The organism is Streptomyces sp. NBC_01260, from assembly GCF_036226405.1.
In the GTDB taxonomy this organism is placed as follows: domain Bacteria; phylum Actinomycetota; class Actinomycetes; order Streptomycetales; family Streptomycetaceae; genus Streptomyces; species Streptomyces laculatispora.
Map to the genome: position 1 here is coordinate 7,145,195 of NZ_CP108464.1, position 57,671 is coordinate 7,202,865.

Consider the following 57,671-nt stretch of genomic DNA (forward strand, 5'->3'; position numbering starts at 1 on the left):
CCCGCTGGCCGACCCCGCGGGCACGGTCCGGCAGGTGGAGCTGGTCGAGCCGTTCGGCGCGGGGACATCCGGGCCGGGACGCCCCGAGGCCGTGCACCGCCTCGGCCAGGTGCTGCGCAGGGGTGCCCGCACCGTCGTGGTCCTCGCCGACTGCGGCAGGAACTTCCGGAACGACGCGGAACGCTGGCTCGCCCTGGACCATGACCCGACCGGCGCCTTCGGTCCCGTCCCCGGATTCACCCTGGACCACGAGCACGTATACCGGCACGGCATCGCCCGCGACCGGCTCGCCCGGCTCATCGCCCTGGTACGGGAGCAGGGCCCGGCACCCTGGCGTCCGGAGGCCGCCGAGGCGTTCGATACGGCCACCGGAATCGGCCCCCTCCAGTCCACCGCCCTGCTCTCTGCGGCCGTCGAGGAGCCCGGCGCCGACGCGCTCGCGCTGCTCGGGGCGAAGACGCGTGCCTTCGAAGCGGCCCAGGGCAGGCTGGACACCCTGCCCCGCGACGACCGGCACGCCCTGCTCCAGGCACTGCTGCCAGCGGATCCGGCCGAGCTGTGGTCCACGGGCCCCGATGTCCCGGCCGCCGCCGAGGTCTGGCAGAAGCGCCTGGCCTCCCTCGTCCGCGTCCCAGAGGAACTGGACCTCGACCTCTCGGGCACCACCCCGGGCGCCGTCGACCTGATCCTCAACGCGGGCTCCCGGACCTGGCTCGCCCACGGCACCGATGTCGAGGACGGCACCGGCCGCCCGGCCCTGCGCCGGGTGGGCGCACGCGGTGCGGTCTCCGCAGCCCTCACCGCCCTGCGCACCCTCGCCTACACGCTGCCGTACGGGCATCCTCTGCGGGCGTACCTGCCCACGGGGCTCGCGGCCCTGCGTGGCCGCCTCGCCGACCCGGGCCTGGTGCTGGACCTCGGTCTGGACTGGACCGAGTCGGGGGGCTCGATCGGCCCCGTGATCCGCGCCGCCCACGGGCTCCCCGAATCCGGCGGCGCCGGCCCCGACGGGCTGGTCAGGGCCGGCGCGGCGCTGCTCCTCGCCCCCGGCCACGGCGACAGCGAGAAGCTGCTGATCCGCCCGGCCGGCCTGGCAGGCCCCGACGACCCCGCGTTCGGCCTCGTAGAGGGCACCGTCGGCGGCTACGGCACCGGCGATCTGCTCGCCCTGCGCGCACTGCTGGGCGAGGAGACCGACGCGTTGGCCTCGGCGGGCGCCCCAGACGGCTCCCCGCACCACCCGGCCCAGGACCCGACGCGTGCGGTGCCGGACCTGGTGGCCGAGGCCGTAGACGCCCTCGGCCTGAGCGCGGACACCGCCGCCCTCTACCTGATGCTGCTCGCCCTGCCCGACCCGACGGACCGCAACTGCGTCCGCTGGACCGAGTGGAAGCCGGCCCGGGTCAAGAAGGCCAGGGCGGAACTCGCCGCCACCGGCCTCGTCGTGGAGGCGAAGCGCTCCCGCGCCGGCCGCACCCTGTTCCTCCCCTGCGGCTGGCTCGAACGCGGCGCCCCCGGGCTGCCGTTGGAGACCTGGAAGGAACGCCTGTACCCCGTGGCCGGGTCGGCCCGGACCCTGCCGCACCTCCCCGTGCCCGCGCTGTTCGCAGCCGCCTGGGCGCGGGTCCGCGGCGGCGACGCCCCGGCCTTCGAAGAACTGGACACCCGCGCACCCCGGAAGGGCCGCCGCCGATGACGAACGACACCACGATTACCACCGTGGACAGCACCACCACGGGAGGCGTCCCGGACCGGGCGACGGAGCCCGGCGGGGGACACCGCCAGGTCACGCCGCCCGAGGACCGGTACGCCACCGAGCTGGCCTTCCTCGCCGCCCACGACTCCGGGCCCCGCCCACCCGGCTGGCTGCTCACCCCGCGCGCCGTCGTCGCCTTCGTCATGGGCAGCGCGGGCGAGGCACTGAGTCTGCCGAAGGGCGCCCGGCCCGGCGCCGGGGTGCCGCGCCGCCTGGTGATCGAGCAGAAGTTCGTCGGCGAGCGCGCCCTGGTCGAACGGTGCGTGGTCACCCTTGCCGGAGAGCGCGGACTCCTCCTCGTGGGCGAACCCGGTACCGCCAAGTCCATGCTCTCCGAGCTGCTGTCGGCGGCCGTCTGCGGGACCAGCGCGCTCACCGTGCAGGGCACCGCGGGCACCACCGAGGATCAGCTCAAGTACGGCTGGAACTACGCGCTGCTGCTCGCCCAGGGCCCCACCGAGCAGGCTCTGGTGCCCTCCCCGGTACTCGCCGCGATGACCAGGGGGGCCGTCGCCCGCGTCGAGGAGGTCACCCGCTGCCTGCCGGAGGTCCAGGACGCCCTGGTGTCCCTGCTCTCCGAGCGGCGGATCGCGGTCCCCGAACTCGCGGGCGGCGAGGGCGCCCAGGTGCACGCCGCCCCCGGGTTCACCCTCATCGCCACCGCCAACCTGCGGGACAAGGGCGTCTCGGAGATGTCCGCCGCCCTGAAGCGGCGCTTCAACTTCGAGACCGTGGGCCCCATCGGGGACGTGGACGCCGAGACCGCGCTCGTCCGGCGCCAGTCGCGGGCGGCCGTCGAACGCGTGGGCGCCGCCTTCCAGGTGGACGACGCGGTCCTCGAAGCCCTGGTCACCGCCTTCCGGGACCTGCGCGAGGGCCGCTCCGTGGAGGGCTGGGAGGTCGAGCGCCCCTCCACGGTGATGAGCACGGCGGAGGCGGTCTCCGTGGCGGGCGCCCTGGGCCTGGCCGCCGCCTACTTCCCCGGCGACCGGGACGTGCTGTCCCTCCTGCCCGGCCATCTGCTCGGTGTCGTCCGGAAGGACGACCCCGCCGACGCCGCACGGCTGCTTGGGTACTGGGACGGGCCGGTGCGCAGGCGTGCGGAGCAGGGGGCGGCCACCTGGCGTGCCCTGTGGGACCTGCGCGCGGTGCTGGAGAACTGACGGATGAGCGAGTCGAACATCCCCGAGACGCGGTCCGCCGTGGAGGCGTCGTCCACCGCCGGGACACGGCCCACCGCGGCCTCCGAGGTGCCGCCCGCCACCCCGGAGGCCGCGGTGGCGGCGCTCGCGGCGACCGGGCCCGGGTTGCCGTTCCTGATCGGGGTGCGCCACCACGCGCCCTCGCTGGCGGCCGCCCTCCCGGCTCTGCTGGACGCGGCGGCCCCCGACGTCCTCCTCGTCGAACTGCCCGCCGAGTTCCAGCCCTGGCTGGGCTGGCTCGCCCACGAGGAGACCGAGGCTCCGGTGGCGCTGGCCGCCGTGCCCGCCGACGGGCCCGGGGCCGGCTCGGCAGGCGAACGGGGCCCGGCCTTCTACCCGTTCGCGGACTTCTCGCCCGAACTGGCCGCGCTGCGCTGGGCGGCGAGAAACGGGGTCCCGGCGGTGGCCTGCGACCTGCCGCTGGCCGACCGGGCGTGGGCGGTGGGCGGTCCGGACACCTCCGCCCCCGCCCCGGTCCCGGGCGCCGACTCCGCGTCCGTGCCGGGGGACGGGCGCGGGCTGTCCGACGCGCTCCGGTCCCGGCTCACCGGCCGGGAGGGGGACGACCTGTGGGACCGGCTGGTCGAGGCCCTCGCGCCCGGCTCGACACCCGAGGCGCTCCGCCGTGCGGCCCTGCTCACCGGCTGGGCGCTGCGCCACGAGGCCGAGGCGCGGGGCGGGGCGCACGGCACGGACCTGGTGCGCGAGGCGTGTATGCGCGGACATGTCGCGCAGGCCCTGGCGAGCGGGCAACGGCCCGCCGTGGTGGTGGGAGCCTTCCACGCCCCGGCGCTGCTGCCGTCCGCCGCCGGGGCCACCGGGGCGCCCGCGCCGGAAGCGTCCGGCGCGGACGGCCGTGCGAGCGGCGCCGCCGGGACGGCGGCCTGCACGGTCTCCCTGATCCCGTACACGTACCCGCTGCTCGACTCACGGTCCGGCTACCCGGCCGGAATCCGCGACCCGGAGTGGCAGCACACCGTCCTGGACGCCGCCGGGGACCCGGCCGCGCTGCACGAGGCGCTGATCCGCACCGCGGTCCGTATCTGCGCCGCCCTGCGCGAACAGGGCCACCCCTACGGCCCGGCGGACGGCCGGGAGATCGTCCGGGTCGCCGGTGACCTGGCCCGTCTGCGCGACCTGCCCGCCCCCGGCCGCGGTGAACTCCTGGAAGCCGTGCAGACGGTGCTGGGGCGCGGCGAGACCTACGGCACGGGCCGCGCCGTCGCCCTGGCCCTCGAACGCGTACTCGTCGGAGCCCGCACGGGACGCCCCGCGCCCGCCGCTCCGCGCAGCGGACTGGGCCCCGCGGTCGAGGCCGAGACCGCGGCGCTCGCCCTCCCCGGCCCCGAGGACGCGCACGAGAAGACACCGCGCGACCTCCGGCTCGACCCGGCGCGCTCCGCCCTGGACCGGCGCCGCGAACTGCTGCTGCGCAGGCTGACGGTGTGCGGCATCCCGTACGCGCAGGAGCAGCAGGTGACCGGCGCGGCGGGTACCGAAGGACTCACGACGCGCTGGCAGGTGCGGTGGACCCCGGCGACGGCCGCGATGCTCACCGCGGCCGGGGCCCGCGGCGTCACCCCGGTCCAGGCGGCCGAGGGCGTGCTGCGGCAGCGGCACGCGGCGGAGTGCGAGGCGGACGGTCCGACGGCCGCCCAGGTCGTCCGCGGACTCACGGAGGCCGCCGAGTGCGGGCTCCCCGCCCTGGCCGACGAACGGCTGACGGAACTGGCGGCCGTACTCCCCGCGAGCGGCACCCTTCCCGAACTCCTGGGAGGGCTCGACCTGCTGGACCGCATCGACGCGGGCCACCTGTCGGGCCTGACCGCACCCGACGACCACTCGGCCCCGGACACCACCGCCTCCGCCCGTGCGGCCCGCACCGCGCGCGCGGCCGAACTCCTGACCTCGGCCGCGGTCCGCCAGGTCGACGGCCTGACCGGATCCGAGGAGACCGAGGACGCCCGAGCTCTGCTCGAACTGTCCCAGCGGGCCGACCGGTTGGGCGGCATCCGGCTCACCGACGCCCTCGCCCGGCTGGCCGCCGACGGGACGCCGTTGATCGCCGCGGCCGCCGGAGCGGTCAGGGTGCTCACGGGCCACGAAGAGGCCGCGAGCTTCGGGGGGCGCGTCGCCTCCTGGGTGGACGGAGCCGTGGACAGCACCTCCCGGGCCGCGCTCACCGCCCGCCTCACCGGCGTCCTGACGGTGGCGGGCCCCCTCCTGACCGTCGGCGTCGGCGCCCTGGACCCGTTGCTGCACCGGGTCGTCGAGCTGGACGACACCGCGTTCCTGGCCCGGCTGCCGGCCCTGCGCGGTGGCTTCGACACCCTGAGCCCGGCCGCCCGGGACCGGCTGCTGGACACCGTCGAGGAGCGGCTGGGCAAAGGGGTGGGCGACCTCGACGCGGACGATCCGGCCGAACTGGCCCGCCGAACGGCCGCCGACCTCGCGGCCCGCGAGCTCCTGACCGGCCTCGGCCTGCCCGTCCCGCCACCCGCGCACGACGACCGCCTCCCACCGCTGTCCGTCGGCCGCCCCACCACCGGAGCCTCCACCGAGGCCGCTCCCGCGCGGACCCTCGCGCCCGCCGACCGGTGGCGGCTCGTACTCGGCCGGCGCTCCGACCGACTGCCGTCCGGCGCCGCCCGCCTGGCGACCGCTCTGGACGAGCTCTACGGCGCGGGACACGGCGAGGGATCCCGCGGCGGACTGCCCGGCCCCGGTCACGGGGGCGGCTCGCGCGGCGGCCGGGAACCGTCGTTCCCCGGTGTCCGCGAGTGGTCCGAGGAACTGGCCGCGCTGTTCGGCCCCGGCATCCGCGAGGAGGTCCTCGCCACCGCGGCCGGGACAGGCCGGCAGGACGTCCTCGCCGAACTGGACCCGGAGGCCGCCGCCCCCTCCGTGGAACTGCTCCGGACTATCCTGCGGTACGCCGGCGGCCTCCCCGAGGCCCGCCTCGCCGCGCTCCGGCCCCTGGTCCGCCGCCTGGTCGACGAACTGACCCGGCAGCTCGCCACCCGGCTGCGCCCCGCCCTCACCGGCGCGATGACGGCCCGGCCCACCCGCCGCCCCGGTGGCAGGCTGGACCTGCCGCGCACGCTGCGCGCCAACCTGGCCACCGCCCGCCGGGCGGCCGACGGAACGGTCCGGGTGATCCCGGAGAAGCCGGTGTTCCGCAGCCGCGCCCGCCGGTCGGCCGACTGGCGCCTGATCCTGGTCACCGATGTTTCCGGATCCATGGAGGCGTCCACGATCTGGTCCGCGCTGACCGCCTCCGTGCTCGCCGGGGTGCCGACCCTGAGCACTCATTTCCTGGCCTTCTCCACAGAGGTCGTCGACCTCACCGGCCATGTGCACGATCCCCTCTCCCTCCTGCTGGAGGTGAGCGTGGGCGGGGGCACGCACATCGCCGCCGGGCTGCGGCACGCCCGCAGCCTGATCGAGGTGCCCTCCCGCACCCTCGTCGTCGTGATCAGCGACTTCGAGGAGGGCGCCCCGCTCGGCGGACTGCTGGCCGAGGTGCGGGCCCTGGTGACCACCGGCTGCCACGTCCTCGGCTGCGCCAGCCTCGACGACGCCGGCCGGCCCCGCTACTCGACGGGCGTCGCCGGGCAACTCGTGGCCGCCGGCATGCCCGTGGCGGCCCTCAGCCCACTCGAACTGGCCCGCTGGATAGGGGAGAAGACCGTATGACCGCCGTTCAGTTGCCACCTGTCGCGCCGGAGGTCACGGCCACGCTGGTGGAGGACCTCTCACCCCGGCTGCGCAAGCGGCTGGATGCGGCGGTCACTAGACTCGGCGCCCGCCCGACGCGCCGCGACGGGGGCACGGTGACGATCGCGGTCGACGACGAGACCGAGTTGCGCCTGCACGCCCCGGGCGGTGTGGTGGCGACGGCGGACGCCATCACCTGCGGCTGCCTCCTCGCCCCGGCATGCGTCCACCGCGCGGCCGCCGCCTGCGCCGCCCCCATGGCGGACCCGGTGCCGGAGACCGCCGGCCGCCCCACTCGGGCGACCCCCGAACCGGCCTCCGCTACGGCCCCCGCGCCGACCGCCGACTCTGCCCCCGCCACGGACCCCACGCCGACCCCCGAACCCACCCCCACCTCCGACTCCGCCTCCTCGCCCGAGGTGGCGAGCCCGGCCCAGCGTGCTGCGGCCGACGCCCTGTGGTCGGCGGGCGCCGCCGTGCTGGAGGCCGGGGCTGACGGGGCCGGCGCCGTCACCCAGGCGGCCCTCCTCCGCGCCGCGCACACCGCACGGCTCCGGCAACTGCCACGCGCCGCAGGCGCCGCACTGGCCGTCGTCACGCTGCTGCGCGCGGCCCGCGCCGGGGACCCGTCCTACCGCACCGCAGAGCTCGTTACCGCCCTGGCCGAACTCCTGGGCACCGCACACCGGGTGGGGACGGCGTCCGGGGCGGAGCTGGCCGCAGTCAGAGGCCGCGCGCGCCGCCCGTACAGCCCGGGCGGCGCGCTGCGCCTGTACGGCCTGTTCACCGAACCCGTGGTCACGGACTCGGGGCACGGCGGCGTCCGCACCTGGGTCGCCGGATCCGACGGCCGCCTCTGCACGGTCGGCGACGTGGCACCCGGCGGCGTCGGGCGCGCCCTGGGCGTGGCCGACCGGGCGGTGCGCCTGGGAGACAGCGCGCTCACCCACCGGGAGCTGGGCCGGGCCGGTCTGGCGGTCTCGGGGGCTACGGTCTCGCCGGACGGCAGACTGGGCGCCGGGCAGGGTGTCAAGGCCGTTACCGCCCGGGGCGCGGCGTGGACGGAGGCGCCGCTCGCCGCTCTGTGGGAGACGCCGCCGTCCGAACAGGCCGCCCGCGCCCTGCGGTCCACCTCCCGCTACGGGGACCCGGACGGCGGCGGCAGCGACCTGCTCTTCCTGAACGTCGAACTCCTCGGCGCCGTAAGGGAGTCCGGCGGCACCTGCCTGCTCGCGCTGTGCGAGGGAGGCATTCCCGTCCGGCTCACCGTCGCTGACGACGATCCCGCGCTGGCCCACCGCGACAACCTGATGCTGCTGGCCACGGCGCCGGGGACCCGGCTGAGGATCATCGGCCGCCTGGTGCCCGCCCTTCACCCCCGGCTCACCCTCCTCGCCTGCTCGCACCCCACCGGCGAGGGCACGATCGATCTCGGCCTCGACCGCCTGCGCCGCGCCGACCTCCCGGACCCGGCCGCTCCCGTCCACCTCGCCCCGCCCCAGCCCGGAGAGTCCGGCGCGCACTCGCCCCTGTTCCTCCTGGAGCGCCGGGTCGAACAGACGGTTCCGGCGGGCCGGGCCGCCCTCGGCATGCTCGGTGACGTCACCGCCGAGACCCGCCGCATCAGCCGCGCGGGCCTCCACACGGCCGCCGGGCTCCTGACCGCGCTGTGCGCCTCGGCGGCCCAACGCGATCGCGACCTCTTCGGCCGCCTCCTTCCCGCCGACACCGACGGCTTCGCCATGTACTGGCTCACCGCCGCTCGTTACACGGCTATCGTGGCCGAGTCCCTGTGCGCGGCATCCTGGGAAGACCCACGGCCCGCCGGCATATCGCCCCCGATTCCCCGAGCGGTCAGGACGGCACGGCGGGGCAGCTGGTGCCCCGCGCCGGGACCGCCAGGTCGGTGAGGTAGCCGTCCACGGCGTCCTCCATGCACGGGCCGCTGGTGACGCTGCCGTGCCCCTGGCCCGCGTAGGTGAGGAGCACGCCGCTGCGGCCGGGGGCAGTGCCTCCGTGCAGGCCGCCGAGCCCGAGCTGCCGTCCGCGCAATCTGCTGGCAACGGCCTGTTCGGGGCCGCCGAGGTGAACGCCGTCGCCCTGAACGCCGGTGTCCTGCGGTCCCGTTCCGGCCATCGCGACCCGCCGGCGCCTGAGGTCCACACGGGTGCCGGTGGGGACCCGCTGTCGGGCATATGCAGGCGACGTCGCGCATCGGTACCCCCGGAAGGCGTGACGCTCTTTTGGTACTCCAGGCGTTTGACGGCCGTCTGCCAGACCTGAGAACTGCGCTTGACCTGCACTTCTTCGTTTCCCAGCCGCGGTGACATGTTTCCGATGGCTCACCACGTGAAACCACGATCGGTTACCTCGAGGGTTGCCTTGACGGAGGTTGGTGGAGGCGTACCTCGACTACTGCCGCTACTTCAACGCCACCAAGGCCGAACAGGCCGCCCGCTTCGGCTCCGACTTCGGCTCCCTGCTCCTCTTCCAGGGCCACTCCCGCATGGACGCGTACGCCGCCGTGCAGACGGGCGACGAGAAGCTCGCCGCCCGCGCCTGGGAGAAGTTCGGCAACAGCGACGGATACAAAGGAATCCGCCCCCTGGAAGACCGAGAAGGTGAGCGGCCCGGTCACCACGTCCCGGGCAGTGAGGCCACCTGGGTCTACACCAACGACACCGCGCTGTACGGACTCGCCGCCATCGAGAACATCGCCCCGGTCGGCGACCACATGCCGGCCTGAGGCCCCGAGGGCGCCCCGGACCGGCCACGCGGTCACGTCACCGCATCCGGCCCAGGGCGTCCCTCAGCCGCCGGGCGTCGCGCAGCCGCTTCTCGTACGTCGCCCCGACCGCCAGCAGCAGCACCCCGGCCAGCGCCGGAGCCACCCAGCGCGGCAGTGCGCCGACCACCTGGACCACATACGGCGCGAGCTCGTGCAGGGCGTCCAGCGCCAGCACCGCGCCGCCCAGCACCAGAAGGGCCTGGAGCCGCCACCGCGCCCCCAGCAGCGTGATCACCAGCGCCGCCGCACCGAGCAGCAGCGGCCGCAGCCAGTGCGGATCGGCCCAGGCGGCGAGGAGCGACGGCACCAGCGTCGCCGCCAGACCTGCCCCGTACGCCGTCCACGACGACGCAGCGGGATCGCGGCGCCGGCGCAGCACACCGATCACCAGCGCCGCGACGGTCACCGGCAGGGTGTACGCCTCCGGGGACGACACCCCGGACGCCGACAGCCGGACCCAGGACGCCAGCACGAACAGCGCCGTCGCCAGATATCCGGCCACCGGCCGCCGCTCCGGGCGCAACGCCGTACCCGCCGCCAGCACTGCGCACAGGGCCAGCACCAGAGCCAGGAACGGCGGGTCGCCCATCGCCATGCCCAGGGCAGGCAGCGCCGCCGCGCCGCCGGTCACCTCGACCGGCAGCGCCACCGTGTGTGCCTTGAGACGGGCGCCCAGCAGTACGGTCACCGAGGGGACCGCCAGAATCAGCGGAGCCGCCCGGTGCGCGGCCAGCCCCAGCGAGGCACCGCACGCACCGGCCAGCACCACGGCACAGACCACCGCCGCACCCGCCGCCACCGCCTGCACGGCTCCCGGCACCCGGTCCGGCCGCGACGCCGGCGCCACGGCGGAGTCCAACGCGGCCGCAGCCGCCACGAACACCACCAGCAACAACCCGAACACCGCATACGTGGCCGCTTCCGAGCCCAGTGACAGCAGCGCCACGCCCACCGCACCCACCGCCCCGCACACCGACGCCGTCAGCGCCACCCCCGTCATCCCGCGGCGCAGAGCGCCCACCGCCACCGCGAACACGCCCACGACCAGTACCAACTGCACGGAGACGGCCACCGTGTACGAGACGTCCAGAGCGGCCGGCAGCACCGCCAGCCCCGCCCAGCCGAGCACCGGAGCCGTCGCCCCGACAGCGCCCCGCGCCGAGGGCCCGGGGGAGAGCACCGGTCCGGCCCACCGCAGCACGCCCTCCCACGATCGGTACGCCGCCGCGAGCACCGCGGCCACCACGAGCAGGACGACCGGGGCCGCGGCCATCTCCGACCACGGCAGCCCCGCGGCCCCCAGCGCACCCCGGGCGCCGCCCTGCGGCGCACCCGTCCACACCCGGCCCAGCTGCGACACCGGGCCCGCCAACGACACCGCGACCGGCGGCAGCGAGAACAGCACCGACCCCGCCGTCACCGCCCCCGACGCCCACACCAGCCCCTGCCCGGCCGGACGCCCCAGCGGAGCCCGTACCCCGGCCAGCAGCGTCCCGCCGCACAGCAGATACACCGGCACCACCCAGCCGGCGGGCACCCCCGCGACCAGCACTCCGGAGACGGCGGCCACGGCCGCCAGACCGGCCACCAGACCACCGGCCACCGCAACCGCCGCCGGCGCCCGGCGAGCCCCGGACAACGCGATCGCCGAACCCGCCAGCAGCAGCGCCCCCGGCGCCACCGCGCCCGCCGGCGCATCGGCCGCCAGCGACTCCACCAGCGCCACCAGCAGCCCCGCGCCACCGGTCACCCAGAGGCCGGAACAGGCCGTCACCCGTACCGCAACCCCCTTGCCCCACAACGCGATCGCACAGTCCAGCGCCGCCGTCGCCAGCAGCGCACCGGCGAACACCAGGGCGTCCGCCCGCTCCGCCCACGCCCACAGCAGCAGCGGCAACTGCGCGACGAGCACCGCGGCGGGCAGCGGCAGCCGCAGCCCGCCGAGCGCCAGGCCGTACGCCGCCCAGGCCGCGGCCAGCGCCGCCGAAGCGGTCGCCGCGAAGCCCAGTCCGCCCGTCTCCGGCAGCGCCACCTCATGCAGCGCATAGGCGTCCAGCACCATCAGCACCGAGGCGAGGGCCGCGAGCGACTCGGCCGTCGAGGACAGCCCCCGGCGCAGCAGCACCGCAGGCGCGGCCAGCGCCGCCACCGTCACGGTCGCCAGCACCGCCGAGCGGCCGCCGATCCCCATCTGACCCCAGCTGACCAGGGTGAACGCGATCGCCGCGACCGTCAGCAGGAGTCCGCCGAGGGTGAGCAGCACATTCTGCGCACCACCGGTGCGGACCGCGGGCACGGGCGGCCGGCCCGGGGCCGCGAAGGGCCCTGGGGGGCGGCCCGCGGGCAGCGGGAACGCGGGGACGGGAGGTGGTGCGGCCGTCAGCGGGCCGGGCGTCCGCAGGACGCTCAGCAGCCAGGCGCGGCGGTGCAGCAGTTGGGACCGGCGCAGGTCCAGCCCGGCGAGCTCACGGTCGAGGAGCGCCAATTCCTCGGCGGGCGGCGGCAGATGTTCCATGGACGCGAGTGTGGCGGCGGTCACGCATTCGGACATGCGCACGGATACTCAGTTCCCCGGCTGAGTATGCGCATCCTGGACGCATGGACTGGAGTCACTACCGTTTTGTCAGCAACTGGGACCTCGCCGCACCGCCCGGCGCCGTGTACCGGCTCCTGGAACAGGTGGAGCAGTACCCGCAATGGTGGCCGCAGATCCGCGAGGTCACCCCGGTCGATGACACCTCCGGCACCACCCGGATCCGCTCCCTGCTCCCGTACGACCTCGTCGTCACGGCCCGAGAACGCCTCCGTGACCCGCACGCCGGAGTCCTCGAAGTGGCTCTCACCGGCGACCTCGAAGGCTGGGCCCGCTGGACCGTCACCCCGCACGGGACCGGGAGCCGTGCCACGTACGAACAGGACGTCGAGGTGCGCAAGAGGCTGATGCGGGTGCTCGCGGTGCCGGGGCGCCCGGTGTTCCTGGCCAATCACGCCCTGATGATGCGGGCCGGGCACCGAGGGTTCGCGGCGCGGCTGGAAGCGGTTTGAACCACACCCGCCGGTCCCTGTATGGTTCAACCCGTTCCCGGGCGATTAGCTCAGTGGGAGAGCGCTTCGTTCACACCGAAGAGGTCACTGGTTCGAACCCAGTATCGCCCACCCCGGGAGAGGCCGGTCCGTCAGCAACACCGACGGACCGGTTTCTGCGTGTCCGGCTCCGCGAGCGTTCCCGTGGAGCCCTGGGCGCACACCGACTCACGCGGCGGCGCGCAGCTCCGGACGCAGCGGCCACGCCGGGTCCACCGTCTCCGGCGTGCCGCTCTTGGTGAACCAGGCCTGCAGACCGCGCGCCTGGGCGGCGTGCCACACCGCCTGCAGCGTGTGCAGCTCCGCCGGGGTCAGCCGCTCCAGCCGGGTGGCGAACCGCCGCCCGACCGCCCGGACCAGCTCCAGCGAGGCCGCCGCATCGGCCGCCGCGTCATGCGCCCCGTCCAGCACCACCCCGTACAGCTCGCACAGATCCGTGAGCGTGCGCCGGCCCTTGCGGTAGCGGTCCAGATGCTTGTCGAGCACCCGTGGATCCAGCACGCACAACGGCGTGTTCTCCAGATAGCCGGCCAGCGACGACGCCCGGTGCCGCTTGAGCTCCCGGTCCAGCAGCGTCAGGTCGAACGGCGCGTTCATCACCACCAGCGGCCGGCCGGCCGCACTCTGCTCGGCCAGCGCCAGGGCTATCTCCTCCACCACCGGCGCGGGCCACCGCCCGTTGCGCTGGAGGTGGTCGTCTGTCAGTCCGTGGATCTCCGTCGCCCCCGCGGGCACCGGCACCCCCGGATTCACCAGCCAGCGGGTGACGCGCATCCGCCCGCCGGCACTGTCCTGGACGACGAGGGCGGCCGAAACGATCCGGTCCCCCTCCACGTCCACTCCCGTCGTCTCGGTGTCAAAAGCGGCCAGTGGCCCCTCGTACCAATGAGTCATCCCCGAACTCCTCGCGCCCGAGCGGCAGATGGCGTGATTCCCCTGCCCGGTTCGGTGATACCCGCACCCTTTGCCTGATACGCCGTTTGCGGGCCGCCCGCTGCGGTGACAACACAGATGACGGGGACGGAAGTTGGTACACCTCCGCGTCCGCCGACCCATTGGCACGGCCCGGAAGGCACACGGAGCCATGGCACTCGCGCAGCCCGAACCAGGGGGTCCTTCCCGTGCCGGAGGCCACGGGGGAGGGCTGTTGCCCCAGCGGATCGCACCGCTGCGCGGCACTCTCGCCACCACCGCCTGCATGGAGACCCTCCAGGTGGGCTACTTGCACGCGGTCGCCGCCGCGGCGGGGTGCTCCCTGTCACAGCCCTTCCCCGACAACGGCATCGACTGGCACGTCAGCCACGGCGCCCCCGGCCATGTCGTCGACGACGAGGTGACCATCAAGGTCCAGCTGAAATGCACCTACCAGATACCGGCCCGCCCGCCCGGCGCGACGTTCGCCTTCACGCTCGACAACGCACACCTCGTGAAGCTCGCCCGGACCCCCGTGTCGGTGCACAAGATCCTGGTCGTGATGCTCGTGCCCCGGAGCCAGGACGACTGGCTGAGGGCCGGACACGACCGTCTCGACCTGCGCCACTGCTGTTACTGGACCAATCTGGCCGGCCACCCGGTGACCGGCCGGCACCGGACCACCGTGCGGATCCCGACCTCGCGCATCTTCGACGACCGAGCGCTCTGCGAGATCATGACCCGTGTCGGGGCAGGAGGGAGACCCTGATGCACCGGCCGATGGACGAGTCCGCCAACGAAGAGATCCCGTCAGTCGTACGACCCCACCCCATCGAGCCGCCCGGGCTCCGGTCCACCGGACCGCCGGCCGCCGGGAACCTGCCCGACCCTGCCCGGGTGGACCCCGCGGTACTCGCCGCCCTGCTCGCCCGCCACGGCTGGCGGCGGCGCGGCGGGGCCGCCGGACGCTACAGCCGCTGGACCCCGCCCGGACCGCCCGGCGGCTCCACCAGCCTGCTCGTACCCGACACCGGAGCCTTTCCCGACAGCGAGGACCTGCTGGGCGAGGCGCTGACCGCGCTGGCCCGCAGCGCGGCCCCCTCGGCCCGCGACGTCCTCGTCTCCCTCGCCGTCCCCAGCGACGAGATCCGCTGGTGGCGCGAGGCCCCCGAACCGGCCGCCGGAACCGCCGGCGCGGCCAGCTGGACCGGCGCCGAGCAGCTGCACGGCGCGGCCCGGCAGATCCTGCTCGCCGGCGCCCTCGCCGTCCGAGGCCGGGCCGGCTACCACGGTGCCCGCCACCGGCGGCGTGCCCTCGCGGCCCTCGACGGCATCCTCGTCGGACCCGCACCCGGCGGCCGCGACCTCACCGCGTTCGTGCCCGTCGAGGCCGGGCGCCCCGTGGCGGTACGGCTCCACCACGCCCTGCACGCCACTCGGGAGGCCGTGGACTACCAGCGGGCCACCGGCGGCATGGAGGCCTTCGACAGCGCCGTCGCGGCGGGCGTCAGCCGCGAGCTGACCGAGGCCGTCGTCGCACTCGTCCGCGGTTCCGAGGGCGCCGGGATCGCGCTGGAGTGGGCGCCCGCCGCGGGCACCCCCGACGGCTGTCCGGCGCGCCCCGAACCGGTGGAGTTCTCCCCGGGCGACCTGCCCGCACTGCGCCGGGCGGGCGCCCGCTACCTCCGGGACGAACCCGCGGTCACGGTGGCGATCACCGGCGCCGTCGTACGCCTGCGCCGCTCGGGGCCGCGCGGAGCCGGAATCGTACGGCTGCGGGTGCTGGCGGGAGCCGAGGTCCCGCACGTGCGGCTGGAGCTCGACGAGGAGGCGTACCGGATCGCGGGCCACGCCCATCTGGTGGGGCTGCCGGTGCGGGTGGAGGGAAGGCTGGAGAGCCGGGGCGGCTTCCGCCGGCTGACCAGGACCTCTCAGGTGGTTCCCGTGCAGGTCGACGACGCGGAGCGGGACCGGCTGATGAAGTCGCTCCAGGAGAACGTCGACTATTTCGAGGAGGCCTGCACGGGGGAGTAGCCGGGCGGAGGCCGCCGAATCCGGCCCTTTCGCTAAGAGGGGTGTCGGCTCGGTACGATTCCTCTTGCGCGCGCAGGAGGAATGCGCCGCACCCCCTGAGTCAGGAGAGACCGGTGTCAGACGTCCGTGTGATCATCCAGCGCGATTCCGAGCGGGAAGAACGCGTGGTGACGACGGGCACTACGGCAGCCGAGCTCTTCCCCGGCGAGCGCACCGTCGTCGCCGCCCGCATCGCCGGTGAGCTGAAGGACATCGCGTACGTGGTCGCCGACGGCGAGACCGTCGAGCCCGTGCTGATCTCCTCCGAGGACGGCCTCAACATCCTCCGGCACTCCACCGCGCACGTCATGGCGCAGGCCGTGCAGGAGCTTCATCCCGAGGCCAAGCTCGGCATCGGCCCCCCGGTCAAGGACGGCTTCTACTACGACTTCGACGTCGAGACGCCGTTCACGCCCGAGGACCTCAAGGCCATCGAGAAGAAGATGCAGGAGATCCAGAAGCGGGGCCAGAAGTTCTCCCGCCGGGTCGTCACGGACGAGGCGGCCCGCGAGGAGCTGGCCGACGAGCCGTACAAGCTGGAGCTCATCGGCATCAAGGGCTCCGCCTCCACGGACGACGGCGCGGACGTCGAGGTGGGCGGCGGCGAGCTGACCATCTACGACAACCTCGACCCGAAGACCGGGGACCTCTGCTGGAAGGACCTCTGCCGGGGCCCGCACCTGCCGACCACCCGTTTCATCCCGGCGTTCAAGCTGATGCGCAACGCGGCCGCCTACTGGCGCGGCAGCGAGAAGAACCCGATGCTCCAGCGCATCTACGGCACCGCCTGGCCCACCAAGGACGAGCTGAAGGCGCACCTGGAGTTCCTGGAGGAGGCCGCCAAGCGCGACCACCGCAAGCTCGGTAGCGAGCTGGACCTCTTCTCCTTCCCGGACGAGATCGGCCCCGGCCTCGCCGTCTTCCACCCCAAGGGCGGCGTCATCCGCCGGGCCATGGAGGACTACTCGCGGCGCCGCCACGAGGAGGAGGGCTACGAGTTCGTCTACTCGCCGCACGCCACCAAGGGCAAGCTCTTCGAGAAGTCCGGCCACCTGGACTGGTACGCCGACGGCATGTACCCGCCCATGCAGCTCGACGACGGGGTGGACTACTACCTCAAGCCGATGAACTGCCCGATGCACAACCTGATCTTCGACGCCCGTGGCCGTTCCTACCGTGAACTGCCGCTTCGTCTCTTCGAGTTCGGCACGGTGTACCGGTACGAGAAGTCGGGCGTCGTGCACGGCCTGACCCGTTCGCGCGGCTTCACGCAGGACGACGCGCACATCTACTGCACCAAGGAGCAGATGGCCGAGGAGCTGGACCGGACGCTCACCTTCGTCCTGAACCTGCTTCGCGACTACGGGCTGACCGACTTCTACCTGGAGCTCTCCACCAAGGACCCGGAGAAGTTCGTCGGCTCGGACGAGGCGTGGGAGGAGTCCACCGAGACGCTGCGCCTGGTCGCCGAGAAGCAGGGCCTGCCGCTGGTCCCGGACCCGGGCGGCGCCGCGTTCTACGGCCCTAAGATCTCGGTGCAGTGCAAGGACGCCATCGGCCGGACCTGGCAGATGTCGACCGTGCAGCTCGACTTCAACCTGCCGGAGCGCTTCGACCTGGAGTACACCGGCCCCGACGGCACCAAGCAGCGCCCGGTCATGATCCACCGCGCCCTGTTCGGCTCCATCGAGCGCTTCTTCGCGGTGCTGCTCGAGCACTACGCGGGTGCGTTCCCGGTGTGGCTGGCCCCGGTCCAGGCGGTCGGCATCCCGATCGGCGACGCGCACATCCCGTACCTCCAGGAGTTCGCCGCCAAGGCCCGTAAGCAGGGGCTGCGGGTCGACGTGGACGCCTCGTCGGACCGGATGCAGAAGAAGATCCGCAACCAGCAGCGGGCCAAGGTGCCGTTCATGATCATCGCGGGCGACGAGGACATGGCCAACGGTGCCGTCTCCTTCCGCTACCGCGACGGTTCGCAGGAGAACGGCATCCCGGTCGAGGACGCCCTCGCCAAGATCGCCAAGGCCGTCGAGGACCGCGTCCAGGTCTGATCGGTCACGAGAAGGGGCCTCCGGCGAGCTATCCGCTCGCCGGAGGCCCCTTCTCGTCCTCCCGCCGGAATGCCTGGATCAGCCACGACGAGGACGAACCCGTCACCGCTCCCAGCAGCGCCAGCCCGCAGGCCATCAGACCCGCTGCCACGACCCGGCCGAGAGGCGTCACCGGTACGGCATCCCCGTACCCCACCGTCGTGAGCGTCGCGCACGCCCACCAGACCGCGTCGCCGAAGGTCCGGATCGAGGCGCCCGGGGCTCCGTGCTCCAGGTGGTAGACCGCGAGGGCTGCCGAAAAGCCCAGCAGCAGGGACGTCATGCCCGCGTACGACATCACGCGTGCGTACAGGCTCAGCCGGGGCTCGTCGCGGCGTTTCTGGATGGCCGTGTAGACCTTCACCACACGCAGCGGACGCAGCAGCGGCAGGACGAGTACCAGTGTGTCCAGCCAGTGCACCCGGACGAAGCGGTGTCCCAGGCCGCTGAGCCGGATTCTGACGGCGTAGTCGATGACGAAGAGCAGCCACATGGCGCCGACCAGGGCGAGGGCGATGTCGCGCCAGAGTTCGGCGTCGTGCGGGGCGAGGACGCGGGTCGCGTAGCCGAGCAGGAACAGCAGCGAGGCGACGAAGAGCGGTGCCTCGGCGCGCTGCTCCCATCGGGTCAGAGCGGGAGTGGACTGGGCCGTGGTGCGGTCGCTCATTGGTCAAGCATCGCGGTGCGGGAACGGGTCCGGCCCCGGCGACACGCGCCGCACGGGGTAAGCAATATGCTGATCCGCATGACGAGTGAGCCGGAGCAGCAGATCGGAGTGGGGACGCCCGACGCGTTCCAGCGCCTGTGGACGCCCCACCGGATGGCGTACATCCAGGGCGAGAACAAGCCGACCGGTCCGGAGGCCGGCGACGGCTGTCCGTTCTGTGCGATTCCGTCGATGTCGGACGAGGACGGGCTCGTCGTCGCGCGCGGCGAGAAGGTCTACGCCGTGCTGAATCTGTACCCGTACAACGGTGGGCATCTGATGGTGGTGCCCTACCGGCACGTCGCGGACTACACCGAGCTGGACGGTCCGGAGACGGTGGAGCTCGCCGATTTCACCAAGCGTGCGATGACCGCGCTGCGTGCGGCGTCGGGGGCGCACGGATTCAACATCGGTATGAACCAGGGTGCGGTCGCCGGCGCCGGTATCGCCGCGCATCTGCACCAGCATCTGGTGCCCCGCTGGGGCGGTGACACCAACTTCATGCCGGTGGTGGGCCACACCAAGGTGCTGCCGCAGCTGCTGGCGGACACCCGGAAGATGCTGGCCGACGCCTGGCCCGTCTGATCCGACGTCCCTCCCCGGCTTACCGCGCAGGGCGCCCCGGCTCCCCGGGGCGCCCTGCGCGTGCTCGCGCGGGTGGCGTCTACGCGTCGTACAGGTCGGCCTTGCGCGGGGTCGGGTCCTGGACGGCTCCGCTCAGTATCGACGAGCGGTTGCCGAAGCGTTCGGTGTCGACGCCGTTCTCGTCGAGCACCTTGATGACGGCGTTGTGCACCACGCGCAGGACGGGCGTGGCAGCACGCATCGCGTCGTCCGCCATGAAGCGGTGGCGCCACGGCTTCTCGGCCCAGGCGTGCCGCAGCCCGAAGGGTTCCGGCAGCGCGATCTTGCCGCCGAGGTAGTCGAGCAGTGGCGGATACCAGGTGAAGGGGGCGCGCAGGGCGAGGCGGACGACCTCGCTGGACTCGACCAGCGCCAGCGTTATGCTGCGGGTCTCCCAGAACTTGACGGTCTTGTTGACCGTCTTCGTCTTGGCTGCGGGTTTGCTGGTGAAGAGGGAGTGGACCGGGCCGAGCGCGTGTCCGGTGACCTCGATGCGCAAGGTCTCGAAGAGCACGGTGACGGTGATCATCATGGTGATGACCAGCTGGCCGTCCCAGAGGGTGAACTGGACGCCGAGGTAGTGGCGGTCGCCGCCGCCGAACTGCTGGTGGTTGCAGATCCGCTGTATCTCGTGCGGCTTCACCTGGAAGGTGGCGACGTCCTCGCCCTCCGGGCGGGAGACCGATCCGGCGTTCTCGCCGACGGGCGACACGATCCAGTGCGTGACCGAGGGCTTGGGGAAGCCGCCCGTGTTCAGCGGGCCGCGTTCCAGCATCTTGAGCTGGTCGTGGATGACGCGTACCAGGTCCCAGCTGCGGAACTGGTGGAACTCCTTGCCGGGATCCTTGGAGACGAGGTCCTCGGCGAGCTGCCAGCTGCCCCAGCGGGTGCCCATGCCGAGGATGCCCTTGGGGCCCGCGTAGAAGACCGAGTTGGACTGCTGTTCGGCCGAGAGCTTCTCCAGGCCCTGACGGAGTGCCTCGCGGGCGGTCTCGCTCGGGTTCTTCGGTACGGCTTCGGGGATCTTGGCGACGACACCGCCGCCGGAGAGGAGCCCTTCCCAGCGGACGCGCATGTCCTGGGCGGAGGCCTCGGCGATCCGCTTGGCGATCAGCCAGCCGATGACGGGGGCGACGGCCATCGCGCGTACGTAGAGCCCCAGGAAGCCGTTGAGGGGCATTTTGATCAGGAGGAACACCGCGGCGATCCCGATGATCGGCAACAGGGCGTTGCCGAGGGCGGAGAGCCCCTTGTCCTTGGTCCTGGTGAGGCCGTCGCGCAGCCGGAACACGATGATCCACAGCAGCATTCCGGGCAGGAAGAGGAAGCCGAACAGGGCGGTCACGACCGTGAGCTTGGTGTCGCGCGCCTTGCGGAGCCGGGACGCGGACAGGCAGTGCTCGACGACGGTCTGCGGGTCGCTGCCGAAGGACTGGATGAGCGCACCGCGGGCGCCGCCCAGCGTGCGTTCCTGAACCGCGCGGGAGAAGGCCTCGCCGAGGTTGGGTTTGAAGTAGTCGGACTTGAAGAGCTTGGACCGGCCTGCCTTCACCTCGGACTTGTGCCACTCGCTGTTCGCCTTGAGGATCTCGTCCACCGGGCTGTCGCGGTACGCGGCAGAGGCGAGGGCGTTGGTCGCCACCGCCGCTCCCGCTGCTCCCTGGAGTGGAATCTGTGCTCCGGGAGAGAAATCGAATCCGTCGTTGGCCACTGTCGCCCCCACTCGCCCGTCAAGGAACCGCTCCTGCGGGTGTTTCCCAACTGCCGTGCCCGGCACACTTTCTGAGCTGGGACCACAGCGTATCGTCCGGATCGATTCGCTGTCCGGCCCTGTGGACAACCGCTGGGGGCGGAGGCGCTACGTGCCGTTCGTGCCGTTGTGCTGTTGCTCGCGCATACGGTCCGAGAGGTGTGCGGGCATGGCCTCGTGACGGGCGTAGGAGCGGTCGAAGCGGCCGGTGCCGTGGGACAGGGAGCGCAGGTCGACCGCGTACCGGCCGATCTCCAGCTCCGGCACCTCGGCCCGTACGAGGGTGCGTCCGGGCCCGGACTGCTCGGTGCCGACCACCCGGCCGCGGCGGCCCGAGAGATCGCTCATCACCGGACCGACGCAGTCGTCGGGGACGAGGACGCGGATCTCGGCGACGGGTTCGAGGAGCTTGATGCGGGTGTCCGAGGCCGCTTCGCGCAGGGCCAGGGCGCCGGCCGTCTGGAAGGCGGCGTCGGAGGAGTCCACGGAGTGGGACTTCCCGTCCCGCAGGGTGACCCGCAGGTCGACGAGCGGGTGTCCGGTGGCGACGCCGCGGGCGGCCTGCGTGCGGACGCCCTTCTCGACGGACGGGATGAACTGGCGTGGTACCGATCCGCCGACGACCTTGTCGATGAACTCGATGCCGGACCCCGGTGGCAGCGGCTCGACGTCGATCTCGCAGATGGCGTACTGACCGTGGCCGCCGGACTGTTTGACGTGCCGGCCGCGTCCGGTGGACGGCCCCGCGAACGTCTCGCGCAGGGCGACGCGGTGGGGGACGGCGTCGACCTGGACCGCGTACCGGCTGCGCAGCCGGTCGAGCGCCACGTCCAGATGGGCCTCCCCGAGGCACCACAGGACCACCTGGTGGGTGTCCTGGTTCTGCTCCAGGCGCATGGTGGGGTCCTCGGCCACGAGCCGCGCGAGGCCCTCGGAGAGCTTGTCCTCGTCCGCCTTGCCGTGCGCCTCGATGGCGAGCGGCAGCAACGGGTCGGGCATGGTCCACGGCTCCATCAGCAGCGGATGGTCCGGGTCGGACAGGGTGTCGCCGGTCTCGGCGGTGCCCAGCCGGGCGACGCAGGCGAGATCCCCGGCGATGCACTCGGTGACGGGGCGCTGCTGTTTGCCGAACGGTGAGGAGAGCGCGCCGACGCGGATCTCGGCCTCGTGGAAGGGGCGGGCCTCGTGGCCGGGGTCGGTGAGCCCGTGGCCGAATACGTGCACGGTGTCGTCGGAGCGCAGGGTGCCGGAGAAGACGCGGACCAGGGAGAGCCGGCCGACGTAGGGGTCGGAGGCCGTCTTGACCACCTCGGCGACCAGGGGGCCCCGCGCGTCGCGGCCGAGGGCGGGGAGCGGGGCGCCGTGCAGGGAGGTGACGGCGGGGAGCGGGCGCTCCAGCGGGGTCGGGAAGCCGCCGGTGATCAGGTCGAGGAGTTCGACGGTGCCGATGCCCTGACGGGCGCCCTCGGCGGCGGGGGCGGCGGCGAGGACAGGGTGGAAGGTGCCGCGTGCGACGGCGCGTTCCAGATCGTCGACGAGTGTCTCGATGTCGATGTCCGCGCCGTCGAGGTAGCGGTCCATCAGGGTCTCGTCCTCGCTCTCGGCGATGATCCCTTCGATGAGCCGGTTGCGGGCGGCGGCCAGCGGGGCCCGCTGATCCTCGGCGGGCGGGTTCTCCGTCCGCTCGCCGCCGGAGTAGTCGAGGATCCGCTGGGAGAGCAGTCCGGTGAGCCCGGTCAGCGGGGCGTGCCCGTCGGAGCCCTCGGGACCGTGGACGGGCAGGTAGAGCGGGAGCACGGCGTCGGGACCGTCACCGCCGGAGATCTCGCCGCAGATCCGCGTCATCGCGTCGAACGGGGTGCGGGCGGTGTCGAGGTGGGTGACGACGATGGCGCGCGGCATGCCGACGGCGGCGCACTCCTCCCAGACGGCGCGGGTGGCACCGGCCACGGCGGCTGACTCCTGGGCCGCCGAGACAACGAAGAGGGCCGCGTCCGCTGCCCGCAGACCGGCCCTGAGTTCCCCGACGAAATCCGCGTATCCCGGGGTGTCCAGCAGATTGATCTTGACCCCTCCCCATTCGACGGGAACCAGGGAGAGCTGTACGGAGCGTTGCTGGCGGTGTTCGATCCCGTCGTGGTCGGAGACCGTGCTGCCGTCCTCGACCCGGCCGGCCCGGTTGACCGCGCCCGCGGTCTGTGCGAGGGCCTCGACCAGGGTGGTCTTGCCCGAGCCGCTGTGGCCGACCAGCACCACGTTCCGTATGGAGGAGGGGTGGCCGGCCGTCGCCGCTCTTCCGGCGGCCCCGGTGTGTGCGTGTGCCTTGTCGCCCATGGTGCGTGCCTCCCAGATGATGGCGCGGGGCGGGAGAACCGCCGGGCGCGGGGTGGGGAGTGGCTGCACGGGCAGAAGGGAGCCGCCGCGGCGGCTTCGGCGACGCCCGCGGTACTTCCGAGCTTTCCACTCCCTCTGGGATGCGTCCATACGTCGTACGCCGCGGCACGGGCCCGCCGTCCGGACGGGGCCCGTGCCGCGGACCGCTCCGGACGACCGGGCCCGGCGGCCCGGGGGTGCCCGGACGGTGGAGTGCGGCGGTCGTGACTACGATGGGCCAGCCGGTGGCCGATGGGGCCATGCGGCCCACCGAACCCTCGGGAAGGCCATGCTGAACAAGTACGCGCGTGCATTCTTCACGCGTGTCCTCACGCCGTTCGCCGCACTGCTGCTCCGTCTCGGCGTGAGTCCTGACGCGGTCACTCTGATCGGCACGGCCGGGGTGATGGCAGGTGCGCTGGTCTTCTTCCCGATGGGGGAGTTCTTCTGGGGCACGATCGTCATCACGATCTTCGTCTTCTCCGACCTCGTCGACGGCAACATGGCGCGGCAGGCCGGCATCTCCAGCCGGTGGGGCGCGTTCCTCGACTCGACGCTCGACCGGGTGGCCGACGGGGCGATCTTCGCCGGCTTCGTCCTCTGGTACGCGGGCAGCGGCGACGACAACGCCCTGTGCGCGGTCGCGATCTTCTGTCTCGCGAGCGGCCAGGTGGTCTCGTACACCAAGGCACGCGGTGAGTCGATCGGTCTGCCGGTCGCGGTCAACGGGCTCGTGGAGCGTGCCGAGCGGCTGGTGATCTCCCTGGTGGCGGCCGGGCTCGCCGGACTGCACAAGTTCGGTGTGCCGGGGATCGACATCCTGCTCCCGATCGCGCTCTGGATCGTCGCGGCGGGCAGCCTGGTGACGCTCGTGCAGCGCGTCGTGACGGTGCGCCGCGAGTCCGCGGAGGCCGATGCGGCCGCCGCGGCGTCGGCCGCGGCGGACCGGGGGAGCGAGGCCACTCAGTGAGCCGCGCACCCGGGGACGCGAAGCCCGGTCCCAAGGAACGGATCAGCGACGGGCTGTACGGACTCGGCTGGGCCGCGGTCAAGAAGCTTCCCGAACCGGCCGCGCGGGCGCTCTTTCGCACCATCGCGGACCAGGTGTGGAAGCGGCGCGGCAAGAGCGTGCTGCGGCTGGAGTCGAATCTGGCGCGGGTCGTGCCGGACGCGAGCCCCGCCCGCCTCGCCGCGCTGTCCAAGGCCGGGATGCGCTCGTACATGCGGTACTGGATGGAGTCGTTCCGGCTGCCCACCTGGAGTGCGCGGCGGATCAAGGACTCCATCGACGTGTCGGACGCGCACCGGCTGACCGAGGGGCTCGACGCCGGGCGCGGCGTCATCCTCGCCCTGCCGCACCTGGGGAACTGGGACCTGGCGGGCGCGTGGGTCACCACGGATCTGGAGGTCCCCTTCACCACGGTCGCCGAGCGGCTGAAGCCGGAGTCGCTGTACGACCGGTTCGTGGCCTACCGCGAGGGACTGGGCATGGAGGTCCTGGCGCACAACGGCGGGACCGCGTTCGGCACGCTGGCGCAGCGGCTGCGGGCGGGCGGCCTGGTCTGCCTGGTCGCCGACCGCGACCTGTCGGCCTCCGGCGTCGAGGTGACGTTCTTCGGGGACACGGCCCGGATGCCGGCGGGCCCGGCGCTGCTCGCCCAGCAGACCGGGGCGCTGCTGCTGCCGGTCACGCTCCACTACGACGACACGCCGGTGATGAAGGCGCGGATCCATCCACCCGTCGAGGTTCCCGGCTCAGGTGACCGCGCGCAGCGGACGTCTGTCATGACACAGGCGCTGGCCGACGCCTTCGCCCTGGGAATCGCCGAGCACCCGGAGGACTGGCATATGCTGCAACGGCTGTGGCTCGCCGACCTCGAACCCCTCGGAGACCAGCAGTGAAGATCGGCATCGTCTGCCCGTACTCCTGGGACGTACCGGGCGGCGTGCAGTTCCACATCCGCGATCTGGCCGAGCATCTGATCCGGCTCGGCCACCAGGTGTCCGTGCTGGCCCCGGCCGACGACGAGACTCCGCTGCCGCCGTACGTGGTGTCCGCGGGCCGGGCCGTGCCCGTCCCGTACAACGGTTCCGTGGCCCGGCTGAACTTCGGTTTCCTGTCCGCGGCACGGGTGCGGCGCTGGCTGCACGACGGCACGTTCGACGTGATCCACATCCATGAGCCGACCTCGCCGTCGCTGGGGCTGCTGACCTGCTGGGCCGCGCAGGGGCCGATCGTCGCCACGTTCCACACGTCCAATCCGCGCTCCCGGGCGATGATCGCCGCGTATCCGATCCTCCAGCCGGCGCTGGAGAAGATCAGTGCGCGCATCGCGGTCAGCGAGTACGCGCGCCGCACCCTGGTCGAGCATCTGGGCGGCGACGCGGTGGTCATTCCGAACGGTGTCGACGTCGGGTTCTTCGCCGCTGCCGAGCCCAGGCCCGAGTGGCAGGGCGGCACGATCGGTTTCATCGGGCGCATCGACGAGCCCCGCAAGGGTCTGCCCGTCCTGATGCGGGCGCTGCCCGCGATCCTCGCCGCCCGCCCGGACACCAGGCTGCTGGTGGCCGGCCGGGGCGACGAGGAGGAGGCTGTCGCCTCGCTGCCGAAGGAGATGCGCGAGCGGGTCGAGTTCCTCGGCATGGTGAGCGACGAGGACAAGGCGCGGCTGCTGCGCAGTGTCGATGTGTACGTCGCGCCCAACACCGGCGGCGAGAGCTTCGGGATCATCCTGGTCGAGGCCATGTCGGCGGGCGCGCCGGTCCTGGCCAGCGACCTGGACGCCTTCGCGCAGGTCCTGGACCTGGGCGCGGCGGGCGAACTGTTCGCCAACGAGGACGCGGACGCGCTGGCGGCGGCGGCGGTCCGGCTGCTGGGCGACCCGCAGCGGCGCGCGGAGCTGCGGGAGCGCGGCAGCGCGCATGTGCGGCGCTTCGACTGGTCGACGGTGGGGGCGGACATCCTCGCGGTCTACGAGACGGTGGCGGACGGGGCGGCGTCGGTCGCGGCGGACGAACGCACCGGGCTGCGGGCCAGGTTCGGGCTGACGCGGGACTGAGAGGCTGCCGGGCCCCCGGCAGCCGCTGAGCCGTTCCCGGTTTCCCGGCGGCTCTCCGGCCGGCTCTCCGGCCGGCCGAGGGGGCTGTGCGGCGCCCGGTCACCGGTAGCCTTCGGCCCGTGACCGAAACCCTCATCTGGACCGCCGTCGTGCTCGTCGCGATCGGCCTCTACCTCAGCTGGACCGCCGGCCGGCTCGACCGGCTGCACACCCGTATCGACGCGGCCCGGGCCGCACTCGACGCACAACTCCTGCGCCGGGCCTCGGTCACCCAGGAACTCGCCACCTCCGGTGTCCTGGACCCGGCCGCGTCCATCGTCCTGTACGAGGCCGCGCACGCCGCCCGTCAGGCGGAGGAGGAGCACCGCGAGGTCGCCGAGAGCGAACTGAGCACCGCCCTGCGCGCGGTGTTCGGCGAGCCGGCGCAGGTGGAGGCGGTCAAGGAGATCCCGGGCGGCGAGGAGACCGCGTCCGAACTGGCCGCCGCCGTCCGCCGGGTCCCGATGGCACGCCGGTTCCACAACGACGCGGTGCGGGCCGCCCGTGCGCTGCGCCGCCACCGCACGGTGCGCTGGTTCCGGCTGGCCGGTCATGCCCCGTTCCCACTCGCCTTCGAGATGGACGACGAGCCGCCGGTCGCCCTCGCCGCGCGCCCGGTCAGCTGACGTCCGCGGCGCGAGCGGGGCACGGCCCGTTCCCGCTCGCCGCGGGGCCAAAACGATCCACCGGCCTCCTATTGGCCCTTGCTGTGGACCGGTCCCGGAGAGTTTGCTCAGCAGTGCATGACCCCCATGCGCGCTCAGCGTCTTTTCTCCCAGTGAGGTCGATCCGTGTCCACGCTTCCCACCACCCCGCAGTCCGCTGACTCCCCTGCGACCGGCACCGCCCGCGTCAAGCGCGGCATGGCCGAGCAGCTCAAGGGCGGCGTGATCATGGACGTCGTCAACGCCGAGCAGGCGAAGATCGCCGAGGACGCGGGCGCCGTGGCCGTCATGGCCCTGGAGCGGGTGCCGGCCGACATCCGCAAGGACGGCGGCGTGGCCCGGATGTCCGACCCGAACATGATCGAGGAGATCATCGAGGCCGTCTCCATCCCGGTCATGGCGAAGTCCCGCATCGGACACTTCGTCGAGGCCCAGGTCCTGCAGTCCCTCGGCGTCGACTACATCGACGAGTCCGAGGTGCTCACCCCGGCCGACGAGGTCAACCACAGCGACAAGTTCGCCTTCACCACCCCGTTCGTCTGCGGCGCCACCAACCTGGGCGAGGCCCTGCGCCGCATCGCCGAGGGCGCGGCCATGATCCGCTCGAAGGGCGAGGCCGGCACCGGCAACGTCGTCGAGGCCGTCCGGCACCTGCGCCAGATCAAGAACGAGATCGCCCGGCTGCGCGGCTACGACAACAACGAGCTGTACGCCGCCGCCAAGGACCTCCGCGCCCCGTACGAGCTGGTCAAGGAGGTCGCCGAGCTCGGCAAGCTGCCCGTCGTCCTGTTCTCCGCGGGCGGCGTCGCCACCCCCGCCGACGCCGCGCTGATGCGTCAGCTGGGCGCCGAGGGCGTCTTCGTCGGCTCCGGCATCTTCAAGTCCGGCGACCCGGCCAAGCGCGCCGCCGCCATCGTGAAGGCCACCACGTTCTTCGACGACCCGAAGATCATCGCGGACGCCTCCCGCAACCTGGGCGAGGCCATGGTCGGCATCAACTGCGACACCCTGCCCGAGACCGAGCGCTACGCCAACCGCGGCTGGTAGTCACTGATGAGCGACACCCCTGTGATCGGAGTCCTGGCTCTCCAGGGCGACGTACGGGAACACCTGATCGCCCTGGCCTCGGCGGACGCCCTGGCCAGGCCGGTTCGGCGGCCCGAGGAACTCGCCGAGGTCGACGGCCTGGTCGTGCCCGGCGGCGAGTCCACCACGATGTCCAAACTGGCAGCCCTGTTCGGGATGCTGGAACCGTTGCGCGAGCGGGTGGCCGCCGGGATGCCGGTCTACGGCACCTGCGCCGGAATGATCCTGCTCGCCGACAAGATCCTCGACCCGCGCTCGGGCCAGGAGACCATAGGCGGCATCGACATGATCGTGCGCCGTAACGCTTTCGGGCGGCAGAACGAGTCGTTCGAGGCGGCCGTGAATGTCGCCGGGATCGAGGGCGGTCCGGTCGAGGGCGTCTTCATCCGGGCCCCCTGGGTCGAATCCGTGGGTGCGCAGGCCCGGGTCATCGCCGAGCACGGCGGCCATATCGTGGCGGTACGGCAGGGAAACGCCCTTGCCACGTCATTCCATCCCGAACTGACCGGGGACCACCGGCTTCACGCCTACTTCGTCGACATGGTGCGCGCACTGGGCTGACTCGATCCCGGTAGGATCTCTCGGGTTCGTACGGAATTTGGTGACGCGAAGGAGAAGGCAGATGTCCGGCCACTCTAAATGGGCTACGACGAAGCACAAGAAGGCCGTGATTGACGCCAAGCGCGGCAAGCTCTTCGCGAAGCTGATCAAGAACATCGAGGTCGCGGCCCGCACCGGCGGTGTGGATCCCGAGGGCAACCCGACCCTTGTGGACGCGATCCAGAAGGCGAAGAAGAGCTCGGTCCCGAACAAGAACATCGACTCCGCGGTCAAGCGCGGTGGCGGGCTCGAAGCGGGCGGCGTCGACTACCAGACGATCATGTACGAGGGCTACGGCCCCAACGGTGTCGCGGTGCTCATCGAGTGCCTCACCGACAACCGCAACCGCGCCGCGTCCGACGTACGCGTCGCCATGACGCGCAACGGCGGCTCGATGGCCGACCCGGGCTCGGTCTCGTACCTGTTCAACCGCAAGGGCGTCGTCATCGTCCCCAAGGGTGAGCTGTCCGAGGACGATGTGCTGGGCGCGGTCCTCGACGCGGGTGCCGAGGAGGTCAACGACCTCGGCGAGAGCTACGAGGTCGTCAGCGAGGCCACCGACATGGTCGCGGTCCGCACCGCGCTCCAGGAGGCGGGCATCGACTACGACTCGGCCGAGGCCAACTTCCTGCCCACCATGCAGGTCGACCTCGACGAGGAGGGCGCCCGCAAGATCTTCAAACTGATCGACGCGCTGGAGGACAGCGACGACGTGCAGAACGTCTTCGCCAACTTCGACGTATCGGACGAGGTCATGGAGAAGGTCGACGCCTGAGCGGTTGTCGGTCGACCGGCGCAGCTTTCCGTGGAAGGGCCGACGGGGACACACCCCGTCGGCCCGTCGCATTGTCAGTGCGAGCCGATAGCCTGCGGGAACAGTTGACCGATCGGCAGGGAGGGGGCGACCCATGCGGGTACTCGGTGTGGACCCCGGGCTGACCCGGTGCGGCGTCGGAGTCGTCGAAGGCGTCGCGGGCCGTCCCCTGACGATGCTCGGCGTCGGAGTCGTGCGCACACCGGCCGACGCGGAGCTCGGACACCGGCTGGTGGCCATCGAGCGCGGCATCGAGGAGTGGCTCGAAGAGCACCGGCCCGAATGCGTCGCCGTCGAGCGGGTGTTCGCCCAGCACAACGTCCGTACGGTGATGGGCACGGCCCAGGCCAGTGCGGTCGCCATGCTCTGCGCGTCCCGCCGCGGCATCCCGGTGGCCCTGCACACGCCCAGCGAGGTCAAGGCCGCCGTCACCGGCAGCGGCCGCGCGGACAAGGCGCAGATCGGGGCCATGGTCACCCGGCTCCTGCGGCTGGACGCCCCGCCGAAACCGGCCGACGCCGCCGACGCGCTCGCCCTCGCCATCTGTCACATCTGGCGCGCCCCGGCGGTCAACCGCCTCCAGCAGGCGCACGCGGCCGCAGCGGCCGCGGCCCGTACCCCGCGCGTTCCGCGCACCGCAGCAGCTCCCGTCCGGAAGGTCCCCCGATGATCGCCTTCGTCAGCGGCCCCGTGGCCGCTCTCGCCCCGACCACGGCCGTGATCGAGGTCGGCGGCATCGGCATGGCCGTCCAGTGCGCGCCGAACACCCTCGCCGGTCTCCGTATCGGCAAGGAGGCCAGGCTGGCCACCTCCCTCGTCGTACGGGAGGACTCGCTCACGCTCTACGGCTTCGCGGACGACGACGAGCGGCAGACCTTCGAGCTGCTCCAGACCGCGAGCGGGGTCGGACCCCGGCTCGCCCAGGCCATGCTCGCCACGCACAGCCCGGACGCCCTGCGCATCGCCGTGTCCACCGGGGACGAGAAGGCGCTCACCGCGGTCTCCGGCATCGGCAAGAAGGGCGCGCAGAAGCTCCTGCTCGAACTCAAGGACCGGCTCGGCGAGCCGGTCGGCGCCCACATCGGTCAGCAGGGCATCGGCACCGCTGTCTCCTCCACCTGGCGCGACCAGCTGCAGGCCGCCCTGATCGGCCTCGGCTACGCGACGCGCGAGGCGGACGAGGCGGTGTCCGCCGTGGCCCCGCAGGCGGAGGCCGCCATCGCTGAGGGCGCGCAGCCGCCGGTGCCGCAGCTGCTGCGCGCCGCCCTGCAGACCCTCAACCGGGCGCGCTGAGCGAGCCCGGAGGGCACCCTTCTCCACCCCGGACCGGGCACCGCACGGCCCGGCACCGAAACACCCGAGGCGGGACTGACGAGATGAACTGGGACGAGACCGGACCCGACACCGACGAGCTGCTCGACGAGCGGCTCGTCGACGCCGGCGCGGACGGCGAGGACACCGCCGTGGAGGCGGCACTGCGCCCCAAGGACCTCGACGAGTTCGTCGGCCAGGAGACGGTCCGCGAACAGCTCGACCTGGTCCTCAAGGCGGCCCGCGCCCGTGGCGCCACCGCCGATCACGTGCTGCTCTCCGGCGCCCCGGGCCTGGGCAAGACGACCCTCTCCATGATCATCGCGGCTGAGATGAACGCCCCGATCCGGATTACCTCCGGCCCCGCCATCCAGCACGCGGGCGATCTGGCGGCGATCCTGTCCTCGCTCCAGGAGGGCGAGGTCCTCTTCCTCGACGAGATCCACCGCATGTCCCGGCCCGCCGAGGAAATGCTCTACATGGCGATGGAGGACTTCCGGGTCGACGTGATCGTCGGCAAGGGGCCGGGGGCCACCGCCATCCCGCTGGAGCTGCCGCCCTTCACCCTGGTCGGCGCCACGACCAGGGCAGGGCTTCTGCCGCCCCCGCTGCGCGACCGCTTCGGCTTCACCGGGCACATGGAGTTCTACACGCCCGTCGAACTGGAAAGGGTGATCCACCGCTCGGCCCGCCTCCTCGACGTCGCGATAGACGTCGAGGGCGCCGCGGAGATCGCCGGCCGCTCCCGCGGCACGCCCCGTATCGCCAACCGGCTGCTGCGCCGCGTCCGGGACTACGCCCAGGTCAAGGCCGACGGCAGGATCGACCGGGACGTCGCCGCCGCGGCCCTCCAGGTGTACGAGGTCGACGCCCGCGGTCTCGACCGGCTGGACCGGGCGGTGCTCGGCGCACTGATAAAGCTCTTCGGCGGCGGCCCGGTCGGCCTGTCAACCCTCGCGGTCGCCGTGGGGGAGGAGCGCGAGACGGTCGAGGAGGTCGCCGAGCCCTTCCTGGTGCGGGAAGGGCTCCTGGCCAGGACGCCGCGCGGGCGGGTCGCCACACCGGCTGCCTGGGCCCACCTCGGGCTGGTTCCTCCGCAGCAAGGCGGAATGGGACAACAGGGCCTGTTCGGGGCGTGACACATCACAGGTTGGCCCGCAGAGGAACCCGGGTGCCATGCTGGACGTTGTTCCATCGATGCGGACTCGCTTAGACTCCGCCGATGCCGTCCTCAAAGGTCGGTGTACCCACCCCCGTAGACCAGGCCGCCTTCCAGCGCGGTCGTGCGAAGGAAACTCGTCCCGTGAATCCCGTGACTCTCCTCCCCTTCATCGTGCTCATCGGGGCCATGTTCCTGATGACGCGGTCCGCCAAGAAGAAGCAGGCGGCGGCTGCGAACATGCGCAATGAAATGCAGCCCGGTACCGGCGTCCGGACGATCGGGGGCATGTACGCCACCGTCAAGGAGCTTCACGACGACTCGGTCCTCCTTGAGATTGCTCCCGGCGTCCACGCCGTCTACGCCAAGAACTCCATCGGTGCCGTCCTCGACGACGCGGAGTACAACCGCATCGTCCACGGTGACGAGGAGGAGGAGCTCGACGTCGACGGCGCGGTCGTGCCCGACGACGCCTCCTCGCTGACCGAGCTCGACGACGCCACCGACGAGGACACCTCGGACGTCGCGAAGATCGATCTGGGCAAGAAGGCCGAGGCGGACGACACCGAGGCGGACGACACCGAGCCGGCCGACACGCCGACCGACAAGAAGTCCGACGGCAAGTCCGACGGCGAGGCCGAAGCGAAGTAGCACACGACCCGGGGATGCCGTGAGCCCACAGGCATCCGGCTGTCCCCGGACCGTGCGGTCTTCTGCGGGGGCGGGTCCCCACTACACTTCGTGGCCGCTTGGGCGCGTACCCGGCGCGGGGCGGTTGGACAGGGAGAAACGAAAAGGTGGCAGCACCGAAGAAGGGCCGAGGGCCGGCCGGCGGTCAGGGCAGGCCGGGGCGTGCCCTGGCTCTGATCCTGATCGCCATGGTCGCGCTCACCGGCGGGATGTTCCTGGCCGATCAGCCGACGCCGCGACTCGGCATCGACCTGGCGGGTGGCACGTCCATCACGCTGGAGGCGAAGGCCGAGCCCGGCCAGGAGTCGTCGATCAACAAGACCAACATGGACACGGCGGTCCAGATCATGGAACGCCGCGTCAACGGTCTTGGCGTGTCTGAGGCCGAGGTCCAGACACAGGGCAAGAGCAACATCATCGTCAACATCCCCAAGGGCACGAACTCCGCCCAGGCCCGGGAGCAGGTCGGTACGACGGCCAAGCTCTACTTCCGGCCGGTGCTGACCGTCGCCCAGGGCACGCCCACCCCGGCACCCAGCGCCTCGTCCTCCGGCAAGGCCAGCCCGTCGGGATCGCCGAGCTCCTCCGCCTCCGACAAGGCGTCGAGCCCGTCCACGAAGCCGAACCCGAGCGCCACCACCCAGGGCCGCGCGGTCACCGGCGCCCTGAAGGCCGACTCCACGCCCACGCCGAACGCCAGCGGGACGCCCAAGGCGAGCGGCACCCCCACCGCGTCCCCCGAGGAGCAGGCGGCGGCCGCCAAGCTGCAGAAGCAGTTCGAGGCGCTCGACTGCTCCACCAAGGCCGGCCGCTCCAAGGCGGCCCAGGGCTCCAAGGCCACCGACACGGTGGTCGCCTGTGAGCAGGACGGCAGCGCCAAGTACGTGCTCGGCCCGGCCGAGGTCGACGGCACGGACGTGAAGACCGCGAAGGCGGCCATCAACCAGAACAACGGTCAGTGGATCGTTCAGATGGGGTTCACCGGCGGCGGCGCCAAGAAGTTCCAGAAGATCACGGGCACGCTCGCCCAGCAGCAGTCCCCGCAGAACCAGTTCGCCATCGCGCTCGACGGCGAAGTGGTCTCGGCGCCCTCCGTGAGCCAGGCGCTGAGCGCCGACGCCGAGATCTCCGGCAGCTTCACCCAGCAGTCCGCTGAGGACCTGGCCAACGTCCTGTCCTACGGTGCGCTGCCGCTCTCCTTCAAGGAGCAGAGCGTCACCACCGTCACCGCCGCACTCGGCGGGGAGCAGCTCAAGGCGGGCCTGATCGCCGGCGCCATCGGCCTGGCCCTGGTCGTCATCTACCTGGTGGCCTACTACCGCGGGCTGGCGCTCATCGCGCTCCTCAGCCTCCTGGTCTCCGGCATCCTGACGTACACGATCATGGCGCTGCTCGGCCCGGCCATCGGATTCGCGCTGAACCTGCCCGCTGTCTGCGGCGCCATCGTGGCGATCGGAATCACCGCGGACTCGTTCATCGTGTACTTCGAACGCATCCGTGACGAGATCCGCGAGGGCCGTACGCTCCGTCCCGCCGTCGAGCGGGCCTGGCCGCGCGCCCGGCGCACCATCCTGGTCTCCGACTTCGTGTCGTTCCTGGCCGCGGCGGTGCTGTTCGTCGTCACTGTCGGAAAGGTCCAGGGCTTCGCGTTCACGCTGGGTCTCACCACCCTGCTCGACGTGGTCGTGGTGTTCCTCTTCACCAAGCCGGTCATGACGCTGATGGCCCGCAAACCGTTCTTCGCGAGCGGTCACCCGTGGTCCGGACTGGACCCGAAGCGGCTCGGCGCCAAGCCGCCGCTGCGTCGTTCGCGCCGTGTCAACGCCCCCACCGACCCGAAGGAGGCGTGAGATGTCGCGACTCGGCAATCTCGGCGCCCGTCTCTACCGCGGCGAGGTCGGCTACGACTTCATCGGCAACCGCAAGATCTGGTACGGCATCTCGATCCTGATCACCATCACGGCCATCGTCGGCCTGGCGGTCAGCGGCCTGAACATGGGCATCGAGTTCAAGGGCGGTGCCGTCTTCACCACCCCGAAGACGAGCGTCTCCGTCGACAAGGCGGAAGAGCTGGCATCGACGTCCTCGGGCCACCAGGCCATCGTCCAGAAGCTGGGCAACGGCGGCCTGCGCATCCAGATCACCGAGGTCGACACCTCGAAGTCCGACGAGATCAAGGGCGAGCTCTCCAAGGGGCTCAGCGTCCCCGCGGAGAAGATCGCCGCCGACCTGGTCGGCCCCAGCTGGGGTGAGCAGATCGCCAACAAGGCCTGGACCGGCCTCGGCGTCTTCATGGTCCTCGTGGTGATCTACCTGGCCATCGCCTTCGAGTGGCGGATGGCCATCGCGGCCCTGGTCGCACTGATCCACGACATCACCATCACGGTCGGCGTCTACGCCCTGGTCGGCTTCGAGGTCACCCCGGGCACCGTGATCGGTCTGCTGACGATTCTCGGTTACTCCCTCTACGACACGGTCGTCGTCTTCGACAGCCTCAAGGAGGGCACGAAGGGGATCACCAAGCAGACCCGGTGGACGTACAGCGAGATCGCCAACCGCTCCATCAACGGCACGCTGGTCCGCTCGATCAACACCACGGTCGTCGCACTGCTGCCGGTCGCCGGTCTGCTGTTCATCGGTGGCGGTGTCCTCGGCGCGGGCATGCTGAACGACATCTCCCTGGCACTCTTCGTCGGCCTCGCCGCCGGTGCGTACTCCTCGATCTTCATTGCCACTCCGCTCGTCGCCGACCTCAAGGAACGCGACCCGCAGATGAAGGCCCTGAAGAAGCGGATCCTCGCCAAGCGCGCGGCAGCGGCCGCCAAGGGCGAGTCCTCCGAGGCGGAGCAGGCGGACGAGGACTTCCCCGAGGACGTCGCACCCGCCGGAGCGGTCGTCGGACAGCGCCAGGAGCCCCCCAGGGGCCACGGCCGGACCCCGGGGAAGCGTCGATGACCAGCAGCACCACCGCGAGCACGAGGGACCTCCTGCTCAGCCGGATCCGTGACGTGGCGGACTACCCGAAGCCGGGGGTGATGTTCAAGGACATCACCCCGCTGCTCGCGGACCCGGTGGCCTTCACCGCCCTCACCGACTCCCTCGCGGAACTGTGCGTACGGCACGGCGCCACGAAGATCGTCGGCCTGGAGGCCCGCGGGTTCATCCTGGCCGCACCTGTCGCGGTCCGGGCCGGTCTCGGCTTCGTCCCCGTCCGCAAGGCCGGGAAGCTGCCGGGCGCCACGCTCAGTCAGTCCTACGAGCTGGAGTACGGCACCGCGGAGATCGAGATCCACGCCGAGGACCTGTCCGCGGACGACCGGATCATGGTCATCGACGACGTCCTGGCCACCGGCGGCACCGCCGGTGCCTCGCTGGAACTGATCCGGCGGGCCGGGGCCCGGGTCGCCGGCGTCGCCGTCCTCATGGAGCTGGGATTCCTGGCCGGCCGGGCCCGCCTGGCGGAGAGCCTGCGCGGCGCTCCGCTGGAGGCCCTGATCACGGTCTGATCGCCGACGGACCGTACGAGGCACCGCATTACCCGCACCAAAGCGGGCACCCGGGAACAACCGGGTGCCCGCTTCGCGTTGTGCGGGCTCTCACGGTCCCCGGGGGAGGAGCGGCCGCAGGGTCGTTACGATGGCCTTTCCGGGTGTCCGGATCCGCACGAGGAGCGCTCTTGCCAGACGAGGCCCAGCCAGTCGCCGCCCCGCAGCCCGACAAGCCCGCGGCGGCCCCAGCCACGCCCGCGAAGCAGCAGCCCGCGGAGAAGCCGAAGCCGCCTGCGCCGGAGCCCGGCACCGGCCCGGCCCCGGCCGAGGCGAACGGGCCCGCGCCCGCTTCCCCCGCCCAGCCGGCCGCCCCCGCCCCGCCGCCCCCGTCCGCGCCGAAGCCCCCCGCGAAGCCCGCCGCAGCGGCGCCCGCCGGCCCGGTGGCCCGCACCGGCGGCGGCTCCTCCAACCGGGTCCGGGCCAGGCTGGCCCGCCTCGGCGTCCAGCGCTCCAGCCCCTACAACCCTGTGCTGGAACCGCTGCTGCGCACCGTCCGCAGCAACGACGCCAAGATCGAGACCTCCACGCTGCGCCAGATCGAGCGCGCCTACCAGGTCGCCGAACGCTGGCACCGCGGCCAGAAGCGCAAGAGCGGCGACCCCTACATCACCCATCCGCTCGCCGTGACCACGATCCTGGCCGAGCTGGGTATGGATCCGGCCACTCTGATGGCGGGGCTGCTGCACGACACGGTCGAGGACACCGAATACGGCCTGGACACCCTGCGCCGCGACTTCGGCGACCAGGTCGCCCTGCTGGTCGACGGTGTGACCAAGCTGGACAAGGTCAAGTTCGGCGAGGCGGCGCAGGCCGAGACCGTGCGCAAGATGGTCGTCGCGATGGCCAAGGACCCCAGGGTGCTGGTCATCAAGCTCGCCGACCGGCTGCACAACATGCGCACCATGCGCTACCTCAAGCGGGAGAAGCAGGAGAAGAAGGCCCGCGAGACGCTGGAGATCTACGCCCCGCTGGCCCACCGCCTGGGCATGAACACGATCAAGTGGGAGCTGGAGGACCTCGCCTTCGCGATCCTCTACCCGAAGATGTACGACGAGATCGTCCGCCTCGTCGCCGAGCGGGCGCCCAAGCGTGACGAATACCTCGCCATAGTGACCGACGAGGTCCAGTCCGACCTGCGCGCCGCCCGCATCAAGGCCACCGTCACCGGCCGGCCCAAGCACTACTACAGCGTCTACCAGAAGATGATCGTGCGGGGCCGGGACTTCGCCGAGATCTACGACCTGGTGGGCATCCGCGTCCTCGTCGACACGGTCCGCGACTGCTACGCGGCGCTCGGCACCGTTCACGCGCGGTGGAATCCGGTCCCCGGCCGGTTCAAGGACTACATCGCGATGCCCAAGTTCAACATGTACCAGTCGCTGCACACCACGGTGATCGGCCCCAGCGGCAAGCCCGTCGAGCTGCAGATCCGTACGTTCGACATGCACCGCCGCGCCGAGTACGGCATCGCCGCGCACTGGAAGTACAAGCAGGAGGCCGTCGCGGGCGCCTCCAAGGTGCGCACCGACGTCCCCAAGAACACCGGCCGCGGCCAGGACACCGTCAACGACATGGCGTGGCTGCGCCAGCTCCTGGACTGGCAGAAGGAGACCGAGGACCCCAGCGAGTTCCTGGAGTCCCTGCGTTTCGACCTCTCGCGCAACGAGGTCTTCGTCTTCACACCGAAGGGCGACGTCATAGCGCTCCCGGCAGGGGCGACACCGGTCGACTTCGCGTACGCCGTCCATACGGAGGTCGGCCACCGGACCATAGGGGCACGGGTCAACGGGCGGCTCGTACCGCTCGAGTCCACCCTCGACAACGGCGATCTGGTGGAGGTCTTCACCTCCAAGGCGGCCGGCGCGGGTCCCTCCCGTGACTGGCTCGGATTCGTCAAGTCGCCGCGGGCACGCAACAAGATCCGCGCCTGGTTCTCCAAGGAGCGCCGCGACGAGGCGATCGAGCAGGGCAAGGACGCCATCGCGCGCGCCATGCGCAAGCAGAACCTGCCGATCCAGCGGATTCTGACCGGCGACTCACTGGTCACCCTCGCCCACGAGATGCGCTATCCCGACATCTCGTCCCTGTACGCCGCGATCGGCGAGGGACATGTCGCGGCGGCCGGTGTCGTGCAGAAGCTGGTCCAGGCGCTCGGTGGCCAGGACGAGGCCAACGAGGACCTCGCGGAGAGCTCGCCGCCCTCGCACGGCCGCAACAAGCGCCGTTCGAACGCCGATCCGGGCGTCGTCGTCAAGGGCGTCGAGGACGTCTGGGTCAAGCTGGCGCGCTGCTGTACGCCCGTTCCCGGTGACCCGATCATCGGGTTCGTCACCCGGGGCAGCGGAGTCTCCGTGCACCGTGCGGACTGCGTCAACGTCGACTCGCTCTCGCAGGAGCCGGAGCGCATCCTCGAGGTCGAATGGGCGCCCACCCAGTCCTCGGTCTTCCTCGTCGCCATCCAGGTCGAGGCACTGGACCGGTCCAGGCTCCTCTCGGACGTCACGCGCATCCTGTCCGACCAGCACGTCAACATCCTGTCCGCGGCCGTGCAGACCTCCCGCGACCGGGTGGCCACCTCGCGCTTCACCTTCGAGATGGGCGACCCGAAACACCTCGGCCATGTCCTGAAGGCCGTACGCGGCGTCGAGGGCGTCTACGACGTCTACCGGGTGACCTCGGCCCGCCGGCCCTGACCCGGGCCGTCCGACCGGCCCTGCAGCCCCTCGCGTGACCACGCGGGGGGCTGCGGTGCGTCGCGCCGGCCCCGTGCACCACGTGAAGGGCCCCTCCGCCGACCGGCGGAGGGGCCCTTCACGACGGAACCGGCGAACCGGGTCTCAGCCGCCGAACTCCTCCAGGCCCTTGAGAGCCTGGTCCAGGAGTGCCTGCCGGCCCTCCAGCTCGCGGGCGAGCTTGTCCGCACGGGCGTTGTTGCCCGAGGTGCGCGCCGTGTCGATCTGGGTACGCAGCTTGTCCACGGCCGACTGGAGCTGTCCGGTCAGACCCGCGGCACGGGCACGTGCCTCCGGGTTGGTCCGGCGCCACTCCGACTCCTCGGCCTCCTGGAGCGCCCGCTCCACCGTGTGCATCCGCGCCTCGACCTTCGGGCGGGCGTCACGCGGCACATGGCCGATGGCCTCCCAGCGCTCGTTGATGGCCCGGAACGCCGCCCTGGAGGCCTTCAGGTCCTTCACCGGCACCAGCTTCTCGGCCTCGACCGCGAGCTCCTCCTTGAGCTTGAGGTTCTCGCCCTGCTCCGCGTCCCGTTCGGCGAACACCTCGCCGCGGGCCGCGAAGAAGACGTCCTGGGCACCGCGGAAACGGTTCCACAGATCGTCCTCGGCCTCGCGCTGGGCGCGGCCCGCCGCCTTCCACTCCGTCATCAGATCGCGGTAGCGGGCAGCCGTCGTGCCCCAGTCCGAGGAGCGGGACAGCGATTCGGCCTCGACGACCAGCTTCTCCTTGGCCTTGCGGGCCTCCTCGCGCTGGGCGTCCAGCGAGGCGAAGTGGGCCTTGCGGCGCTTGGAGAACGCCGAGCGCGCATGGGAGAAGCGGTGCCACAGCTCGTCGTCCGACTTGCGGTCGAGCCGCGGCAGGCCCTTCCACGTGTCGACGAGCGCACGGAGCCGCTCGCCCGCCGAACGCCACTGCTCGCTCTGCGCCAGCTCCTCGGCCTCGACGACCAGCGCCTCCTTGGCGTGCTTCGCCTCGTCGGTCTGCTTCGCCTTCTGGGCCTTGCGCTCCTCGCGCCGCGAGTCGACCGTCGCCACCAGGGCGTCCAGCCGCTTGCGCAGCGCGTCGAGGTCGCCGACGGCATGGTGCTCGTCGACCTGCGCACGCAGATGCTCGATGGCGGTCGTCGCGTCCTTCGCGGACAGATCGGTGGTCTTCACCCGCCGCTCGAGGAGGCCGATCTCGACCACAATGCCCTCGTACTTGCGCTCGAAGTAGGCCAGGGCCTCCGCCGGAGAACCGGCCTGCCACGATCCGACGACCTGCTCGCCGTCGGCTGTACGCACGTACACGGTGCCTGTCTCATCGACACGGCCCCACGGGTCGCTGCTCACAGCGCCTCCTCCACCTGATGCCCGCGAGGGGGTTCACCCCCCTGGCATCGTCCACAGTTTCCTGGGGCGGGCAGCGCCCGCCCTGCACAACGCCAATCTAGGCGACGGGCCGCCCGGCTGTCCGCACTCCGAGCGGCCGAAATTATCCGGCCCCGCGCGGTGCCTGCCGTGCGGATCACGCCGGGCCCGCCGGGCTCACGCCTTGTCGACGGCCGCCTTCGAGATGTTCACGGCCTTCTTCGGCGCACCGTCGGCGGCGCCGCCGGTGACACCCGCCTTGCCGATGGCCTCGACGGCCTTCAGCGAGGCCTCGCTCATCGTGCCGAACGGCGTGTAGGTGGGCCGCAGTTTGCTGTCCTTGTAGACGAGGAAGAACTGGCTGCCGCCGGTGTGGGCCTGGCCGGTGTTGGCCATCGCCACCGTGCCCGCCGGGTAGGTCACCGTGCCGTCCTTGCCCGCCTTGCCCAGCGCGGTGAGGTTCTCGTCCGGAATCGTGTAGCCCGGACCGCCGGTGCCGTCGCCCTTGGGGTCGCCGCACTGCAGGACGAAAATGCCCTGCGTGGTCAGCCGGTGACACTTCGTGCCGTCGAAGAAGCCCTTGTCGGCGAGCGACTTGAAGGAGTTCGCGGTGTGCGGGGTCTTCGCCGCGTCCATCGTGAACGCGATGTCGCCCTGGCCCGTCTTGAGCGACAGGGTGTACTTCGCCTTCTTGTCGATCTTCATCGCCGGCTCGGGCGCACTCTTCTCGCTCGCCGAGGGGGACGCCGACGGGCTCGCGCTCGCGGCCGGGTCGGCCTTGTCCTTCTTGCCGTCGTCGCCGGTGGCGAAGTACGTGACGCCGCCTATCACGGCCACCACGGCCACCGCGGAGGTGATGATGACCGTCAGCCGCCGGGTCCGGTGGCGGGCCTCCTCCCGGCGCTGCTGCTGCCGCTCGAACTTCTCCCTGGCGAGCTGCCGCCGCCGCTGATCGCTGCTGACCACCGGGTGATCTCCTTGTACGTCGTGTGATCGGGCCTGAGTTGCCCCGTACCGTATATGGGTTAGCTGTGGAATGAGGAGCGCCGGTAGGCTCTGAACTGCTGCGACCTCGCAGCCGCGACCCCTCGTCGGACGACCATTAAGGACGATCGTGCTCATTGCCGGGTTCCCCGCCGGGGCCTGGGGGACCAACTGTTACCTGGTCGCCCCCGCCGCTGGTGAGGAGTGCGTGATCATCGACCCGGGCCACCAGGCCGCCTCCGGGGTCGAGGAAGCGCTGAGGAAGCATCGGCTGAAGCCCGTCGCCGTCGTGCTCACCCACGGCCACATCGACCACGTCGCCTCGGTCGTCCCGGTGTGCGGCGCACACGACGTCCCCGCCTGGATCCACCCCGAGGACCGTTACATGATGAGCGACCCGGAGAAGGCGCTGGGCCGCTCCATCGGGATGCCGCTCATGGGCGAGCTGACGGTGGGGGAGCCGGACGACGTCAAGGAGCTGAGCGACGGCGCCCGGCTGATGCTGGCCGGTCTGGAGTTCGGTGTCTCGCATGCGCCCGGCCATACCAAGGGGTCGGTGACGTTCAGGATGCCCGAGGCCGCGGAGGTTCCGCAGGTTCTCTTCTCGGGCGACCTGCTCTTCGCCGGCTCCGTCGGACGTACCGACCTGCCCGGCGGCGACCACGTCGAGCTGCTCGAGTCGCTGGCCCGTGTGTGCCTGCCGCTCGACGACTCGACCGTGGTGCTGTCGGGCCACGGCCCCCAGACGACCATCGGCCGCGAGCGCGCCACAAATCCGTATCTGCACGGTATGGACGCGCCCCGACGAGGAATGTGACGAGAGCGACATCGTGAGCACCTTCAAGGCCCCCAAGGGCACGTACGACCTGACCCCGCCCGACTCCGCGAAGTACCTCGCGGTGCGTGAGGCGATCTCCGCACCGCTGAAGAACTCCGGTTACGGCTACATCGAGACCCCGGGCTTCGAGGACGTGGCCCTCTTCTCCCGAGGCGTCGGCGAGTCCACCGACATCGTGAGCAAGGAGATGTACACCCTCACCACCAAGGGCGGCTCCGAGCTCGCCCTGCGCCCCGAGGGCACCGCGTCCGTGCTGCGCGCCGCTCTGGAGGCCAACCTCCACAAGCTCGGCAACCTGCCGGTCAAGCTCTGGTACTCCGGCTCGTACTACCGCTACGAGCGTCCGCAGAAGGGCCGTTACCGCCACTTCTCACAGGTCGGTGCCGAGGCCATCGGTGCCGAGGACCCGGCCCTGGACGCCGAGCTGATCATCCTGGCCGACCAGGCGTACCGCACCCTGGGCCTGCGCGGCTTCCGCATCCTGCTGAACTCGCTGGGCGACAAGGAGTGCCGGCCCGTCTACCGCGACGCGCTCCAGGGCTTCCTGCGCGAGCTCGACCTGGACGAGGAGACCCGCCGCCGCATCGAGATCAACCCGCTCCGGGTCCTCGACGACAAGCGCCCCGAGGTCCAGAAGCAGCTGACCGGCGCGCCGGTGCTGCGGGACTACCTCTGCGACGCCTGCAAGGCGTACCACGAGGAGGTACGGGACCTGCTCAACGCGGCGGGTGTGGCGTACGAGGACGACGAGAAGCTCGTCCGCGGGCTCGACTACTACACCCGCACCACCTTCGAGTTCGTCCACGACGGACTGGGCTCGCAGTCGGCGGTGGGCGGCGGCGGCCGGTACGACGGCCTGTCCGAGATGATCGGCGGCCCGGCGCTCCCGTCGGTGGGCTGGGCGCTCGGCGTGGACCGCACGGTGCTCGCCCTGGAGGCGGAGGGCATCGAGCTCGAACTGCCCTCCACCACCAGTGTCTTCGCCGTACCGCTCGGCGAGGAGGCGCGGAGGAAGCTGTTCGCCGTCGTCACGCAGTTGCGCCGCGAGGGTGTGGCCGCGGACTTCGCGTTCGGGGGGCGCGGTCTCAAGGGCGCGATGAAGAGCGCCAACCGGTCGGGCGCGCGGTTCACCATCGTGGCCGGCGAGCGCGATCTGGCCGAGGGCGTCGTGCAGCTCAAGGACATGGAGTCCGGCGAGCAGACGGCTGTCGCCCTGGCCGAGGTGACCGAGGCGATCCGGACGCGCCTCGCGTAGTTTCCCGTCCCCGGTCGTGGGCGAGCGGTGTTCCGGCCGCCTGCGACCGGGCGGGCACCTCGGCCCCGGCCGGTCCGGCGAAGGGCGTCACGGCCGCCCGTACCGTCAACCCGGCGGGAGCGGATTCATCCTGCCGGACGGTTCCGGCCGAACTGTGCCGACGACGGCCGGATTCTGGCGGCGGGCGGAGACAGCGTCCCCGTCACGGCCGGGACGGGGATGCGGAAGCCCCACGGCCGTGCTCTTCCGCCCCGTTCGGCCCGAGCACTCCGCATACGCGCGCCGGCCGGATCCCCAGGCCCGGGCCCTCGACCGCGTCCCGGCCCGCGGCAACGCCCGTGCGGACAGCTTGCGCACACCGTGAGTTCGGCCATGGAGCCAGAGCGTTTCGCGGACCCTCACGCTCCGTGCCTTCAGGGCCGTCCGTGCGCGGGTCCTTGCGTGCCTCTTTATCTTCATCGAACGGAAGACCGGCGCAACGGTACGGCACAATGACCGTGCCCAGCAGGCTACTCAGTGACGGAACGGCGATATGACGACTGCAGCGGTTGACCATCCCTCTTCCGACCAGGACGAGGACGGCGGGAAGAGGACCATCGGCGGCAGTCGTGCGTTGGCACTGCTGCTGGTGATCACGGGCGCTGCCGGACTCCTTGCCGCGTGGGTCATCACGATCGACAAGCTCAAGCTGGCGGAGGACCCCAATTTCGTTCCGGGCTGCAGTCTCAACCCGGTGGTGGCCTGCGGCAACATCATGAAGAGCGACCAGGCGGCGGCCTTCGGCTTCCCCAACCCGATGCTCGGCCTGGCCACCTACTCCGTGATCATCGGCATCGGCCTGGCGCTGCTCGCCGGGGCGCGGTTCCGCAACTGGTACTGGCTGGGGATGAACGCGGGCACCCTGTTCGGTGTCGGCTTCTGCACCTGGCTCCAGTACCAGTCGCTCTACAACATCAACTCCCTGTGCCTGTGGTGCTGCCTGGCCTGGGTCGCCACGATCTTCATGTTCTGCTACATCACCACGCACAACATCAAGCACCGGATCATTCCCGCGCCCCACTGGCTGCGCAACGGGCTGGCCGAGTTCCACTGGGTGCCGCCGGTCCTGTGGGTCGGCATCATCGGCATGCTGATCCTGACCCGCTGGTGGGACTTCTGGACCAGCTGACCGGCCGTCCCGCCGGCGCCGGGCCGCACCGGGGCCCGGCAGGGCTGTCAGTGCGGTGACATAGGCTTCGAGACGTGGAGCCCGACCTCTTTACCGCAGCAGCCGAAGACCGCCAGGAGAAGGACCCGTCCAGCAGCCCCCTCGCTGTCCGGATGCGTCCGCGCACCCTCGACGAGGTCGTCGGCCAGCAGCATCTGCTCAAGCCGGGCTCGCCGCTGCGCCGCCTCGTCGGCGAGGGGAGCGGGGGGCCGGCGGGCCCCTCGTCGGTCATCCTCTGGGGTCCGCCCGGCATCGGGAAGACGACCCTGGCGTACGTGGTCAGCAAGGCCACCAACAAGCGCTTCGTCGAGCTCTCCGCGATCACCGCGGGCGTCAAGGAAGTGCGGGCGGTCATCGAGGGCGCCCGCCGCGCCACCGGTGGCTACGGCAAGGAGACCGTCCTCTTCCTGGACGAGATCCACCGCTTCTCCAAGGCGCAGCAGGATTCGCTGCTCCCGGCCGTGGAGAACCGCTGGGTGACGCTGATCGCGGCCACCACCGAGAATCCGTACTTCTCGATCATCTCCCCGCTGCTCTCGCGCTCACTGCTGCTGACGCTGGAGTCGTTGACCGACGACGACCTGCGCGCTCTGCTGCACCGGGCCCTGACCGACGAGCGCGGACTCGGCGGCGCGGTGACGCTGCCCGAGGACGCCGAGGAGCATCTGCTGCGCATCGCGGGCGGCGACGCACGCCGCGCCCTGACGGCGCTGGAGGCGGCGGCAGGTGCGGCGCTGTCCAAGCAGGAGAAGGAGATCACCCTCCTGACCCTGGAGGAGACCGTCGACCGCGCGGCGGTGAAGTACGACCGGGACGGCGACCAGCACTACGACGTGGCGAGTGCGCTGATCAAGTCGATCCGCGGCTCGGACGTCGATGCCGCGCTGCACTACCTGGCCCGGATGATCGAGGCGGGGGAGGACCCCCGGTTCATCGCCCGGCGGCTGATGATCTCGGCCAGCGAGGACATCGGTCTCGCCGACCCCACGGCGCTGCCCATCGCGGTCGCCGCTGCCCAGGCCGTCGCGATGATCGGCTTCCCGGAGGCGGCGCTCACCCTCAGCCACGCCACGATCGCCCTGGCCCTCGCCCCCAAGTCCAATGCGGCGACGATGGCGATCTCCGCCGCCCAGGACGATGTGCGCAAGGGCCTGGCCGGCCCCGTCCCGGCCCATCTGCGCGACGGCCACTACAAGGGAGCCGCCAAGCTGGGTCACGCGCAGGGCTATGTGTACCCGCATGACGTCCCCGGCGGCATCGCAGCCCAGCAGTACGCCCCGGACGCCGTGCGTGACAAGCGCTACTACCAGCCCACCCGGTACGGCGCCGAGGCGCGGTACGCGGACGTGGCGGACCGGGTCCGCGAGCGGCTCGGCCGCACGGACGCCGACGGCGACCCGAGCCCGTCCGGGACATAGGCGGGGTCCCCGGGGGCCTCAGTGCGCGGCCGCTTCGAAGAGCGTGTGCATGGCGCGACGCAACTCGGTCACACCGCGCACCGGCTCGGGGAACTCGAAGCGTGCGTCGAAGCACCTGCCGTCCTGCTCGCACAGACGTACCCGCAGTCCGAGACGGTCCAGCGCGAGCGGCACGACGGCCGGCCGGTGCGCCGAGCAGCCGGCCTCGGCGTGCTCGCCGAGCAGCCCGCACAGCGTCCCCAGCTGTTCCCCGTGCGCCGCGTGCAGATGCTGCAGCAGCTCGGCCTCGTGGCAGACGAGCGGGTCGGCGGACGCGTCCCGGAAGTCCTCCGGCTCGACACTCTCCGCACCCCACAGGTCATCGACGTACGCCTCGCCCGTCTCCAGCCGCAGCAGCATCCGGCCGGGGCCCGCCATGCCGGGTACGCAGGTGAGCCAGCCGAAGACCCGGGCCCGGCCGCGGATGCGGTGCGGTACGGAGACCGGGGCGACGTCGGTGATCTCCAGCACGGCCGTCAGCTCGTCGTCCTGGGCGTGCGTCGCGGCCCGTACGGCCGGGGAGTCGGCGGGGAACTCCAGGAAGAGGTCCCCGTCCGGACCCACACCGCGCGACAGCGGCACCAGCTGGTCCGATCCCGCGGAGTCGAGCCCGGGTACGAGCAGTACCGCGGAGCAGGTACTCTGTACGAGAGTTCGTGTGCGCTCGGCTGCTGACGGCATCCGAGTGTTTTCAAGCCCGCTGGGACGCGGCTGACCACGATCTGATCGGTCCTCCGTCGTATCGACGCCCTGAGAGGCGTCGACGCTGTCAGTGCTGTCCGTGACGTGTGTGGTGTTCCCAGGGCGAGACATGCGATCTCCTTGAGTAAGGTGAGCCTAACCTAACCTACAACGGAGGTCTGGAGAACGTGCCTAATCAGTCGCGTCCCAAGGTCAAGAAGAGCCGCGCGCTCGGCATTGCGCTGACGCCGAAGGCCGTCAAGTACTTCGAGGCGCGCCCCTACCCGCCGGGCGAGCACGGTCGCGGCCGCAAGCAGAACTCGGACTACAAGGTCCGTCTGCTCGAGAAGCAGCGTCTGCGCGCCCAGTACGACATCAGCGAGCGCCAGATGGCGCGTGCCTACGACCGCGCCAAGAAGGCCGAGGGCAAGACGGGCGAGGCGCTCGTCGTCGAGCTCGAGCGCCGTCTCGACGCTCTGGTTCTGCGTTCGGGCATCGCCAGGACGATCTACCAGGCCCGCCAGATGGTCGTGCACGGTCACATCGAGGTCGACGGCCACAAGGTCGACAAGCCGTCCTTCCGTGTCCGTCCCGACAACATCGTGATGGTCCGCGAGCGCAGCCGCGACAAGCACCCCTTCCAGGTTGCCCGCGAGGGTGGTTACGACACCGACGGTGAGACCCCGCGCTACCTGCAGGTGAACCTGAAGGCCCTGGCCTTCCGCCTTGACCGGGACCCGAACCGCAAGGAAATCCCCGTGATCTGCGACGAGCAGCTCGTCGTCGAGTACTACGCCCGCTGATCCAGGCGTAGCCGCTCTTCACCAGCGCTCAGGCCCGCCCCTTCCCGAAGCCGGGGAGGCGGCGGGCTTTCGCGTCCTCCCGGCTGCGGGCTGCGGGCTGCGGGCCCGGCGCCTCCGGTGCGCCGGTATCCGCGTCGGTCTGCCGCTGACCGGGACGGCCCGCCAGCGCTCTGGCCACCACCGTGTCGGCGCCCAGCGCTGCGCCGGCGCGCCGCTGTGACGCGTACCGCTCCTCGCCCAGCTCATGGCGGGCCAGTTCCTCGCACCGGGCCCGCGGTGCCCCGTAGTGCGCCGAACCGAACAGCGGCAGTCCCACCGACGGCCAGATCTGTTCGGCGGCCCCCTGCAACAGTGCCGCCTCGTCCGCGTCGCCCTCGACCACCGTGACGAGCGCCAGCAGCTCCAGCGAGAGCACCTTGCCGAGCAGGTCGTGGAAGGCGTGGCTGATGGACAGCGACTCGCCGAGAAGCTCCCGCGCCCGGACCGGTCCGCCCCGCTCCAGCGCGGCGAAGGCCAGCACGAACAACGCGTAGCTGAGGGCCCACCGCTCCCCGTGGTCCTCGCAGATCTCCCGGACCTCTTCGCAGATCGTGACCGCACGGTCCAGCTCGCCCCGGAAGCCGACCGACATCGCCAGTTCGACCTGAGCCATCAGCACATTGCTGTTCAGCTCCCCGAGCTCCCGGTAGCGGCCGAGCGCCTCGTGCAGCAGTTCCTGGGCGCGCGCCGTGTCGTCCGTGACGAGGGCCAGGCAGCCGGTGCGGTGCAACGCGTACGCCGAGGCCGTGGCGTCACCCGTCAGATCCGCTTCCTCCCGGCACTCGGTCAGCGCCGCGATGGCACCCACCGGGTCTCCCTGCAGCACCGCGACATAGCCGAGCACCCACAGCGCCTTCAGCCGCGAGGAGTCGTACGGGGTTTCCTCCTCCAGCACATGGTCCAGCCAGTGCCGCCCCTCCGAGAGCCGCCCGCAGCCGACCCACAGGAACCAGAGCGTGCCCGCCAGGTACTGGGCGAGATGCGCCTCCTCCGGGCGCTCCAGCGAACACTCCATGGCCCGCCGCAGATTCGGCAGTTCGCTCTCCGCCCGGGCCGCCACCTCGCGCTGCCGCGGGCTGAACCAGTCCAGCTCGCACCAGGTCGCCAGCCCCAGGAACCAGTCGCGGTGGAGACGGCGCAGGCGCTCCGTCTCACCCGTGGCCGCCAGCCACTCGGCGCCGTACTCGCGCACCGTGTCCAGCAGCCGGTAGCGGGTGCCGGACGGCGAGTCCTCCCGCAGCACGATGGACTGCGCCAGCAGCCCGGAGAGCACATCGAGCACCGAGTCGGCCGGCAGATCGGAGCCGCTGCAGATGTACTCGACCGCCTCCAGATCGAACTGCCCGGCGAAGACCGAGAGCCGCGACCACAGCAGCCGCTGTTCCGGGGCGCACAGTTCATGGCTCCAGCCGATGGCCGTGCGGAGCGTCTGATGCCGGGCCAGTGCGCTGCGACTGCCGCCGGTCAGCAGCCGGAAGCGGTCGTCCAGCCGCTCCAGCACCTGCTCGGTCGACAGTGCCCGCAGCCGCCCGGCCGCCAGCTCCAGCGCGAGCGGAATCCCGTCCAGCCGCCGGCAGAGCTCCCGGGCCGCGCCCCGGTTGTGCTCGGTCAGCCGGAACTCCGGCTGCACCGCGACGGCCCGCTCCGCGAAGAGCCGGAGCGCGTCCTCGTCGGTCATGGTCGCGAGCCGGTAGGTGGCCTCGCCGTCGAGTTCCAGCGGCAGCCGGCCCGCCGCCAGCACCCGCAGCCGCGGCGCCCGGCGCAGCAGATCCCGTACCAACTCCGCACAGGAGTCAACGAGATGTTCGAATCCATCGATCACCAGGAGGAGCCGGCGTCCGGCGCAGTGTTCGAGGAGTGTCGTGCGGGGCGGCCTGTTGGTGTGATCGGTGAGGCCCAGCGCGTCGACGAGCGCGTGCTCCAGCAGTCCCGGATCGTGGACGGCGGACAGCTCCACCAGCCAGACCCCGTCGCAGTACCGTTTCTCCAGTAGGGCTGCCGCCCTGGTGGCCAGCCGGGTCTTGCCGACCCCGCCCACCCCTACGACGGTGACGAGCCGGGACCCCTCCAAGAGCCCGTCGAGGTCGGCCAACTCGTCGTCACGTCCCACGAACCTGTTCAGTTCCGCCGGGAGATTTCCCGGAAGGCCGCGCGCGGGTCCGCCGTGGACGGTGGACGGCGGACCCGGATCGTCGGAGGAGGGGAAGGGGCGCTGAGAGCGTCGCATGAAACACGCAGAGTACTGGCCCGAAAGCGCTCCGTACAATCTTGTCGCGGTAACTCCCGCCGTGCCCAACGGTAATGCGGTACGGGGCGTGAGCCCGGCGCGATAGGCTCGGAGGCGGTGAACCGGCTGCTGCCAAGGCCGTCGCCGAACGAGCAGAGAAACAAGAGAGACAGACGACAAGCCAGAGAGAGCGGTGCACTGTGTCCGGTGGTGAGGTGGCCGGGATCCTGGTGGCCGTCTTCTGGGCGATCCTGGTGTCGTTCCTCGCCGTCGTGCTGGTGAGGCTCGCCCAGACGCTCAGGGCGACCACCAGACTCGTGGCGGACGTGACCGAACAGGCCGTCCCGCTGCTCGCCGACGCCTCCGCGACCGTACGTTCCGCGCAGAGCCAGCTCGACAAGGTCGACGCGATCGCGACGGACGTCCAGGAGGTCACCTCCAACGCGTCCGCGCTCTCCACCACCGTCGCCTCGGCCTTCGGCGGCCCGCTGGTCAAGGTCGCGGCGTTCGGCTACGGGGTCCGGCAGGCCATCGGCCGCAGGACCGCTCCCGAACCGGAAGCGCGTTCCGGGCGATCGGTGATCGTCGGCCGGACCGTGCCGTCCGCGCGTGGCAAGAAGCGCAACGGCAGAAATTCCCGCGGATCGAAGGACTGACGCAGCGATGTTCCGCCGTACGTTCTGGTTCACCGCCGGCGCAGCCGCCGGAGTCTGGGCCACCGCCAAGGTCAACCGGAAGATCAAGCAGCTGACCCCCGAGAGCCTTGCGGCGCAGGCCGCCGACAAGGCGGTCGTGGCCGGTCACAAGCTCAAGGACTTCGCCCTGGACGTCCGCGAGGGCATGGTCAGACGCGAGGCCGAACTGGGCGAGGCGCTGGGCCTCGAAGCCCCGGTCGACCCTGACCTCCCCGTGCAGCGCCACTTCGCGGTGGAGGCGGCCGAGCCCGACGGGCGCAAGACGACCGCCAGATACCGCAAGCTTCCCTACAACTCGTACAACCGGAATGAGGACCACTGATGGAGTCGGCTGAAATTCGTCGCCGCTGGCTGAGCTTCTACGAGGAGCGCGGTCACACCGTCGTCCCTTCGGCGTCGCTCATCGCGGACGACCCGACTCTGCTGCTGGTCCCGGCCGGCATGGTGCCCTTCAAGCCGTACTTCCTCGGCGAGGTCAAGCCGCCCGCCCCGCGCGTCACCAGTGTGCAGAAGTGCGTCCGTACACCGGACATCGAAGAGGTCGGCAAGACCACCCGGCACGGCACCTTCTTCCAGATGTGCGGGAACTTCTCCTTCGGTGACTACTTCAAGGAAGGCGCCATCGAGTACGCCTGGGAGCTGCTCACCGGCTCCGTGGCGGACGGCGGCTTCGGCCTCGACCCCGAGCGTCTGTGGATCACGGTCTATCTGGACGACGATGAGGCCGAGCAGATCTGGCGCGACAAGATCGGCGTGCCGGCCGAGCGCATTCAGCGCCTGGGCAAGAAGGACAACTTCTGGTCCATGGGCGTTCCCGGCCCCTGCGGCCCCTGTTCCGAGATCAACTACGACCGCGGTCCCGAGTTCGGGGTCGAGGGCGGCCCGGCCGTCAACGACGAACGGTACGTGGAGATCTGGAACCTGGTCTTCATGCAGTACGAGCGCGGCGCCGGCGACGGCAAGGACGACTTCCCGATCCTCGGTGACCTGCCCTCCAAGAACATCGACACCGGCCTCGGCCTCGAACGCCTCGCGATGATCCTGCAGGGCGTGCAGAACATGTACGAGACCGACACCCTGCGCGTCGTCATGGACAAGGCCACCGAGCTCACAGGTGTGCACTACGGCGCCGCCCAGGGCACGGACGTCTCGCTCCGCGTGGTCGCCGACCACATCCGTACCTCCGTCATGCTCATCGGTGACGGCGTCACCCCCGGCAACGAGGGCCGCGGCTACGTGCTGCGCCGCATCATGCGCCGCGCCATCCGCAACATGCGGCTGATGGGCGCCACCGGTTCGGTCGTCCGCGAGCTGGTCGACGTCGTGATCAGCGTCATGGGCCTGCAGTACCCCGAGCTGATCACCGACCGCAAGCGCATCGAGACCGTCGCCCTCGCCGAGGAAGCCGCCTTCCTCAAGGCCCTCAAGGGCGGCACCAACATCCTTGAGACCGCCGTCACCGAGACCAGGGCCGCCGGCGGCCGGGTCATCGCCGGCGACAAGGCGTTCCTGCTCCACGACACCTGGGGCTTCCCGATCGACCTCACCCTGGAGATGGCCGCCGAACAGGGCCTGTCCGTGGACGAGGACGGGTTCCGCCGCCTCATGCAGGAGCAGCGGGACAAGGCCAAGGCCGATGCCCGGGCGAAGAAGACCGGTCACGCCGACCTGTCCGCCTACCGCGAGGTCGCCGACAACTCCGGCGCCACCGAGTTCACCGGCTACACCACGACCGAGGGCGAGTCGACGATCGTCGGCCTCCTCGTCGACGGTGTGCCCTCGCCCGCCGCCTCCGAGGGCGACGAGGTCGAGGTCGTCCTGGACCGCACCCCGTTCTACGCCGAGGGCGGCGGCCAGCTCGCCGACACCGGGCGGATCCGGCTCGACACCGGTGCGGTGATCGAGGTCCGCGACGTCCAGAAGCCGGTTCCCGGCGTCCACGTCCACAAGGGCGTCGTCCAGGTCGGCGAGGTGACGGTCGGTGCCGCCGCCCTCGCCTCCATCGACAACACCCGCCGTCGCGCCATCGCCCGCGCCCACAGCGCCACCCACCTCACGCACCAGGCGCTGCGCGACGCGCTGGGCCCGACGGCCGCCCAGGCCGGTTCGGAGAACTCCCCGGGCCGCTTCCGCTTCGACTTCGGTTCGCCCGCCGCCGTACCCGGCACGGTCCTCACCGACGTCGAGCAGAAGATCAACACCGTGCTCTCCCGCGAGCTCGACGTCCAGGCCGAGGTCATGTCCATCGACGAGGCCAAGAAGCAGGGTGCCATCGCCGAGTTCGGCGAGAAGTACGGCGAGCGGGTCCGGGTCGTCACCATCGGCGACTTCTCCAAGGAGCTGTGCGGCGGTACGCACGTCCACAACACCGCCCAGCTCGGCCTGGTCAAGCTGCTCGGCGAGTCGTCCATCGGCTCCGGTGTGCGCCGCATCGAGGCCCTCGTCGGCGTCGACGCGTACAACTTCCTCGCCAGGGAGCACACGGTCGTCGCCCAGCTCCAGGAGCTGGTCAAGGGCCGTTCCGAGGAGCTCCCGGAGAAGATCGCCGGAATGCTCGGCAAGCTGAAGGACGCCGAGAAGGAGATCGAGAAGTTCCGCGCGGAGAAGGTCCTCCAGGCCGCCGCCGGACTGGTCGAGTCCGCGAAGGACGTACGGGGCGTCGCCCTGGTCACCGGTCAGGTGCCGGACGGCACCTCGGCCGACGACCTGCGCAGGCTGGTCCTCGACGTGCGCGGACGCATCCAGGGCGGCCGCCCGGCCGTCGTGGCCCTGTTCACCACGGCCAACGGCCGTCCGCTGACCGTCATCGCCACCAACGAGGCCGCCCGCGAGCGCGGTCTCAAGGCCGGTGACCTGGTCCGCACCGCCGCCAAGACGCTCGGCGGCGGAGGCGGCGGCAAGCCGGACGTCGCCCAGGGCGGCGGCACGAACACGGACGCCATCGGCGACGCCGTCGCCGCTGTCGAACGCCTCGTCGCCGAGACGGCGTGACGCCGGACATGACGATGCGCCGCGGTCGCCGGCTGGCGATCGACGTCGGGGACGCCCGGATCGGGGTCGCCTCGTGCGACCCCGACGGGATCCTCGCCACGCCGGTGGAGACCGTGCCGGGACGCGATGTCCCGGCCGCCCACCGGCGGCTCGGCCAGATCGTCTCGGAGTACGAGCCGATCGAGGTCATCGTCGGGCTGCCCCGGTCCCTCGGCGGTGGAGAAGGGCCGGCCGCGGTCAAGGTCCGCGCCTTCGCCGATGTGTTCGCCCGCGCGGTTGCACCCATTCCGGTGCGATTGGTGGACGAGAGGATGACCACAGTGACGGCAAGTCAGGGCCTGCGCGCCTCGGGCGTGAAGTCCAAAAAAGGCCGATCCGTCATCGATCAGGCTGCCGCTGTGGTGATCCTTCAGAACGCTCTGGAGTCCGAACGGGCCTCGGGCAATCCTCCGGGAGAGGGCGTCGAAGTGGTTGTCTGATCGCGATACGGTAACGTTCCGCGCGATGCGGCGGTGTTCGAACAAACATCGCACAGCAAAGAGACGGAACGTCGTCTCGCGGCTCAAGGGGATCGATGACTGAGTATGGCCGGGGCCCCGGCTCCGAACCGTGGCATCCCGAGGACCCCTTGTACGGGGACCAGGGATGGGGAGGCCAGCAGCCTGCCCACGGCCAGAGCCAGTACGGCGGCCAGCAGCAGCCTTACCCGCAGGACCCGTACGCCGCCCAGCAGCCGCAGGACCCGTACGCCGCCCAGCAGCAGCCGCAGGACCCGTACGCTCAGCAGCACCAGTCGCAGGATCCTTACGCGCAGCAGCAGCACCAGGATCCCTACGCGCAGCAGCAGCAACACCAGCAGCAGCCGCAGGACCCCTACGCGCAGCAGCAGGACCCTTACGCCCAGCAGCAGTACCAGCAGCAGCAGCCGTACGGTGCCCAGCAGGACCCGTACGGTCAGCAGCCTCCTTACAACGGCGGCTGGGACACCGGCCAGCAGGCGGCCGCGATGCCGTACGAGGGCCAGCCCGCCGCCACGTACGGCTACGGCGAGACTCACGACTACTACGGCACCCCTGAGGCCTACCCGCCTCCCCAGCCCCCCGGCCGTCGCCAGGCCGCGCCCGAACAGGCACCCGAACAGGAGCCTGCGCAGGCACCCGAACAGGAGCCTGCGCAGAACCCCGACTGGGACCCCGAGGTCCAGCCGGAGGAGACCCACCCCTTCTTCACGGGCGTGGACGACGGCGACGCCAAGGACGACGACTACGACGACGACCCCCGCGAGTCCCGCCGCGGAGGCGGGGACGAACGCCGGGGCAAGGGCAAGAAGAAGGGCCGCAGCGGCTGCGCCTGCCTGGTCGTCTCCCTCGTCCTGGTCGGCGGCCTGGGCGGAGCGGGCTACTTGGGCTACTCGTTCTACCAGGACAAATTCGGTCCGGCGGAGGACTACGCGGGCAGCGGCTCGGGGTCCGTCGAGATCGAGATTCCCAAGGGCTCGTACGGGTACGACATCGGCAACATCCTGAAGAAGCAGGGTGTGGTCAAGAGTGTCGACGCCTTCGTCTCCGCGCAGAACGAGAACCCCAAGGGGAAGTCGATCCAGGCCGGCGTCTATCTCCTGCACGAGAAGATGTCCGCGGCCGAGGCCTTGAAGATGATGATCGACCCGAAGAGCCAGAACCTGCTGATCATTCCGGAGGGCACCCCCAACCGGACCGTCTACGCCTCGATCGACAAGAAGCTGGGCGTGAAGAAGGGCACGACGGGTGAGGTCGCCAAGAAGGAGTCGGGCAACCTCGGACTGCCCGACTGGGCCGACGGCCACCGGGACGTCCTCGATCCCCTGGAAGGGTTCCTCTACCCGGCCGCCTACCCGGTCACCAAGGGAATGAAGCCGGAGGCCGTCCTGAAGAAGATGGTCTCGCGCGCCAACGAGGAGTACGACAAGGCCGACCTGGAGGCCAATGCCAAGAGGCTCAAGCTGCAGAGTCCGTGGCAGCTGATCACGGTCGCCAGCCTCGTCCAGGCCGAGGGCAAGTACAAGCACGACTTCGACAAGGTCTCGCGCGTCGTCTACAACCGGCTGAAGCCCAACAACACCGAGACGAACGGTCTGCTCGACTTCGACTCCACCGTCAACTACGCGAAGAAGCAGAGCACGCTCGACACGGGTGCGGTCTCCAGCCTGCGGGAGTTCAAGCACCCGTACAACACGTACTACATCCACGGTCTGCCGCCCGGCCCGATCAACAACCCCGGTGACGCCGCACTCCAGTCGGCCATCAAGCCCACCCCGGGGCCCTGGTACTACTTCGTGTCGGTGACCGAGGACAAGACCCTGTTCGCGGTGACCAACGCCGAGCACGAGCGCAACCGTGCGAAGTACCAGAAGGGAGGGGCGGGAGAGTGACCGGCCCGCACCGGGCGGCCGTCCTCGGCTCGCCCATCGCCCACTCGCTCTCCCCGGTCCTGCACCGGGCCGCGTACGCCGCACTCGGCCTCGACGACTGGTCCTACGACCGCTTCGAGACCGACGAGGCCGCGCTGCCCGGGTTCGTCGAGGGGCTGGACTCCTCCTGGGCCGGGCTCTCGCTGACCATGCCGCTCAAGCGGGCGGTCATCCCCCTGCTGGACGAGATCAGCGAGACCGCCTCCTCGGTCGAGGCCGTCAACACCGTCGTCCTCACCGCGGACGGCCGGCGGGTCGGTGACAACACCGACATCCCCGGCATGATCGCCGCCCTGCGCGAGCGGGGCGTCGAGAAGACGGAGTCCGCGGCCGTCCTCGGCGCCGGAGCCACCGCCTCCTCCGCCCTCGCCGCCCTCTCCGAGATCTGCACGGGAACGGTCACGGCCTACGTCCGCAGCCGGGAGCGCGGTGACCAGATGCGCGGCTGGGGCGAACGGCTCGGCGTCGACGTCCGCATCGCCGACTGGGCGGAGGCCGAGCAGGCACTGCGGGCCCCGCTGGTCATCGCGACCACTCCGGCCGGGGCCACGGACGCGCTGACGGGATCGGTCCCGAAGGCTCCCGGCACGCTTTTCGACGTGCTGTACGAGCCGTGGCCGACCGGACTTGCAGCCGCCTGGGCGGCCCATGGCGGTGCAGTCGTCGGAGGTCTCGATCTCCTGGTGCACCAGGCGGTCCTCCAGGTCGAGCAGATGACGGGCCGTACGCCCGCGCCGCTGGCGGCCATGCGACAGGCCGGCGAGCAGGCACTGGCCGCCCGCTGACCGTGTTCCCGGCGGTCTGATCCGTCCGTCTGCTGGACCGGCGGCGGGACGGTGCCCCCGTCCGTGGGAGGATCGGGGGCGGCGGGCCAGGGCCGCGCACCCGGTCGCGCCGTTGGATTTCAGGCGCGAGCATGAGGAGCACCGTTGAGCAGGTTGCGCTGGCTGACCGCGGGGGAGTCGCACGGCCCCGCACTGGTGGCGACGCTGGAGGGTCTTCCCGCCGGTGTCCCGGTCACCACGGAGATGGTGGCGGACGCGCTCGCCCGGCGGCGGCTCGGATACGGCCGCGGCGCTCGGATGAAGTTCGAGAAGGACGAGGTCACCTTCCTCGGCGGAGTGCGGCACGGCCTGACCATGGGCTCGCCGGTCGCCGTGATGGTGGGCAACACCGAGTGGCCCAAGTGGGAGCAGGTCATGTCGGCCGACCCGGTCGACCCCGACGTACTGGCCGCCCAGGCCCGTAACGCCCCGCTGACCCGCCCCCGGCCCGGTCACGCCGACCTCGCCGGCATGCAGAAGTACGGCTTCGACGAGGCCCGGCCGATCCTGGAGCGCGCCAGCGCCCGCGAGACCGCGGCGCGCGTCGCACTCGGGGCCGTCGCCCGGTCGTACCTCAAGGAGACGGCCGGCATCGAGATCGTCAGCCACGTCGTCGAACTGGCCGCGGCCAAGGCGCCCTACGGCCTCTACCCGGTCCCCGCCGACGTCGAGAGGCTCGACGCGGACCCGGTGCGCTGCCTCGACGCCGCCGCGAGCAAGCGGATGGTCGCCGAGATCGACCAGGCCCACAAGGACGGCGACACCCTCGGCGGTGTGGTCGAGGTGCTGGCGTACGGAGTGCCGGTCGGCCTCGGTTCGCACGTGCACTGGGACCGCCGGCTCGACGCCCGGCTCGCCGCCGCGCTCATGGGTATCCAGGCCATCAAGGGCGTCGAGGTCGGCGACGGCTTCGACCTGGCCCGGGTGCCGGGTTCGCAGGCGCACGACGAGATCCTGGTGACCGAGGACGGCATCAAGCGGGCATCCGGCCGCGCCGGCGGCACCGAGGGCGGGCTCACCACCGGCGAGCTGCTGCGCGTCCGCGCCGCGATGAAGCCGATCGCGACCGTGCCGCGCGCCCTGGCCACCG

At 71.6% G+C, this 57,671-nt stretch carries 45 protein-coding genes, 1 tRNA gene and 2 pseudogenes (2 of these 48 running past the window's edge); 38 read left to right on the plus strand and 10 right to left on the minus strand.

The genetic code is table 11. The annotated features are described in order from the left end of the window. The 4 genes in view from OG322_RS31955 to OG322_RS31970 are tightly spaced (at most 3 nt apart) and all read left to right on the plus strand, a layout consistent with a single transcriptional unit that may run on beyond the window. Positions 1-1,696: the 3' portion of a hypothetical protein gene (locus tag OG322_RS31955; protein ID WP_329307310.1), read on the plus strand. Its footprint begins 3,473 nt before the window's first position; only the last 1,696 of its 5,169 coding nucleotides appear in the window; its start codon lies off the left edge, out of view; its stop codon occupies positions 1,694-1,696. Next, positions 1,693-2,919, plus strand: coding sequence for an ATP-binding protein (locus tag OG322_RS31960; RefSeq protein ID WP_123468447.1), 1,227 nt, complete (start codon positions 1,693-1,695; stop codon positions 2,917-2,919). The genes OG322_RS31955 and OG322_RS31960 overlap by 4 nt, the downstream gene beginning before the upstream one ends. 3 nt (positions 2,920-2,922) lie before the next feature. Continuing rightward, the gene (locus OG322_RS31965; RefSeq protein WP_329307311.1) at positions 2,923-6,654 is read left to right on the plus strand and encodes a vWA domain-containing protein; all 3,732 of its coding nucleotides are present in this window, start codon (positions 2,923-2,925) and stop codon (positions 6,652-6,654) included. Continuing rightward, the gene (locus OG322_RS31970) at positions 6,651-8,585 is read left to right on the plus strand and encodes a hypothetical protein (protein ID WP_241200522.1); all 1,935 of its coding nucleotides are present in this window, start codon (positions 6,651-6,653) and stop codon (positions 8,583-8,585) included. Before OG322_RS31965 ends, OG322_RS31970 begins: the two co-directional genes overlap by 4 nt. Here OG322_RS31970 and OG322_RS31975 read toward each other — a convergent pair. After that, positions 8,530-8,676, minus strand: a pseudogene (locus OG322_RS31975) (alpha/beta hydrolase); the annotation flags it as partial. The gene OG322_RS31970 and the pseudogene OG322_RS31975 overlap by 56 nt on opposite strands. A gap of 394 nt (positions 8,677-9,070) precedes the next feature. Between OG322_RS31975 and OG322_RS31980 the strand changes: the two are divergent. Then, complete coding sequence (locus OG322_RS31980; RefSeq protein ID WP_329307312.1) at positions 9,071-9,421, plus strand: exo-rhamnogalacturonan lyase family protein; 351 nt, start codon at positions 9,071-9,073, stop codon at positions 9,419-9,421. A gap of 37 nt (positions 9,422-9,458) precedes the next feature. Here the strand turns inward: OG322_RS31980 and OG322_RS31985 are convergent, their stop codons facing one another. Then, complete coding sequence (locus tag OG322_RS31985; protein WP_329307313.1) at positions 9,459-11,978, minus strand: SCO7613 C-terminal domain-containing membrane protein; 2,520 nt, start codon at positions 11,976-11,978, stop codon at positions 9,459-9,461. A gap of 83 nt (positions 11,979-12,061) precedes the next feature. On the opposite strand from OG322_RS31985, the gene OG322_RS31990 reads away from it, so the two are divergent. After that, entirely contained in the window at positions 12,062-12,508 is a 447-nt protein-coding gene (locus tag OG322_RS31990; protein ID WP_124286539.1) for an SRPBCC family protein, read from the plus strand. 39 nt (positions 12,509-12,547) lie between these two features. Continuing rightward, positions 12,548-12,619: transfer RNA gene (locus OG322_RS31995), tRNA-Val, on the plus strand. A gap of 96 nt (positions 12,620-12,715) precedes the next feature. On the opposite strand, the gene OG322_RS32000 is transcribed toward OG322_RS31995, so the two are convergent. Then, positions 12,716-13,441 carry a 3'-5' exonuclease gene (locus OG322_RS32000; protein ID WP_123468442.1) on the minus strand — a complete coding sequence of 242 codons (726 nt, stop codon included), beginning with the start codon at positions 13,439-13,441 and terminating at the stop codon, positions 12,716-12,718. A gap of 190 nt (positions 13,442-13,631) precedes the next feature. Between OG322_RS32000 and OG322_RS32005 the strand changes: the two genes are divergently transcribed. From OG322_RS32005 to thrS, 3 genes are all read left to right on the plus strand, one after another. After that, the gene (locus tag OG322_RS32005; RefSeq protein ID WP_123468440.1) at positions 13,632-14,228 is read left to right on the plus strand and encodes a DUF4365 domain-containing protein; all 597 of its coding nucleotides are present in this window, start codon (positions 13,632-13,634) and stop codon (positions 14,226-14,228) included. Next, entirely contained in the window at positions 14,228-15,493 is a 1,266-nt protein-coding gene (locus OG322_RS32010; protein ID WP_260147370.1) for a hypothetical protein, read from the plus strand. The genes OG322_RS32005 and OG322_RS32010 overlap by 1 nt, the downstream gene beginning before the upstream one ends. Before the next feature lie 113 nt (positions 15,494-15,606). Continuing rightward, the gene (gene thrS / locus OG322_RS32015; protein ID WP_329307314.1) at positions 15,607-17,583 is read left to right on the plus strand and encodes a threonine--tRNA ligase; all 1,977 of its coding nucleotides are present in this window, start codon (positions 15,607-15,609) and stop codon (positions 17,581-17,583) included. Positions 17,584-17,611: 28 nt separating this feature from the next. Here the strand turns inward: thrS and OG322_RS32020 are convergent, their stop codons facing one another. Beyond that, a complete protein-coding gene (locus OG322_RS32020) occupies positions 17,612-18,289 on the minus strand; it encodes a potassium channel family protein (RefSeq protein ID WP_124286540.1) in 678 nt (225 codons plus the stop codon). Positions 18,290-18,355: 66 nt separating this feature from the next. On the opposite strand from OG322_RS32020, the gene OG322_RS32025 reads away from it, so the two are divergent. Continuing rightward, positions 18,356-18,913 (plus strand): HIT family protein, encoded by a 558-nt coding sequence (locus tag OG322_RS32025; protein WP_123468434.1) that lies wholly within the window; start codon positions 18,356-18,358, stop codon positions 18,911-18,913. Positions 18,914-18,992: 79 nt separating this feature from the next. Here OG322_RS32025 and OG322_RS32030 read toward each other — a convergent pair whose 3' ends face one another. Continuing rightward, positions 18,993-20,663: a hypothetical protein gene (locus tag OG322_RS32030; protein ID WP_123468432.1), complete on the minus strand. Its 1,671-nt coding sequence runs from the start codon at positions 20,661-20,663 to the stop codon at positions 18,993-18,995. A gap of 147 nt (positions 20,664-20,810) precedes the next feature. Continuing rightward, positions 20,811-23,036: an elongation factor G-like protein EF-G2 gene (locus tag OG322_RS32035; RefSeq protein ID WP_329307789.1), complete on the minus strand. Its 2,226-nt coding sequence runs from the start codon at positions 23,034-23,036 to the stop codon at positions 20,811-20,813. A 328-nt stretch (positions 23,037-23,364) separates the two neighbouring features. On the opposite strand from OG322_RS32035, the gene pgsA reads away from it, so the two are divergent. The 15 genes from pgsA (at position 23,365) to OG322_RS32110 (ending at position 38,739) form a co-directional block, all read left to right on the plus strand. Continuing rightward, positions 23,365-24,045 carry a phosphatidylinositol phosphate synthase gene (pgsA, locus tag OG322_RS32040; protein WP_123468428.1) on the plus strand — a complete coding sequence of 227 codons (681 nt, stop codon included), beginning with the start codon at positions 23,365-23,367 and terminating at the stop codon, positions 24,043-24,045. Next, the gene (locus OG322_RS32045) at positions 24,042-24,977 is read left to right on the plus strand and encodes a phosphatidylinositol mannoside acyltransferase (RefSeq protein WP_123468426.1); all 936 of its coding nucleotides are present in this window, start codon (positions 24,042-24,044) and stop codon (positions 24,975-24,977) included. The genes pgsA and OG322_RS32045 overlap by 4 nt, the downstream gene beginning before the upstream one ends. Next, entirely contained in the window at positions 24,974-26,134 is a 1,161-nt protein-coding gene (locus tag OG322_RS32050) for a glycosyltransferase family 4 protein (RefSeq protein ID WP_123468423.1), read from the plus strand. The genes OG322_RS32045 and OG322_RS32050 overlap by 4 nt, the downstream gene beginning before the upstream one ends. Before the next feature lie 119 nt (positions 26,135-26,253). Next, complete coding sequence (locus OG322_RS32055; RefSeq protein WP_123468421.1) at positions 26,254-26,799, plus strand: hypothetical protein; 546 nt, start codon at positions 26,254-26,256, stop codon at positions 26,797-26,799. A 165-nt stretch (positions 26,800-26,964) separates the two neighbouring features. Next, positions 26,965-27,885 (plus strand): pyridoxal 5'-phosphate synthase lyase subunit PdxS, encoded by a 921-nt coding sequence (gene pdxS, locus OG322_RS32060; RefSeq protein ID WP_123468419.1) that lies wholly within the window; start codon positions 26,965-26,967, stop codon positions 27,883-27,885. Positions 27,886-27,891: 6 nt separating this feature from the next. After that, a complete protein-coding gene (gene pdxT / locus OG322_RS32065; RefSeq protein WP_123468417.1) occupies positions 27,892-28,485 on the plus strand; it encodes a pyridoxal 5'-phosphate synthase glutaminase subunit PdxT in 594 nt (197 codons plus the stop codon). Positions 28,486-28,546: 61 nt separating this feature from the next. Then, the gene (locus tag OG322_RS32070) at positions 28,547-29,299 is read left to right on the plus strand and encodes a YebC/PmpR family DNA-binding transcriptional regulator (protein WP_123468415.1); all 753 of its coding nucleotides are present in this window, start codon (positions 28,547-28,549) and stop codon (positions 29,297-29,299) included. 133 nt (positions 29,300-29,432) lie between these two features. Next, the gene (ruvC, locus tag OG322_RS32075) at positions 29,433-30,008 is read left to right on the plus strand and encodes a crossover junction endodeoxyribonuclease RuvC (protein WP_124286541.1); all 576 of its coding nucleotides are present in this window, start codon (positions 29,433-29,435) and stop codon (positions 30,006-30,008) included. Then, positions 30,005-30,631: a Holliday junction branch migration protein RuvA gene (gene ruvA / locus OG322_RS32080; RefSeq protein WP_329307315.1), complete on the plus strand. Its 627-nt coding sequence runs from the start codon at positions 30,005-30,007 to the stop codon at positions 30,629-30,631. Before ruvC ends, ruvA begins: the two co-directional genes overlap by 4 nt. An 83-nt stretch (positions 30,632-30,714) precedes the next feature. After that, positions 30,715-31,788, plus strand: a complete 1,074-nt coding sequence (gene ruvB, locus OG322_RS32085) for a Holliday junction branch migration DNA helicase RuvB (RefSeq protein WP_123468409.1) — start codon at positions 30,715-30,717, stop codon at positions 31,786-31,788. A 164-nt stretch (positions 31,789-31,952) separates the two neighbouring features. Then, the gene (yajC, locus tag OG322_RS32090; RefSeq protein WP_123468407.1) at positions 31,953-32,459 is read left to right on the plus strand and encodes a preprotein translocase subunit YajC; all 507 of its coding nucleotides are present in this window, start codon (positions 31,953-31,955) and stop codon (positions 32,457-32,459) included. Between the two features lie 146 nt (positions 32,460-32,605). Continuing rightward, positions 32,606-34,348 (plus strand): protein translocase subunit SecD, encoded by a 1,743-nt coding sequence (gene secD, locus OG322_RS32095; RefSeq protein WP_329307316.1) that lies wholly within the window; start codon positions 32,606-32,608, stop codon positions 34,346-34,348. Between the two features lies 1 nt (position 34,349). Then, on the plus strand, positions 34,350-35,453 hold the full coding sequence (gene secF / locus OG322_RS32100) for a protein translocase subunit SecF (protein ID WP_123468403.1): 1,104 nt from the start codon (positions 34,350-34,352) through the stop codon (positions 35,451-35,453). Next, the gene (locus tag OG322_RS32105) at positions 35,450-36,004 is read left to right on the plus strand and encodes an adenine phosphoribosyltransferase (RefSeq protein WP_123468401.1); all 555 of its coding nucleotides are present in this window, start codon (positions 35,450-35,452) and stop codon (positions 36,002-36,004) included. The genes secF and OG322_RS32105 overlap by 4 nt, the downstream gene beginning before the upstream one ends. A 170-nt stretch (positions 36,005-36,174) precedes the next feature. Further along, complete coding sequence (locus tag OG322_RS32110) at positions 36,175-38,739, plus strand: RelA/SpoT family protein (protein WP_123468399.1); 2,565 nt, start codon at positions 36,175-36,177, stop codon at positions 38,737-38,739. Positions 38,740-38,883: 144 nt separating this feature from the next. On the opposite strand, the gene OG322_RS32115 is transcribed toward OG322_RS32110, so the two are convergent. After that, positions 38,884-40,113, minus strand: a complete 1,230-nt coding sequence (locus tag OG322_RS32115) for a DUF349 domain-containing protein (RefSeq protein WP_207319266.1) — start codon at positions 40,111-40,113, stop codon at positions 38,884-38,886. 195 nt (positions 40,114-40,308) lie between these two features. Next, entirely contained in the window at positions 40,309-41,097 is a 789-nt protein-coding gene (locus tag OG322_RS32120; protein ID WP_329307317.1) for a peptidylprolyl isomerase, read from the minus strand. A 148-nt stretch (positions 41,098-41,245) separates the two neighbouring features. On the opposite strand from OG322_RS32120, the gene OG322_RS32125 reads away from it, so the two are divergent. From OG322_RS32125 to OG322_RS32140, 4 genes are all read left to right on the plus strand, one after another. Further along, positions 41,246-41,932 carry an MBL fold metallo-hydrolase gene (locus OG322_RS32125; RefSeq protein ID WP_329307318.1) on the plus strand — a complete coding sequence of 229 codons (687 nt, stop codon included), beginning with the start codon at positions 41,246-41,248 and terminating at the stop codon, positions 41,930-41,932. Between the two features lie 13 nt (positions 41,933-41,945). Continuing rightward, positions 41,946-43,208 carry a histidine--tRNA ligase gene (gene hisS / locus OG322_RS32130; RefSeq protein ID WP_123468391.1) on the plus strand — a complete coding sequence of 421 codons (1,263 nt, stop codon included), beginning with the start codon at positions 41,946-41,948 and terminating at the stop codon, positions 43,206-43,208. A 532-nt stretch (positions 43,209-43,740) separates the two neighbouring features. After that, entirely contained in the window at positions 43,741-44,376 is a 636-nt protein-coding gene (locus OG322_RS32135; RefSeq protein ID WP_123468389.1) for a vitamin K epoxide reductase family protein, read from the plus strand. Between the two features lie 74 nt (positions 44,377-44,450). Beyond that, positions 44,451-45,833 (plus strand): replication-associated recombination protein A, encoded by a 1,383-nt coding sequence (locus OG322_RS32140; protein WP_123468387.1) that lies wholly within the window; start codon positions 44,451-44,453, stop codon positions 45,831-45,833. Between the two features lie 18 nt (positions 45,834-45,851). On the opposite strand, the gene OG322_RS32145 is transcribed toward OG322_RS32140, so the two are convergent. After that, the gene (locus OG322_RS32145; protein WP_124286545.1) at positions 45,852-46,553 is read right to left on the minus strand and encodes a DUF2470 domain-containing protein; all 702 of its coding nucleotides are present in this window, start codon (positions 46,551-46,553) and stop codon (positions 45,852-45,854) included. Between the two features lie 188 nt (positions 46,554-46,741). Here OG322_RS32145 and rpsD point away from each other — a divergent pair, with 188 nt between their 5' ends. Then, positions 46,742-47,356 carry a 30S ribosomal protein S4 gene (rpsD, locus tag OG322_RS32150; RefSeq protein ID WP_123468384.1) on the plus strand — a complete coding sequence of 205 codons (615 nt, stop codon included), beginning with the start codon at positions 46,742-46,744 and terminating at the stop codon, positions 47,354-47,356. Between the two features lie 18 nt (positions 47,357-47,374). On the opposite strand, the pseudogene OG322_RS32155 reads toward rpsD, so the two are convergent. Then, a pseudogene (locus OG322_RS32155) lies at positions 47,375-49,622 on the minus strand (ATP-binding protein). Between the two features lie 215 nt (positions 49,623-49,837). Between OG322_RS32155 and OG322_RS32160 the strand changes: the two are divergent. The 7 genes from OG322_RS32160 to aroC form a co-directional block, all read left to right on the plus strand. Continuing rightward, positions 49,838-50,278, plus strand: a complete 441-nt coding sequence (locus OG322_RS32160; protein WP_329307319.1) for a DUF948 domain-containing protein — start codon at positions 49,838-49,840, stop codon at positions 50,276-50,278. Positions 50,279-50,285: 7 nt separating this feature from the next. Next, positions 50,286-50,639: a DUF6167 family protein gene (locus OG322_RS32165; protein WP_329307320.1), complete on the plus strand. Its 354-nt coding sequence runs from the start codon at positions 50,286-50,288 to the stop codon at positions 50,637-50,639. Continuing rightward, entirely contained in the window at positions 50,639-53,308 is a 2,670-nt protein-coding gene (gene alaS / locus OG322_RS32170; protein WP_329307321.1) for an alanine--tRNA ligase, read from the plus strand. Before OG322_RS32165 ends, alaS begins: the two co-directional genes overlap by 1 nt. A 14-nt stretch (positions 53,309-53,322) precedes the next feature. Further along, the gene (ruvX, locus tag OG322_RS32175; protein ID WP_372446656.1) at positions 53,323-53,787 is read left to right on the plus strand and encodes a Holliday junction resolvase RuvX; all 465 of its coding nucleotides are present in this window, start codon (positions 53,323-53,325) and stop codon (positions 53,785-53,787) included. Between the two features lie 95 nt (positions 53,788-53,882). After that, positions 53,883-55,718 (plus strand): endolytic transglycosylase MltG, encoded by a 1,836-nt coding sequence (gene mltG, locus OG322_RS32180; RefSeq protein WP_329307322.1) that lies wholly within the window; start codon positions 53,883-53,885, stop codon positions 55,716-55,718. Next, on the plus strand, positions 55,715-56,542 hold the full coding sequence (locus OG322_RS32185) for a shikimate dehydrogenase (protein ID WP_123468374.1): 828 nt from the start codon (positions 55,715-55,717) through the stop codon (positions 56,540-56,542). Before mltG ends, OG322_RS32185 begins: the two co-directional genes overlap by 4 nt. Before the next feature lie 144 nt (positions 56,543-56,686). Next, on the plus strand, positions 56,687-57,671 hold the 5' portion of the coding sequence (gene aroC / locus OG322_RS32190; protein WP_123468372.1) for a chorismate synthase. It continues 200 nt past the right edge of the window; 985 of the gene's 1,185 nt are visible here — the first part of the coding sequence; it begins with the start codon at positions 56,687-56,689; its stop codon lies beyond the right edge, outside the window.

Coding starts and splice junctions, on each gene's coding strand:
- OG322_RS31960 (WP_123468447.1), top strand. CDS start 1,693: ATGACGAACGACACCACGATTACCACCGTGGACAGCACCACCACGGGA.
- OG322_RS31965 (WP_329307311.1), top strand. CDS start 2,923: ATGAGCGAGTCGAACATCCCCGAGACGCGGTCCGCCGTGGAGGCGTCG.
- OG322_RS31970 (WP_241200522.1), top strand. CDS start 6,651: ATGACCGCCGTTCAGTTGCCACCTGTCGCGCCGGAGGTCACGGCCACG.
- OG322_RS31985 (WP_329307313.1), bottom strand. CDS start 11,978: ATGGAACATCTGCCGCCGCCCGCCGAGGAATTGGCGCTCCTCGACCGT.
- OG322_RS31990 (WP_124286539.1), top strand. CDS start 12,062: ATGGACTGGAGTCACTACCGTTTTGTCAGCAACTGGGACCTCGCCGCA.
- OG322_RS32000 (WP_123468442.1), bottom strand. CDS start 13,441: ATGACTCATTGGTACGAGGGGCCACTGGCCGCTTTTGACACCGAGACG.
- OG322_RS32005 (WP_123468440.1), top strand. CDS start 13,632: ATGGCACTCGCGCAGCCCGAACCAGGGGGTCCTTCCCGTGCCGGAGGC.
- OG322_RS32010 (WP_260147370.1), top strand. CDS start 14,228: ATGCACCGGCCGATGGACGAGTCCGCCAACGAAGAGATCCCGTCAGTC.
- OG322_RS32020 (WP_124286540.1), bottom strand. CDS start 18,289: ATGAGCGACCGCACCACGGCCCAGTCCACTCCCGCTCTGACCCGATGG.
- OG322_RS32025 (WP_123468434.1), top strand. CDS start 18,356: ATGCTGATCCGCATGACGAGTGAGCCGGAGCAGCAGATCGGAGTGGGG.
- OG322_RS32035 (WP_329307789.1), bottom strand. CDS start 23,036: ATGGGCGACAAGGCACACGCACACACCGGGGCCGCCGGAAGAGCGGCG.
- pgsA (WP_123468428.1), top strand. CDS start 23,365: ATGCTGAACAAGTACGCGCGTGCATTCTTCACGCGTGTCCTCACGCCG.
- pdxT (WP_123468417.1), top strand. CDS start 27,892: ATGAGCGACACCCCTGTGATCGGAGTCCTGGCTCTCCAGGGCGACGTA.
- OG322_RS32070 (WP_123468415.1), top strand. CDS start 28,547: ATGTCCGGCCACTCTAAATGGGCTACGACGAAGCACAAGAAGGCCGTG.
- ruvC (WP_124286541.1), top strand. CDS start 29,433: ATGCGGGTACTCGGTGTGGACCCCGGGCTGACCCGGTGCGGCGTCGGA.
- ruvA (WP_329307315.1), top strand. CDS start 30,005: ATGATCGCCTTCGTCAGCGGCCCCGTGGCCGCTCTCGCCCCGACCACG.
- ruvB (WP_123468409.1), top strand. CDS start 30,715: ATGAACTGGGACGAGACCGGACCCGACACCGACGAGCTGCTCGACGAG.
- secF (WP_123468403.1), top strand. CDS start 34,350: ATGTCGCGACTCGGCAATCTCGGCGCCCGTCTCTACCGCGGCGAGGTC.
- OG322_RS32105 (WP_123468401.1), top strand. CDS start 35,450: ATGACCAGCAGCACCACCGCGAGCACGAGGGACCTCCTGCTCAGCCGG.
- OG322_RS32135 (WP_123468389.1), top strand. CDS start 43,741: ATGACGACTGCAGCGGTTGACCATCCCTCTTCCGACCAGGACGAGGAC.
- OG322_RS32145 (WP_124286545.1), bottom strand. CDS start 46,553: ATGCCGTCAGCAGCCGAGCGCACACGAACTCTCGTACAGAGTACCTGC.
- OG322_RS32165 (WP_329307320.1), top strand. CDS start 50,286: ATGTTCCGCCGTACGTTCTGGTTCACCGCCGGCGCAGCCGCCGGAGTC.
- alaS (WP_329307321.1), top strand. CDS start 50,639: ATGGAGTCGGCTGAAATTCGTCGCCGCTGGCTGAGCTTCTACGAGGAG.
- ruvX (WP_372446656.1), top strand. CDS start 53,323: ATGCGCCGCGGTCGCCGGCTGGCGATCGACGTCGGGGACGCCCGGATC.
- mltG (WP_329307322.1), top strand. CDS start 53,883: ATGACTGAGTATGGCCGGGGCCCCGGCTCCGAACCGTGGCATCCCGAG.